Here is a 56,725-nt window from a genome sequence, read left to right on the forward strand (position 1 = left end):
ACTGGCCGCCGCGCAGCAGTTGGCCGAAGCCGGCGACTGCGGCCGCCATCCGGAAGGAATCCGAGGCACTGGCAATCGTGCGGCTTGCATCGCCGGCGGCGATCGCGCGCTCGATCAGCAGACTCTTCGCATCGGCACCATCGCCAGGACGCTTGTAGCGCAGGCGCAGATGCGCAAGTTCGCCGGACGTAGCAGTCGGCACGACGGTGCTGCCGTAGCGCAGCGCCTCGATGCGTTCGCCGCCCTCGCCGACCAGCGCGATTTCGTACAGTGCGGTCACCCGGTGGCCGGCGCCGATGTCGCCGGCGTCGACGCGGTCGTTGGCAAAATCCTCGCGGCGCAGCGCACGATTCTCGTAGCCGATCAGGCGATATTCCGCGACCTGCGCCGGATTGAATTCGACCTGGATCTTCACGTCGCGGGCGATCGTCGTCAGCGTCGCTTCAGCCTGGAGCACCAGCACTTTCTGCGCCTCCCTGAGCGTGTCGATATACGCGTAGTTGCCGTCGCCGGCATCGGCGAGCTGCTCCATCAGAGCCTCGTTGTAGTTGCCAGTGCCGAAGCCCAGTGTGGTCAGCGCAATGCCGGACTTGCGCTGCATTTTCACGCGATCCAGCAGTTGGGCGAAATCGGTGATGCCGACGTTGAAATCACCGTCGGTGGCCAGCAGCACGCGGTTGACGCCGTCCTTGATATAACCTTGCCTGGCCATCGCATAAGCGAGCTCGATACCGGCGCCGCCGTTGGTGGAACCGCCGGCCTCGAGCCGGTCGAGCGCCGCATTGATCTTTGCCTGCTGATCGTCGGCGGTTGGCTCCAGAATCACGCCGCTGGCGCCGGCATACACGACCAGGCTGAGCCGGTCCTGCGGCCGCAGTTGCCGGGTCAGCAGCTTCAGCGAGGACTTCACCAGCGGCAGCTTGTCCGGCGAATTCATCGAGCCGGAAACGTCGATCAGGAATACCAGGTTCGACGCCGGCCGCTCGCCTTCAGGTTTCCAGCCCTGAACGCCGATCTGCAGCAGATGCGTCCTGGGATTCCACGGCGTAGGCGCGGTCTCGGTCATCACCGAGAACGGCGTCGCCCGGTCGCGCGGGATCGGATACGCGTAGTCGAAGTAGTTCACCAACTCCTCGACCCTCACCGCGTCGCGCGGCGGCATCTGGCCCTGGCTGAGGAAGCGGCGCACGTTGGCATAGGCGCCGGTATCGACGTCGACGCTGAAAGTCGAAACCGGATTCTCGGCGGCGCGCTGCACCGGGTTCGACTGGATCGCGGCATAGTGCTCGCGTTCTTCGGCCGAGACCGTCGGCATCGGCATCGGCCGTGGCGGCATGAAGCCGATGCGGCTCTGGCTCTGCATCATCTTGGCGGCGCTCTCGGCACGGGCCGGGGCGGCGGCGTAAGCCGCGTCGGCGGCCAGGACCGGTTCCGACGCGGTCGGTGGTGGCGGTGGAGCGACTTGCGCTTGGTCCGGCGAGGCGGCCGGCTCGGGCAGTGGCGTCGGCGGGTGCTCGCTGACCGCGCAGCCCGTCAGCAGGGACAGCAACAAGGACACCAGCAGCACGCTGGCGCGACGACGCAGATCGGGGGACGAGGACATCGGGGACTCCGCTTGGAAGGTTCGCCAGCCTTAAACGGAACCGCGCCCGAATTGGGGTTAACGGACATGGCGCTTTTGCCGCTCCCGAAGATGAAACTAAAGGCCGATCGAGTCGTAGGTCGGCAATCCCTTGCCGACGTGAGGCCCCGGTGGCGCATCCACCGTACACGTCGGCAAAGGATTGCCGACCTACGAGGGTTTCACGTAAAGCCTCATAATCGGATCTTTCCCCCATCCTGCAACCGAATGGCGCGCAAACCCGCTCACGAGCAGTTCGACACCCTCTCCGCGCTACAGGACCGAGCCTTCGAACTGTTTGGCCGTTACGGCTACGAGGGCGTTTCGATCGGCGACATCGCCAAGGCCGCCAGGCTGTCGAAAGGCGCCCTGTACTGGCACTTCTCCGGCAAGGAGGAGCTGTTTCTCGAGTGCCTGCGCCGGCTGCACGCGATCTTCACCGAGCACGTGATCGAGCCGATGCGCAAGCAGATCGACGCGGTACAGGCGATCGTCGTGATGTTCCATGGGCTGGAGAAGCTGCTGCGCGATCCGCGCGTCGAAAACGGTGTTGCCGGCTACTGGCTGGTGCCGTCGACGCCGGAAACGGTGCGCCTGGTCGCCGAGCAACGTGCGTTCGAAGTCGCCTCGCAGGCCGCGATCCGCGACGTGATGGCCGAGGGCGCGCGCCAGGGCAGTTTCGATCTCGGCGAAGACCTGGAGGACATGTCGAAAGCGATCATCGCGCTGTTAGAGGCCTCGATCCTGCCGCTGCGTCATCAGGAACCCGACGAAGTCCACCGGATGATCAGCGTGCTCGCGCGCACGCTGTTCCGCGCCTATGCGCGGCCCGAGGCCTTGAAAAAATTAGCGCCGCTGCTGCAACCGCAATAAGACCCTCTCACGCCCTTTCCCATTCGATCAGGAGCAATGCCAATGGCAATGGACATCATCGACTACAAGATCTACGGCACCGAAACGCAATTCGTCGAGGTGGAGCTGGACCCTGGAGAAGCGGCGGTCGGCGAAGCCGGCGCGATGATGTTCATGGAAGACGGCATCGTCATGGACACGGTGTTCGGCGACGGCTCGGCGCAGCAGAAGAACTTCTGGGGCAAGCTGGTCGGCGCCGGCAAACGCCTGGTCACCGGCGAGAGCCTGTTCACCACGGTGTTCACGAACAACGGTAGCGGCAAGCGCAAGCTCGCGTTCGCGGCGCCGTATCCGGGCACGCTCATTCCAATCCACTTGCCCGACGTCGGCGGCACGCTGATCTGCCAGAAGGACTCGTTCCTGTGCGCGGCCAAGGGCGTCGCGCTCGGCATCGAGTTCCAGCGCAAGCTCGGTGTCGGCCTGTTCGGCGGCGAAGGCTTCGTGATGCAGCGTCTCGACGGCGACGGTCTCGCCTTCATCCACGCCGGCGGCACCCTGTACGTGCGCGACCTTGCGCCCGGCGAAGTGCTGCGCGTGGATACCGGCTGCATCGTCGCGCTGACGCGCAGCGTCAGTTACGACATCCAGTACGTTGGTGGATTGAAGTCCGCGCTGTTCTCAGGCGAGGGTCTGTTCTTCGCGGTGCTGCAGGGGCCGGGCAAGGTCTGGCTGCAGTCGTTGCCGCTGTCGCGCATGGCCAACCGCATCGTCATGGCGGCGCCGGCGATCGGTGGACGCAGCAGCGAAACCGGCTCGCTGCTCGGTGCCGGCGCAGCCGGCGGCTTGCTCGGCGGACTGCTCGGCGACGACGAGTAAAGCGATGAGTTCGCCGACGCTGGCGCTGCCCGGCCGGCTGTTCGGGCCAGCGCTCGCGCCGGCGGGCACTGTCGTCAGCGCAACGATCGATGCTCTGCAACTCGTGGTGCCGTTGCCGGACGGAGGGCAACTGTCCTCGCCGCTTTCACGGCTGGTGTTGCGCAATGCCGGCTTCGACGGCGCGCAGCTGGAAATGAGCTGGCCGCAGAACGTTGCACGCTACGCCCTGCTGGTGGATGACGCAGGCGTGATCGAGCGCTTGCGCCAGCAGCCGCCGGCCGCGCTGCAGCCGGCGATCACGGCCGTGTTCGCGCAGCGGCGCAAGGCGCGTGTTCGCCGCGGCCTCGGCCTGTCGGCGATCGCGATCTGGATCGGCCTTCCGCTGTTCGCGCTGCTGCTGCTGTTCTTGACCGCGCGTCCGCTGGCCGGCTGGCTCGCCGGCTTCGTGCCGCTGGCCCAGGAGCAGCAGCTCGGCGAGTGGGTGTTCAAGTCGCAGGCGGCCCAGCTGGATCTGATTGAGAACACCGCGGCGAATGCCGCGATCCAGCAGATCGGCGCACGGCTGGCTCCGGGCTCGCGCTACACCTATCACTGGCATGTCGCGCGCCAGCCCGAACTCAACGCCTTCGCCATCCCGGGCGGACATATCGTCGTCTACAGCGGGCTGATCCAGGCCGCCGCCGACGCCGACGAACTCGCCGGCGTGCTGGCGCACGAGATCGAGCACGTCGAACTGCGCCACAGCCTGAAAGCAATGATGCGACAGGCCGGCCTGCGGCTCGCGATCGGCATCGTGGTCGGCGACTTCGGCGTCGCCGGTGAAGCCGCCGGGCGCCTGTCCGGGCTGCAGTTCTCGTGCGACAGCGAGCGCGAGGCGGATGTACAGGGCCTGGCTCGGCTGGACCGCGCCGGCATTGATCCGCGAGGCATGCTGAGCTTGTTCGCCAAGCTCGACGCGCAGGCCCCCGGCACGGCGCCGCCGGCCTGGCTCGCCAGCCATCCGACGACACCGGAGCGCATCGCCGAGTTGCGAAAGTTGATCGACCGGCGCAGTGCCACGCAGCTGCAAGCGCTGGATATCGATTGGGGCGCCGTTCGGGCCAGCATCGGCCGCTAGCACGCCGTCTCGGCCGCGACGTGCAGCGCCGCAAAAGCTCGTAAAGGTCGGTAATTCCTTAAAAAAGTTAAGTTGTAATTCAGCTGCCGACTCTAAGCTGAACGAAGCTCCCGCCGTTGCGGACAGCGAACATGCTCATAAGGAGAGCAACAATGCGTGAACAGGCGCCTTCCCAAGCCCGTCGGTTTGCCCCGGTCGCGATGACTTGCATGCTCGGCGCCGCCCTCGTGGCGAGCCTGGCTTCAGCCCCCGCGTTTGCGGGCCGCTACGATCGTGATGATCGCAACGGTCAGTACTACGACGATTCCTCCACTGGCGGCGACGCCAATCCCCGCACCGATTTCGCGCAGGTGGTCAGCACCCGGCCGATCTACAGCCAGGTGCAGGTCAACGAACCGCGCGACGAATGCCGGGACGTGCCGGTAACCTATCGCGAGCGCCCGAGCTATTCCGGCGACAACACCGCCGGTGCCGTACTCGGCGCGGTGATCGGTGGCGTGGTCGGCAACCAGTTCGGCGGTGGCAGCGGCCGCGCGGTTGCGACCGGCCTCGGCGCCGTGGTCGGCGCCAGCGTCGGCAGCCACGCCGGCGAATACAACGGCGGCTACGATCGCGGGGACTACGCACGTACCGGATATCAGCGCCAATGCCAGACCGTGGACGACTACCACGTCGAGAATCACATCGATGGCTACGATGTGGCCTATCGCTACCACGGCGCCGTCTACCACACCACCATGCCTTACGACCCGGGCGATCGTATCGCCGTGGACGTGAGCGTGCGCCCCGTCCGCTACTAAGGGAGTCGGATCAACCCGGGAGCCATGCGCTCAAAGTTTCCGCTTTCGATGGCCCTGCTGATCACGGGCCTGTTTTTGAGTGAACTGCCAGCACAGGCCCGGGATCCGGGCCTGTCTGACCGTTTGCGTCTGCCGCCGGCTGGATTCACGCCCGGCGGCAACGATCGCCATATGTCGCCGAGCGAGGCGGCACGCATCGCCCAGCAGCAGAACGGCGGGGGCCGTGTGCTGGCGGTGGAGCGCAACGATCGCGGCTACCGCGTCAAACTGTTGAAAAACGGCGACGTCCGAATCGTCTACGTGCCCGGCAATTGAGCTGGCACTCACACTAGAGAAGGGAAAACATGCGCGCTCTCGTCATCGAAGATGATCCGCACCTGCGGGGACTGGTATCGCAGTACTTTGCCGACGAGGGCTTTGCCGTCGACGTGGCCGGTGACGGTGAAAACGGCCTGTACATGGCCGAAGAATTCCCGGTGGATATCGCGATCGTCGATCTGGGCCTGCCCGGCATCAGCGGCGTGGAGATCATCCGCCGCGCACGCAAGGCAGGGCGCAAGTATCCGATCCTGATCCTGACCGCCCGCGACGGCTGGCAGACCAAGGTCGAAGGCCTGGAGGCCGGTGCCGACGACTACCTGGTCAAGCCGTTCCACCGCGAAGAGCTGCTGGCACGCGTACGCGCGCTGCTGCGCCGCTCCGGCGGCTGGGCTCAGCCCTTGCTCGAATGCGGCCCGATCGCGGTCGACACCACCGCGAAAACCGTTTTCGTGATGCAGCAGAGCGTTGACCTGACCGCCTACGAATACAAGGTTCTGGAATACCTGATCCTGCATGCCGGGCAGGTCGTCTCCAAGGCCACGCTGGCCGAGCATCTGTATGCCGAAGACGAAGAGCGCGACAGCAACGTGATCGAAGTTTTCATTCGCCGGCTGCGCAGCAAGCTCGACCCCGAGGCGACGCTCAACCCGATCACCACACTGCGAGGCAGCGGCTATCGCTGGGACCTGCCGCGCGGGCCCTCGACACCCGCCGAAAGCTGAGCGGAGCGTCCGCTTGGGCGCGCCGTTGCCGCCACTACGCTGGATCCATGGCGGCGCGGAACGCGTCAGGACCATGAAATGGCCGAGCTTAAGATCGGTCTATTCACGCTTGCGGCCGCAATCGCTGCGCACGCGTTTGCTGGTCGCGGCATCGGCGGTGCTGACCGCGTTTTTCGTGATCACCGGCGTCGCGCTGGAAAGCGCGTTCGGCGACAGCGCGCGCCAGGCGCAACAGGACAAGCTCGAGGGCATCGTCTATTCGCTGCTGGCGGCGCTCGGCCCCAGCGCCAGCGGTGACCTGACGATCTCGACGACGATGGTCCCCGATGCACGGCTGAAAAGCGCGGCGTCGAGCCTGCAGGCGGCGCTGTTCAACGAGGACGGCGTCGCCGTCTGGCGTTCGGTCAACTTCGGCGACATGCCGGCGCCGAAGATGCCGGGCATCGACGAGTGGCACTTCCAGCGCGTCGACGATCCCGATGCATTCCAGATGAGCTACAGCTTCCGCTGGATCGACCTGGCCGACGATCCGCGCCGCTACAACGTCGTGGTGATGGAGGATGCGTCGAGCTTCCGCGCGCAGTTGCGCGCGTATCGGCGCGCACTGTGGACCTGGCTCGCGGTCTGCGGTATCGGCCTGCTTGGCGTGCAGGTGTTGGTGCTGCAATGGGGCCTGGCGCCGCTGCGCCGCCTGATCTTCGAACTGCGCCGCATCGAGATGGGCGAACAGCAGGACATCCGCTCCGAATACCCCGATGAGCTCAAGCCGCTGACGCAGGGCCTGAACGCGATGATCCAGAACGAACGCAATCAGCAGACGCGCTATCGCAACGCGCTCGGCGATCTCGCGCACAGCCTGAAGACACCACTCGCGGTCGTGCAGGGCGTCACCGAAGATTCCGAGATGCCGCGCCACCTACGGCATACGCTCGGCGAGCAAGTGCAGTCGATGCAGCAGATCACCGGCTATCAGCTGCGCAAGGCCGCCGCTGCCGGCCGGCGCACGCTGGCCGAACCGGTGCCGATCCGCCCGCTGGCGGAGAAACTGGTCAGCGCGCTGGTCAAGGTCTATGCGGAGAAGAAAGCCCGGTTCGAACTGCGGATCGACCCGCGGCTGCGGCTGCGCGCCGAGAGCGGCGACCTGTTCGAGCTGATCGGCAACCTGCTCGACAACGCCGCCAAGTACGGCAATGGACGGGTGCGGCTGACGGTCCACCACGAAGGCCGCACCGCGGTCATCGAAGTCGCCGACAACGGTCCGGGCTTTCCTCAGGACGCCGAGGAATTGCTGGAACGCGGCGTGCGCGCCGATATGAAAAAGCCCGGCCAGGGCATCGGCCTCGCCGCGGTCTATGATCTGGTGCGTGCCTACGAAGGGCAGCTGCTGCTGGGTGCGTCCGATCTCGGCGGCGCGCTGGTGACGGTTCGCCTGCCCGGCTGATCCGCTGCATTCCATCCCTACTGCTGTCGCGAGATTCTCCGATGAGCAATCAAAAAATATTCCCGCACCGCGTTCGCCTGATGCGCAAGCTCGCCACGCTGCTGACCGTCGGCGCAGTCATGCTCAGCCTCGACGGCTGTCTGGCCGTGCGCGGCGTGCGCATGGTCCAGAATCACGAGGCAACGAAAGGCTTTCCGGATAAGGGCGATGTCTCGACGGCGCAGCAGCGCAAGCTGATCGCGGGCGGCCTGCAGCGCAGCTACCTGGTACAAATTCCCGGTGGCGCCAGCGCGCCGATGCCGATCGTGGTGATCCTGCACGGCGGCACTGAGACTGCCGAAGACGCGTGGAAACAGACCAGCCTGCCGACCTTGGGCGCACGTGAGCGCTTCATCGTCGCCGCACCCCAGGGCGTCGACAAGCACTGGAACGACGGCCGCGGCAGCACGCTCGCCGGCGACTCGGTGTCGTCCGCCGACGACGTCGCCTTCATCCGCAACCTGATCGCCGAGCTGGTGCTGCGCGACCATGGCGATGCGCGCGCGGTATTCATTATCGGCGCCTCCAACGGCGGCTTCATGGCGATGAACTACGCCTGCCAGGCCGGCGATACGCTGCGCGCCGGCGCCAACGTGATATCGACGCTGCCGGCCGCGGTCGCGCGCAACTGCCGCGCCGGCAAACCACTGCCGTGGCTGTCGATGAACGGCAAGCGCGATTCGATCGTGCCCTTCGCCGGCATGCCCGAGGGCACGCTGGTGCGCGGCAAGCCGCAGCCCGGGCTGCTATCCGCCGACGCGACGTTCCAGTTCTGGGCAAACCGCGCCGGCTGTTCGGCGAGCGCTCAGACCACACGCGTCAGCGACACCGTCGAGAAGCGCGTGCGCAGCTGCGCCAATGGAACCACCTCGCAGCAATACGTGTTCAGCGACGCCGGCCATGTCTGGCCGGGACTGGCGATCAACAGTGCGATGATCGCGAGCTATCTGGGCGGCACCAATCTGGATGTCGACACCGGCGAAGTCGCCTGGGGCTTCTTCAAGTCGGCGCTGGCTAGGCCGTAGGTTGGGGTGAGCGCAGCGAACCCCACGCATCGTCGCGGACCAAATGTTGGGGTTCGCTGCGCTCACCCCAACCTACGCATTCGGAATCCGCAGGAAGTGATCGCGGTAGTAGCGCAGCTCCGCAATCGAATCGCGGATGTCGTTCAGCGCCAGATGCGAAGATTCCTTCGAGAACCCCTTCGCCAGGTCCGGCGACCAGCGCTGGCACAGCTCCTTGAGTGTGCTGACGTCGAGGTTGCGGTAGTGGAAAAAGCGCTCCAGCGCCGGCATGTAGCGCGCCAGAAAGCGACGGTCCTGGCAGATCGAGTTGCCGCACATCGGCGACTTGCCAGGTACCACCCACTCGCTCAGAAAATTCAGCGTCAGCCGCTCGGCATCGCCGTCGCTGATGCGACTGTCGCGCACGCGCTGGGTCAGGCCGGACTTGCCGTGCTGCTTGGTATTCCAGTCGTCCATCGCCGACAGTTCGTCGTGGCTTTGCTGCACCGCCAGTACCGGCCCTTCGGCCAGCACATTGAGATTGGCGTCGGTGACGACCGTGGCGATCTCGATGATGCGGTGCCGCTCGGGCACCAAGCCGGTCATTTCGAGATCGATCCAGATCAGATGGCTGGGGCTTGCGGTCATCGTAGCTGCCTGTTGATGGATCGATGAGCCTACACCGGTCTGGTTAACCGCGGCGGATCGAGCCGGGTTTACTTTCCGCCGACGGCGCGCGAGCATCGCCGCCCCGTTCGTATTGCTCCGGAGTTTTCCGATGACGATCCTGGCCGAAAAACGCTGCGCGCCCTGCGAAGGCGGCGTGCCCGCGCTGGCGCGTCCTGCCGCCGAGGCAATGCTGAGCCAGCTGAACCCGCGCTGGAAAATCAGCGAGGACGCGCGCCAGCTGCAAGCCGAGTTCGGCTTCCGCAACTACTTCCGCACGCTGGCCTTCGTCAACGCGGTCGCCTACGTCGCGACCCAGGAAGATCACCACCCGGATATCGACTTCGGCTACAACACCTGCACGATCCGCTGGTGGACGCATGCGGTCGACGGCTTGAGCGAAAACGACTTCATCTGCGCGGCGAAGGTCGATCGGCTGGCTGACGGCAAGTAGCGGCGCGCCGACTTTCCGCCTCTGTAGGAGCGGGTCATACCCGCGACTGAGACCTTGAAGAGCAGAGTCGCGGGTATGACCCGCTCCTACAGCTGCCCGCTAACGTCTAAACCTGCCGGCGCCCGCTGAGCGCATGCGCCAGCGTGCCGCCGTCGACGTACTCGAGTTCGCCGCCGACCGGCACGCCGTGGGCGATGCGGCTGACCGCCACGTTCTGCGCCCGCGCGATCTCGGCCAGATAGTGTGCAGTGGCTTCACCCTCGACGGTCGGGTTGGTCGCGATGATCAGCTCCCGGTAACTGCCGGCCGCGAGTTGCTGCTGCAACAGATCGAGGCCCAGTTCGTCCGGTCCGATGCCGTCGAGCGGCGACAGCCTGCCCATCAGTACGAAATAGCGGCCGCGATACGGCGTGCCGGATTCGATCGCCATCAGGTCGGCCGGTCCTTCGACCACGCAGAGATGCCCGGTTGCGGTACGCGCCGGCGAGCAGTAGCGGCAATCGCCGTTCTCGCAGAACATCCGGCAGCTCGGGCAGCGGCCGATGTGCTCGAGCGCGTCGGTCATCGCCAGCGCCAGCGTGCGCGCAGCAGCGCGATCTCGGTCCAGAAGCTGGAACGCCATGCGCTGCGCGGACTTGGGGCCGACGCCGGGCAGACGCCGCAGTGCGTCGATCAATCGGGCCAGGCTGGGTGAATAGACAGACATGGTCGCTGGAATCTCTGGGAGTCTCGTGGGATTTTCGTAGGAATCGCGGGGACGCGGACTTGGCGAGCCCGCAGGCGTCCATTCTAATGGCGGGCTGATGACTCCCGAACTGATACTCGCGCTGTGCGGCTTCGCCTTCCTGGCCGGCTTCGTCGACTCCGTGGTCGGCGGCGGCGGCCTGATCCAGGTGCCGGCACTGCTGGTGCTGCTGCCGGGCTACCCGGTGGCGACGCTGTTCGGCACCAACAAGGCGGCGTCGATCTGGGGCACCGCGGTGGCGGCCTGGGGTTACGCACGGCACATCGGGACGCCGTGGCGCTCGGTACTGCCGATGGCACTGGCGGCGCTGGTCTTCGGCTTCATCGGCGCCGCGGCGCTCAGCCATCTCGACAACGCGCTGCTGAAACCGATCATTCTGGGCGTGCTGGTGCTGGTACTCGGCTATACGCTGTGGAAGAAGGATTTCGGCAAGCTGCATGCGCCGCGCCTGTCGACCTTGCAGCAGATTCTGGTGGGTGTGATCGCCGGTAGCAGTATTGGCTTTTACGACGGCTTTCTGGGCCCGGGCACCGGCAGCTTCCTGGTGCTGGCCTTCGTCGGCCTGTTCGGCTTCAGCTTCCTGCATGCCTCGGCCTCGGCCAAGGCGGTCAACGTGATCACCAACTTCGCCGCGCTCGCCTACTTCCTGAGCCATGGCTCGGTGCTGTGGCAGTTCGCGATCCCGATGGCGGCATGCAACGTCGCCGGATCGCTGGTGGGCACGCGCATGGCGATCCGGCGCGGCGCCGGCTTCGTCCGCGGCATGTTCATCGTCGTCGTCGGACTGCTGATTCTGCGGCTGGGTTGGGACGTGTGGAGGCAGACGTGAATCGCCAGCAGCTAGACAAGCTGTGCCTCGCGCTGCCGGGCACGACCATCGACATCAAGTGGGGCAACGAGCGCGTGTACTCGATCGGGGCGAAGATGTATCTACTGACGCCCGAGGAAATCACGACCACGGCCCGGCTGTTTTTCAAAGTGCCGGACGAGTTGTTCCTGGCGATCACCGATCAGCCCGGCGTTGTACCGGCGCCGTACCTGGCGCGCGCGAAGTGGGTGATGGTCGAGGACGCCGGGCGCCACAAGCGGCGCTGGATCGAACAGCAGATCCGCACGTCCTACGAGCTGGTTTTTGCGAAGCTGACGAAGAAAGCGAAAGCCTCCATCTCCACACAGTAGAAGCGGGTCGTACCCGCGACTGTGCCGGTGGAGCCTCAGTCGCGGGTACGACCCGCTCCTACAGGCGGCTTCAGGCGCGGTCGGCAGCAAACGCCAGTGTCTGCGCCAGATCGCTCAGGCCCAGCTTCAGCATCAGCACCCGATCCAGCCCCAGCGCGACACCGCTGCAATCCGGCAACCCCGCCTCCAGCGCCGCGATCAGATGGGCGTCATACGGTGGCACGACCTGCTCGGCGGCACAGCGATAGCGCTGATCCGCCTCGAAACGGCCGCGCTGCTCCTTGGCATCGGCGAGTTCGTGAAAGCCATTGGCGAGCTCGATGCCGCGCCAGAACAGCTCGAAGCGCTCGGCCACCGGCGGCGGGCCCTGCCGAACCTGCGCCAGCGCGGCCTGGCTCGCCGGGAAGTCGTACACGAACGCCGGCTGCGCGGCACCCAAAGCGGGCGACACGACTCGCGACATCCACAAGTCCAGCCAGAAGCCGGCGGGTTCGTTGGCAAAGTCGGCAGCGGAGATCAGCTCGGCCGCCATCGCGGCGGCACGCATCTGCGTCGCATCGGCCGAATGAGGATCGAAACCGGCGTGACGCAGAAACGCATCGCGATAACTCAGCCGCTGGAAGCCACCGGCGCCGCCGACCAAGGCGCGCATCAGCGCCTCGACCTCGTCCATCAGCTGCTGCATCGAGAAGCCCGGCCGGTACCACTCCAGCATCGTGAACTCGGGGTTGTGATGCCGGCCCTGCTCTTCCAGCCGGAACACACGGGCGATCTGGAAGATCGGCCCGGAACCCGCCGCGAGCAGCCGCTTCATCGCGAACTCGGGCGAGGTCTGCAGCCAGCGGCCGTCCACGGTCGAAAAGCTTTCGATAAAGCGGTCGACCGTCGCATGCGCCGACAGGATCGGCGTCTCCACCTCGAGCACGCCGCGCGCCATAAAAAAGGCGCGGACGGAGCCGCAAAGCTCCGCCCGCGCCTTCAGCGTCGCCAGACTCGCGTCGGGACGCCAGCGCGGCATGATCGTGCGGCTACTTGCCGACGCGGCCCAGGTAGTCGCCGGTACGGGTGTCGACCTTGATCACCTCGCCCTGCTGCACGAACAGCGGTACGCGGACCACGGCGCCGGTCTCCAGCGTCGCCGGCTTGCCGCCGCTGCCGCTGGTGTCGCCACGCAGGCCGGGATCGGTTTCGGTAATCGTCAGCGTGACATAGTTCGGCGGCGTCACCGACAGCGGAATGCCGTTGAAGAACAGCACTTTGCAGGCTTCTTCTCCCTTCAGCCACTTGGAGCAGTCGGCCACCGCGGTGGCACCGGCCTGGACCTGCTCGAAGCTCGTCGGATTCATGAAGTGCCAGAACTCGCCATCGCTGTAGAGATACTGCATGTCGATCTCTTCGATATCGGCCACTTCCCAGGTGTCGCCGGACTTCAGCGTCCGCTCGATGACCCGGCCGTTCTTCAGATTACGGATCTTGATCGAGTTCGTCGCCTGGCCCTTGCCCGGCTTGCGATACTCGTTGTCGACAACGGAATAGGGTTCGCCGTCCACCAGAACCTTGGTGCCGGACTTCATTTCATTGGTGCTGACGGTGGCCATTGTCGAGGTCTTTTAGATTGGGGGTTGTTTCGGAACGAGAAACGGTGGCGTTCTGGTTTGCTCACCGGCATCCCGCCCAGCGAAAATGCGGCGCAGATGATAACCCCTAGCCCCCAAACTCAACAGGCCCGTCAGGCGCGCGCCTGGCAGCATGCCCTGCGCGATGCATTCAAGCAGCCCGCCGAGCTGCTGCGCTTCCTGGAAATCGACCCCGCGCTGCCGCAGCTGGAAGCCGCGCTGCTCGGCGCGTTCCCGCTGCGGGTACCGCGCGGCTTCGCCGAGCGCATGCGCAAGGGCGACGCGGCCGACCCGCTGTTCCTGCAGATCTGGCCGGCCGGCGCCGAGGCCCTGAGCGTCGAGGGCTTCGGCCTGGACGCGGTCGGCGACCGGCTCAAGCTCAAGGACGGCGGCATCGTCCACAAGTACCAGCACCGCGTGCTGGTGATGGCCACCGGCGCCTGCGGCGTGCATTGCCGCTACTGCTTCCGCCGCCACTTTCCGTATTCCGAGGCTCTGGCCGGCCGCGATCACTGGCGCGAGGCGCTGGCGCAAATCGCCGCCGACGCTTCGATCTCCGAGGTGATCCTGTCCGGCGGCGATCCGCTGGCGCTGTCCGACGAGAAGCTCGCCGAGTTCCTCGACGGCCTCGACGGCCTTGTCCACGTCCGCCGGCTGCGGATACACACGCGCCAACCCATCGTGCTGCCGGAGCGCGTGGACGACAGCCTGATCGCGCTGCTGCGGCGCAGCCGCCTGCGCACCGCGATCGTGCTGCATGCGAATCACGCCAACGAGCTCGATGCCAAGGTCGCGGCCGCCTGTGCGCGTCTGCGCGAGGCCGGCGCCAGCCTGCTGAACCAGTCGGTGCTGCTGCGCCGGGTCAACGACAACGTCGCCGCGCTGCAAGCCCTGTCCGAGCGCCTGTTCGACTGCGGCGTGCTGCCCTACTACCTGCACCTGCTCGACCGCGTCGCCGGCAGCGCGCACTTTGAAGTCGGCGAGGATCGCGCGCGCGCGCTGATGCGCGAACTGTCCACGCGCCTGCCCGGCTACCTGCTGCCGCGGCTGGCGCGCGAGACCGCCGGGCTGCCGGCCAAAGAAATCATTGCCTGGTGACCCTCGATCAATAAGCGGACTCGCCCTTGCTAGCCGACACCCTCGATGCCGTTACCTCCGGCAGCATGCTGCTGATGGTCGGCGGCAACGAGGACCGCGCGCGACTGATCGAGAGCGCCTTGCGCAAGGCCGCTTTCGGCGTGCGCACCGCCTGGGTTGCCGATCTGGAGGAGCTGGAAGATGTGCTGCGCCGCGGCGGCGCCGATCTGCTGTTGTGCGCCGAAGACGCGAACACCCCCTTGGCGCGGGTACTCGAGCTGCGCACGAACCTGGCGCCGGAGCTGCCGGTGCTGGCGCTCGGCGACGCGCCCGATCTGGCCGCGACCGGCGCGGCAATGCATCTGGGCGCGGCGGATCGCGTCTGCACCGGCAGCGACGCCGATCTGCAGCATCTGGCGCAGGTCTATCGCCGCGAATATACCAACCTGAAGCGCGAGCGCGAGCTGATGCAGGCGCAGGCGCGCATGGCCGCGTTCGAGAGCCGCCATCGCGAACGCCTGGACGACATCACTGACGCCGTGATCCACGTGCACGACGGCGTGCTGACGCGTGCGAACCGCGCGTTCGCGACGCTGCTGCAACGGCCGCTGGACACCCTGGTCGGCAGCAGCCTGATCGACCTGATCGCGGCCGATCAGCAGCCACGCGTCAAGGACCAGCTGCGCCAGCTGGCGCGCGGCAAATACGCCGGAACCCCGCTCGAGACCGTGCTGCTGCGCGCAGGCGGCCGGGGTCTGCCGGTGAGCGTGCAGCTCACCCAGGGCACGATCGCCGGCCAGTCCTTCGTCGAATGGCTGATCCACCTGGAGACGGCGCCGGCACCGGTCGCGGCGGCGCCCGCGCCTGCCGACGCGCCGGCCACGCCCGATCGCCTGTCCCTGTTCCGCGCGCTGGCCAAGGCTCCCGACGATGCGCGGCCGCGCGCGGTGATGCTGTTCCTGGTCGACGGATTCGCTTCGCTGGAATCGCGCGTCGGCCTCGAAGACGCCGAACGGCTGATGAGCCAGATCGCCGGCGCGATCGTGACGCGCCTCGGCGCGCCGCAGCCGCTGTTCCGTTTCTCTACCGACGAGTGGGTCGCACTGGTTTCGCGCGCGACCGCGCCGGAATTCGAGAAACTCGCCGAGCGCCTGTGCCGCGAACTCGCACAGCAGGTGTTCACCGCCAGCGCGCACGAGACGCGCATCAGCGTGACCGTCGCCGCCTACCCGATCGGTGCGAACGAGCCCGCCGTCCAGGCGATCGATCCGCTGATCCGCGAGGGCCGGCGCGCGTCGGCGCAAGGCGGCGGCCAGTCGCTGGTGCTCGGCCCGACCGCGCAGGCGCATGGTGAAGCGCGCGAGAACGCGCGCCGCGCGGCGCAGCTCAAGCGCGCGCTCGAACAGGACCGCATGCGCCTGGCCTATCAATCCATTGCCAGCCTGGAGGGTGAGACGCGCCCGCACTACGACGTGCTGGTGCGGATGGTCGACGAAACCGGCCAGGAGCGGCACGCCGGCGAATTCATCCCGGCGGCGATGCAGTTCGGGCTGATGCGCGCCGTGGATCGCTGGGTCGTCATGCAGTCGCTGAAGGTATTGGCCAAGCGCGACCAGAGCCACGAGCCCGCGGTGCTGCTGGTCAAGCTGTCGGAAGACAGCCTGCGCGATGCCGATGGCTTCATCGCCTGGCTGCGCGGCGTGCTCGCATCGCGGCCGCTGCGGCATCGCGAGCTGTGCTTCGCAGTGCGCGAAATGGCGGTGCAGAACCATCTGCGCAAGACCCAGCTGCTGGCCGGCGCGCTGGACGAACTCGGCTCGGGCCTGGCGATCGAGCACTTCGGCGTCGGCACGCATTCGGCGCAATTGCTGGAGCAGCTGCCGGCGTGGTTCGTCAAGTTTCATCCGTCCTATGCCCGCGACTTCGCGGAGCCCGATATCCAGAAAAAAATGGCCGACCTGCTGGCAATCGCGCGCCGCCGCGGCGTCAAGACCATCGTCAGCCATGTCGAGGATGCCAATGTGATGGCACGGATGTGGCAACTGGGAGTCCACTACATTCAGGGCTACCACGTGCAGGAGCCCGAGGTCGTCTTGCTGGCCGCAGATCCCATCCGCAGCTGAGCAGCGACGCAGCACCAACCGATCGGCTGCCGCATTGCGGCCTAGCAGCCTGTTGACAACTAGGGAGAGCAGATGCAGGGGATGCAGGGGATGCCAGCGGGCTGGACGCGGCGCGACTTCTTGATGCGCTTCGGCACGGCCGCCGGCAGCGGTGCGATGTACCGCGCGATGGGCGCGATGGGCCTGATGGCGATCCCGCAGGCTTATGCCGGCGCACCAAAACTGGCCACCGATTCGGGTCGCGGCCTATCGGTCGTGATCATCGGCGCCGGTATTGGCGGCCTCACCGCCGCGTATGAACTCGGCAAGGCCGGTTACAAATGCACGCTGCTGGAAGCCAGCGGCCGCGCCGGTGGACGCAACCGCACCGTGCGCCGCGGCGACACTATCCGCGAGATCGACAGCGAGCAGGTCTGCGACTTCGACGACGAGCCGCATCTGTATTTCAACGCCGGCCCGGCGCGGCTGCCGTACCACCACGTTGCGATCCTGGATTACTGCCGCCAGTTCGAGGTCGCGCTCGAGCCTTTCGTCAACGACAACCGCGGCAGCTACTTTCATTCGACCAGGGCTTTCGGCGGCAAGCCGATCCGCGGCGAAACCATCCAGACCGATACGCGCGGCCACCTGGCCGAGCTGCTGGCCAAGGCCAGCAACAAGCACGCGCTCGACGATGTGATGACGGCCGACGACGCCGAGATGCTGCGTGCGATGCTCAAGCAATGGGGCGATCTCGACAAGGATCTGCTCTACAAGGGTTCCTCGCGCGGCGGCCATATCGGCGACGAGATTTTGCAGGCCGGCCAGCCGCGGCCGCCGATCGATCTGCACGAGCTGCTGCGCTCGGATTTCTGGCAGTTCCAGATGGAGTTCGCGGAAGGCTGGGAACAGCATCCGACGATGATGCAGCCGGTCGGCGGCATGGACGGCATCGTCAAAGGATTCGTCAAGGCGATCGGCGACGGCGTGATCCTGCGCAATGCGCCGGTGACGAAGCTCGTCAATGGTGACAAGAACGTGCGGGTCACCTACCTGCAGGACGGCAAGCCGCACGAAATCGACGCCGATTTCTGCGTCAACGGCGCGCCGGCCTGGCTGATCAAGAAGCTCGACCACAACTTCAGCCGCGACTATCGCGAGGCACTCGACAAGGTACACGCGGCCAAGCTGTTCAAGATCGCGTTCCAGGGCAAGCGCCGTTTCTGGGAAGAGGACGATCACATCTACGGCGGCATCAGCTGGACCGATCAGGACATCCTGCAGATGTGGTATCCGCCGCACGGCTTCCACAAGAAAAAGGGCATCACGCTCGCCAGCTACACCTGGGACCCGGGCAAGGGTGAAGCCTGGGGCAGGCTGACGCCGGCGCAGCGCCTGACGAGCGCGATCCAGCAGGCCGAAAAGATTCATCCCGGCTACGGCGGCATGGTAGAGAAAGGCATGTCGATCGCCTGGGCCAAGATTCCGTATCAGATGGGCTGCGCGCCGGAGTGGGAAGACGCCGACCGCGCGGTGCATTTCAAAAGGCTGCAGCAGCCGGACCGCCGCCATTATCTGGTCGGCGACCAGATGAGCTACGTCACCGGCTGGCAGGAAGGCGCCGTGCGCTCGGCGCATGCCGTCATCGAGCACATCCAGCAACGCGTCGCTACGACCACCTGAAGGAGATTCCGCTTTGAAAAAACACCTGTCTGTCCTGCTTGCTGCTACCTGCGTCGGTAGCCTTGTGACGATGGCCGGCTGCAGCAAGCCCGCCGACAAAGCTGAGCCCAAGGCCGAGGTTCATCGCTACGCGCTGATCAATTCGACGTTCCCGATTTCGCGAGCGGTCGAGGTACCCGGCGGCAAGACCCTGCTCTTTCACAGCGGCATGACACCGGACCCGGCCAAGCCCGACGCCGAAAAAGGCAGCGCCGAATACTGGGGCGACACCAAGACCCAGGCGCTGTCGGTGCTGACCAAAACCAAGGCCTCGGTTGAAAGCATGGGCCTGACGATGGGCGACGCCGTGAAGATGACGGTGTTCCTGGTCGGTCCGACGCCGGGCGCAGCGATGGATTTCGCCGGCATGATGGAAGCCTATACGCAGTTCTTCGGCACCGCCGATCAGCCCAATCTGCCGGCACGCTCCGCGGTGCAGGTCGCCGGCCTGGCCGCACCCGGCATGCTGGTCGAGATCGAGATCGTGTTCGCGCGTCCCTGATCGCCGGCAGCTAAATCGGACGCCCGGCCTGCTCGGCCGGGCGTCATCTCAGGCAGTCGAGGAGTACCCGATGGAAGTCCATCCGCCCGAGCATCCGCTGCACACCTGGAAAGACTTCTGGATCCATCTGGGCACGATCACGGTCGGCCTGCTGATCGCGTTGGCGCTCGAGGACGCCGCTCAGTTCGTCCATCACCGTCATCAGCGCAACGAGCTTGAAATCCGACTGCATGACGAAGCGCTCCGGAACAAGCGGATCGTGGAACACGACTTCAAGGCGCTCGACGCCGGCATGAGCTGGCTGCTGGCGATCAATCACGACGTGCAGGCGATGCGCGCCAGCGGCGGCAAACTCAAGCTGCCTTATCGGCCCGGGCCGGACATCGACCCCGCCCAGCAATCGAACTCCGACGGCTACCAGTATCTGAATCCTTCCAACGCGGCGTGGGCGTCCGCGCGCGATGCCGGTATTCTTGCACTGCTCCCCGATGAGCAAGCGCTGGTCTATTCAAGGCTGAATCGCGTGCGCGATCTGGTGATCGACGTGTGGAACGCATCCAATGTCAAATGGGACGATCGCCGGGCTTTCGAGGCACGATTCGCAATCTCCTACCTTCCGCTGCGGCCCGATCTTTCACGCATGAGCGACGCTCAGCTCGATGAATATTCGAGCCTGCTGATGCGCGATTACATCGGTACAGAGTCCAACAAGGAAGTGCTCAAGCTCTATTACGGCACCAACGAAGCGGTGCTGGCCGGCGCCATCACCGACGACGAACTCGGCAAGGCCATGTACGGCGCGCTGAGACAAATTAAAGACAACGTCGTACAGCCGCCCCCTGTCACTCCCGAGGCCGCGGCTTCGAAACCTTGAGCTTCACAAAAGCCGCGTTGTTGCTTGCGGCTTACGACGCCGACTGCAGCGCCGCGATGCGCGCCTCGATCGGCGGATGCGTCGAGAACCATTCGCGGGCGCCGCCAGCGATACCGAAAGCCATCTGCTGCGGCGGCAGCGACGACGCCGCATGCAGGCCGCCGAGCTTCTGCAGCGCCGCGATCATCTTGCGCTTGCCGGCCAGATGCGCCGAACCCGCGTCGGCGCGGAACTCACGCTGGCGCGAAAACCAGGCGACGATCATCGACGCCAGGATGCCGAACACGATCTGCAGCGCCATCACGCTGATGAAATAGCCGATGCCGGTGCCGCGCTCGGTCCTGAACACGGCCTTGTCGATCACGTAGCCGATCACGCGCGACAGGAACATCACGAAGGTGTTGAGCACGCCCTGGATCAGCGTCAGCGTGACCATGTCGCCATTGGCGATGTGGCTGACCTCGTGCGCGAGCACGGCCTCGATTTCGTCCTGGCTCATGCTGCGCATCAGGCCGGTGCTGACCGCTACCAGCGAGCTGTTCTTCGTCGCACCGGTGGCGAACGCATTCGGTTCCGGCGCGTCGTAGACGGCGACTTCGGGCATGCCGATACCGGCCGCGCGCGCCTGGCGCTCGACCGTGCTGAGCAGCCACATCTCGGCCGAGTTGCGCGGTTCGGTGATGACCACGGCGCCGGTCGAGCGCTTCGCCATCCACTTCGACATGAACAGCGAAATGAAGGAGCCGCCGAAGCCGAAGATGGCGCTAAACGCCAGCAGCGCCGGCAGGTTCAGGCAGTTGGCGGTCAGGAAACGATCGACGCCGAGCAGCGAGGCGACGACCGACAGCACCAGCATCACGGCAATGTTGGTGATCAGGAACAGGAAAACACGTTTCATGGCGTTTGGGAAGACTGTGAGGGGCGGGAAAGCAACGGAATGTATCTGCGGCCTATGACCATGAAATCAAGATTTCGGTTCAGGCTCGTAGGTTGTAGGTTGGGGTGAGCGCAGCGAACCCCAACAGGGCGCCGCGCCAATGTTGGGGTTCGCTGCGCTCACCCCAACCTACCCACCCGCTCAGACGGCAGCCGCGATCCTGTCCACCGTCTGGTATCCGCGCGGCAGATGATTGCCACGCGAAGCTCGCGCCGCGGTATACGCGGTCACGTCGCTCGGCTTCAAGGTCAGCGTGCGCTTGCCGCAGCTCAGCACCAGCGGCGTGTTCGCCGGCACCACGCAACTCGCGACGATGCGGTCCTCGCCCTTCAGCGTGACCAGCTTGTTGCCCTTTCCCTTGGCCAGTTCCGGCAGTTCGGTGATCGGGAACACCAGCAGGCGGCCTTCGGCGGTGACCAGCGCGTAGCGATCGCTCGCCGCAGCGCGCGTCAGCGCCGGCGGCAGCGGCTGGCCTTCCAGCGTGATCACCGCCTTGCCGGCCTTGTTGCGCGCCTGCATGTCGCCGAGCTTGGTCTGGAAGCCGTAGCCCTCGGTCGAGCCGAGCACGTAGCAGTCGGCCTCGTCGCCCATCAGCAGTGCGACGATGCGCGCGCCGTCCTGCAGATCGAGCTTGGTGGTCACCGGCTCGCCCTGCGAGCGCGCCGACGGCAGATCACGCGGATTCAGCGTGTAGCAGCGGCCTTTACTGTCGAGCAGGATCAGCAGCTGGTTGGTCTTGCCGATCGCGTGCGCCATGTATTCGTCGCCGCTCTTATACGACAGCGCGGTCGCATCCAGATCATGACCCTTGCCGGCTCGGATCCAGCCGGCTTTCGACAGCACGACGGTGATCGGCTCGGCCGGCAGAATTTCGGAAGCCTCCAGCGCCACCGCGGCGGCGCGCGCGACGATCGGGCAACGGCGTGCGTCGCCGTATTTCTTGGCATCTTCGTCGAGTTCCTTGCCGACCAGCTTCTTCAGCTTGGCTTCGGAACCGAGCAGATCGACGAGCTTGTCGCGTTCGGCAGCCAGTTCGGCCTGCTCGCCGCGAATCTGCATCTCCTCGATCTTCTGCAGATGCCGCAGACGCAGATCGAGAATCGCATTGGCCTGAATCTCGGAGAGACCAAAGCGCGCCATCAGTTCGGCGTGCGGATCATCCTCGTAGCGGATGATGCGGATCACTTCGTCGATGTTCAGAAACGCGATCAGCAAGCCGTCGAGGATATGCAGGCGCTCGTTGACTTTGCCGAGGCGGAATTCGAGGCGGCGGCGCACGGTCGCATTGCGGTACACCAGCCACTCGACCAGGATCTCGCGCAGATTCTTCACGCGCGGACGGCCGTCGAGGCCGATCATGTTCAAGTTCACGCGCGCCGATTTTTCCAGATCGGTGGTCGCGAACAGATGCGCCATCAGCGCATCGACGTCGATGCGGTTGCTGCGCGGGATGATGACGATGCGCGTCGGATGCTCGTGATCGGATTCGTCGCGCAGGTCTTCGACCAGAGGCAGCTTCTTCGCCCGCATCTGCTCGGCGATCTGCTCCTGGATTTTGGCCGGCGACACCTGCTGCGGCAGATGCGTGACGACGATCTGCAGGCCGTTGGGGCCGTCGTCCTCACGCTCCCAGCGCGAGCGCATGCGCACCATGCCGTTGCCGGTCTCGTAGATTTTGCGCAGTTCGGCAGCGTCGCTGATGATCTCGCAGCCGGTCGCGAAATCCGGTGCCGGCACCGCCGCGATCAGCTCGGCCATCGGCGTGTTCGGATTCTTCAGCAGCAACTGGCAGGCCGCGACCAGCTCACGCAGGTTGTGCGGCGGGATGTCCGTTGCCATTCCAACCGCGATGCCGGTGGTGCCGTTGACCAGGATGTTCGGCAGCCGCGCCGGCAGCAGCTTGGGCTCGTTGAGCGTGCCGTCGAAATTCGGCACCCAGTCGCTGGTGCCCATCTCGAGTTCGGTCAGCAGCGTCGACGCATACGGCGTCATCTTGGCCTCGGTGTAGCGCATCGCCGCGAAGCTCTTGGGATCGTCGGCCGAACCCCAGTTGCCCTGGCCGTCGACCAGCGGATAGCGGTAAGCGAAAGGCTGCGCCATCGTCACCATGGCCTCGTAGCAGGCGCTGTCACCGTGCGGATGGAACTTGCCGATCACGTCGCCGACGGTGCGCGCGGATTTCTTTGGCTTGCTGGTCGATGACAGCCCCAGCTCGGACATCGCATAGATGATGCGGCGCTGCACCGGCTTGAGGCCGTCTGCGATATTCGGCAGAGCGCGATCGAGTACCACGTACATCGAATAATCGAGGTAAGCCTTCTCGGCGAAGACACGCAGCGGCAGGCGTTCGGTTTCGGAAATTTCGGTCGTCATGTACGGCAGTGAGATTGGAAGGATTCAGGCCCGGATGCATGCCTGGGTCGGCAGTTTAGCGGAGCCGGCCGCGCTTCACTGCTTATTCCTCCCAGCCTCAGTGCGCATGCTGCTGCGGCGGATCCTGGGCGGGCGGACGGGGGCGCGCCGCCGCCTGTGGCTACGGATGCTCCTCCTGCTGCGGATGTGACTGCTGGTGCTGCTCCTGCTGCGGGTGTGACTGCTGGTGCTGCTCCTGTTGCGGATGTGACTGCTGATGCTGCTCCTGCTGCGGACGCGGCTGCTGTGGACGATTCTGCGGTGCGCCGCGATCGTGCTCAGGTGCATGGAAAACGGCAGCCTTGGGCGTGGCCGCAAGTTCCGGATGGCCATGGTTGTTGGCATTGTGCTGAGCCGGATTGCCATGCGCCATCTGCTCGTGCCTGAGTTGCTCGCCGGTCGCGTTCACATGCTGCTCGCGCTCGGCCACCCGCTCCTGCTCGCTCGGCTGCGCTCTGATACCGCCATTGCCGCCGTTGTAGCTGACGCGATTGATCACGGTGTTGTTGATGATCGTGGTGTTGTAGGTGTTATGCACCCGGGTTACGTCCACGTTGTTGACGGCGCGGTTGTAAGCGAAGCGATCACCTTCCCAGCGTCCGCCGTGGTAGCCGCTGCCAACGTAGCCGTAGCCATAATTCACGCCGCCGTAGAAACCGACGTGCGGCCCCCAGTAACCGGGGTGGAACACGTAGACGTTTTCTCTCCAGACCCAGTAAGGAGGTGTCCACAGATAACCGGGGCGCGGCGCCATCACCCAGGTGCCGGGCACCCAGTAATAGCCGCCATAGGGATCGTTGTCGCTATAAGCCCAGTAGCCAGGCATCCACAGATAACCGTCACCGGGGCAGTCCGGCTGCTCGTAGACCGGCAGCGCGGGCGGCGCAATATTGACGGATACGAACATATCGGCGGATACACTGCGTGACAGTAGCAACAGCGCTGCGACGCCGAGCAAACGCATCATCGACTTCTTCATCTCAGGCTCCTCGTCGAAAGCCGGCGCATCGCTCGGCGCCGCTACAAAGCCACGACTTCTCAGGTGACCTTAGACTGAAACCACACGCTTGAATGCGCTCTTAACGGTGCAAGACCCCAATCGCGACTTGCATCGACTCCACTGCTTTCAGCGTTCGATCATGATGACGTGGGCTTGTATCTTGCCGTCCACAGCCCCCGATCCAAACCGCTGAACGAGTGCCGCCGTTGCGATGTCGGTAGCTTCTTCGAGCCGCCCAGCATCACGCGCTTCAATTTCGTTGCGGAGGGGCGTCCCTTGGCAGTACGCAACGGCCGGCACTCGCGGCGACTCTGCTCTGCTGCGTGCTGCCACTGTCGCGATACGGGCCTGCCTCGTAAACCCAGCCATTGCCAGGTCTTGTTCGATGGTCGCGCGGTCGTGATAGCCGTGCGGCGTACGGGCCATGAAACGTGGGGGATCATCAGGAAAGACCGATGCCAGCGCGCTCGTCACAGTGTCCGCGAATTCATTCTCTTCGATGCGGTCCCACACGTTAAAAATGAAGACACCGCCGGACCTAAGCACGCGAAGTGCCTCCGAGAAGGCTTTGGGCTTATCGGGGAAGAACATGGCGCCGAATTGGCACACCACAGCATCGAACGTTCCCTCGGAGAAGGGCAGCTGCATTGCGTCTGCCTGGCGCCACTCGACGTTACGCTTTACTCCAACCAGCGAGGCTTGGTCCAGCATGGCCTGATTCAAGTCCGTCGCCACGATAGAAGCAGCTTCGTCTAGCACGGACGCCAAAGCACGTGTCACGACACCCGTACCGGCTGCGACCTCGAGCACGCGAGCAAGGCTACGCGAACGGAGCCTGCTGACAAGGTCCGTGGCATAGGGCTCAAAGATCAGAGGGACCAGATACTTCTCGTAGATCTTTGGCACCGAGCCAGAAAAGACTTTATCAGCGTCGGACATGGTGACTTCCTGATATGGACTCAATGCGCTCTAACGAATGCCTTGGTTCAGCTCTCGGCACTCTCATTCGGTGCCCAGAGCCTTTTTGAACTCGCCTTCAAGCTTCCTCCTTACCACGCCCATTCGAGGTATGTGAAAGCCCAGAACGCCATTCAACTTCTCGATGCCCTCCCAGGCCTTGTTAAGTGCCTGCATTGTCCTCTTCTCCGGACATCGACTAACAATTGCCGTTCCTCCGGGCCCAGCCCCCCATATCAACAAGTCCTCAACCTCGCATAGGAGCCCGTGAATCTGCAAGACGGCGTCTGTCCTCTGCTTGTCCAGGCGCGTGTAGCGTGTGGTAAATCCGTGTAGGTCCCGCGCCAATTTGTGATCGAGCAGCTTCTTGCTCAGATAGATCACAGCAGCGGCTCCCGCGCCGCCACCTACGAGCCCCGCTACAACAACTTGCAGAAAGTCAGCGATTGCCATTTTTTGAGCTAGTAGCAATTAACCGGAAGCCGGAATCGACCTGAGCCGGACGCCCGTCCTTGAAACTCGGGTTGATGCGTCGCAATCCCTCGAATGCGATGAAGTGACTTGAAGTCGCCCGAGTTTTCCCGATTGAAACGCCACATTGAAGAGCTCCCTGGCCCCAGCGCTCTCGACTATTGAAGCGATGCCGTTCTCTCGGGGACGATCATCACTGCGGCCCGCAGTAATTTGCAAGCGATGCAGCAAGCCGCCGCTGGGCGAGCTGAAGCCGCACTTTGGCGGTGCTTACGGCAAGCTTTTCGGTGGAGAAGCAGTGCGGGAACTCTGCTCATCGCACCACAGAGGGATGTTCTGTCCGATCGCCGATTCGCTGTCAATGCTGCGGCAAGTTCAATCAAACGTCGGCGCGATCGCCCTTCTCTTCCAGCCAGGCCTTGCGATCGCCGGCGCGCTTCTTCGCCAGCAGCATGTCCATCAGCATGTCGGTCGTGATCACCGGCGCGGGCGGTTCTGCACTCAGCAGATCGTCGCCTTCGAGCGCGGCCGGCTGCGCCAGTTCATCGAGCGTCAACTGTACCAGGCGCCGCGTGTCGCGCGACATCGTGGTTTCACGCAGCTGCATCGGGTTCATTTCGCCCAGGCCTTTGAAGCGTGTGACCGAAATCTTCGACTTGTTGCCCTCGGCCTGCAGCCGGTCGAGGATACCAAGGCGCTCGGCGTCGTCCAGCGCATAAAACACCTGCTTGCCGGCGTCGACGCGGAACAGCGGCGGCATCGCGATATACACGTGGCCGGCCTGCACCAGCGGGCGGAAATGGCGCAGGAACAGCGCGCACAGCAGCGTCGCGATATGCAGGCCGTCGGAGTCGGCATCGGCCAGCACGCAGATCTTGCCGTAGCGCAGACCGGCCAGATCCGGACTGCCGGCATCGACACCGATCGCGACCGAGATGTTGTGGATTTCATCCGAAGCCAGGGCTTCGTTCGCATCGACTTCCCAGCTGTTCAGGATTTTTCCACGTAAAGGCAGGATCGCCTGCGTATCGCGATCACGCGCCTGCTTGGCGGAGCCGCCGGCGGAATCGCCTTCGACCAGAAACAGCTCGGTCTGATTCAGATCGGTCAGCACGCAGTCGGCGAGCTTGCCGGGCAGCGCCGGGCCGCTGGTGATCTTCTTGCGCACGACCTGTTTGGCGAGCTTCATGCGCGCATTGGCGTTCGCGATCACCAGCTGAGCGACCAGTTCGCCCTCGTTCGGATGCTGGTTCAGCCACAGGCTGAAGCTGTCATGCACGACGCCCTGCACGAAGGCCGCTGTCTCGCGCGACGACAGGCGCTCCTTGGTCTGGCCCGCGAACTGCGGATCGAGCATCTTGATGCTGAGCACGTAGCTGCAGCCCTGCCAGACGTCTTCGGGCGCCAGCTTCATGCCGCGCGGCAGCAGGTTGCGGAACTCGCAGAACTCGCGAATCGCTTCGGTGAGGCCGGTGCGCAGGCCGTTGACGTGAGTGCCACCCTGCATGGTCGGAATCAAATTGACGTAGGACTCAGCGACTGCCTCACCGCCGCCGTTGAGCCACAGCAACGCCCACTCGGCCTCTTCGCGCTTGGCGGAGAACTTGCCGACGAAGGGCTCCAGCGGAATCGTCTCGGCACCATCGAGCGCGTCCTTCAGATAATCGACCAGGCCGTTCTCGTACTGCCAGACGGTCTGCTCGTTGGCGACCTGGTCGTCCAGGCTGACGCGCAGGTTCGGGCACAGCACGGCTTTGGCGCGCAGCACCTGTTTCAGGCGCAGCACCGAGATCTTCGACGAGTCGAAATACTTCTCGTCCGGCCAGAAGCGCACGCTCGTACCGTTACGCGATTTCGGCACCGCTCCGATCGGGCGCAGGTCGATGGTCTTGTAACCGTCGGCGAAATCGATCGCGTATTCGGTGCCGCCGCGGGCCACGCGCACTTCCAGTTTTTTGGACAGCGCATTGACCACCGACACACCGACGCCGTGCAGGCCGCCGGAGAATCCATAGGCCTTGTTGGAGAACTTGGCGCCCGAATGCAGCTTGGTCAGGATCAGTTCGACGCCGCTGACGCCGTGCTCCGGATGAATGTCGACCGGCATGCCGCGGCCATCGTCGCTGACCTGCAGCGAGCCATCGGCGAACACCACCACGTCGATGCGCCGGGCGTGGCCGGCGAGGGCCTCGTCGACCGAGTTGTCGATGACCTCCTGCGCCAGATGATTCGGGCGCGTGGTGTCGGTGTACATGCCCGGCCGCTTGCGAACTGGGTCGAGTCCGCTCAGGACCTCGATCTGGGCGGCGTTGTAGCTGGAGTCGGGTGCGTTCTTGGAAGTCGGGGCGGCCATTGACGGGTCAGCTGGATCAGACGGTTTGCGGGACAGCAGCAGCCGCGGTCACAAGGCAGGCAGCGCTGGAGGCGGCGCGAAGGTAGCGGATGAACTCAGGCGCCGCAAGCACGATAGACTGCGTGTCCGTTTCAAGCTAGCCCGCCGCTCGCAATGCCAAAAAACACTGCAAAATCAGAACTCTTTTCTGGCGACGATGCCACCGCCGAGGCGCCGCAGGCGGCGCCGGGCGGTGACGAAGTCGCGCGCTTCGAAGATGCGCTGACGGAACTGGAAGGCATCGTCGAACGCATGGAACGCGGCGACCTGAAACTCGAGGAATCGCTGCAGCTATTCGAGCGCGGCGTCCGCCTGACCCGCCAGTGCCGCAATTCGCTGGAGACCGCCGAACTCAAGGTCAAGAACCTGCTGGCCGCGGACAACGCGGCCGATGAAAGCTGAGGCTTTCATCGAGCCCGCCGTGACCACCGACTTCTCGCATCGTCTCGCGTTCTACCGCGAGCGGCTACAGAACACGCTTGATCGCTGCCTGCCCGCCGCCGACATCTATCCGGCGCGGCTGCACGAGGCGATGCGCTATTCCACAGACGGCGGCAAACGCCTGCGCGCGCTGCTGGTCTATGCCGCTGGCGAAGTGCTGAACGTACACGTCGACCAGCTGGACGCGCCGGCCTGCGCGATCGAGCTGATCCACGCCTATTCGCTGGTCCACGACGACCTGCCGGCGATGGACGATGACGAGCTGCGCCGCGGCCGGCCGACCTGTCACCGTCAGTTCGACGAGGCCACCGCGATCCTGGTCGGCGACGGCCTGCAGGCGCTGGCTTTCGGCGTGCTCGCGCGCGCTGAATTGTTGCCGGCCCAGGCGCGCATCAGGATGGTGGGCTTGCTCGCCGACGCAGCCGGATCGCGCGGCATGGTCGGCGGTCAGGCGGTCGACCTGGCATCCGAGAACCAGGCTCTGAGCCTGCTCGAGCTGGAAACCCTACACATCCACAAGACCGGTGCGTTGATCCGTGCCTGCCTGACTCTGGCCTGCGAAACGCAGCCCGATCTGATGGCGACGCACCGCTACGCGCTGGACCGCTACGGCAAGCTGCTCGGTCTGGCCTACCAGATCCAGGACGACGTGCTCGACATCGAGGGCGCCGCCCACGATCTGGGCAAAACCGTCGGCAAGGATGTTGCAGCGCACAAATCGACGTATCCTTCGGTCATGGGCCTGTCCGCTGCCAAACAACGTGCTGAAGAATTGTTCGATGAAGCCCGCAGCGTGCTGTCGATCCTCGGCGCAGAGGCCATGCCGCTGGTCTGGCTGGCCGACCATATCCAGGGCCGTCGGCATTGACGGACGCGCCAGCCGGCAGCGGCGCGCCTGACATGGCCCTGGCCGCCAGTTCGCCGATAATCCCCCAATAATCCATTGATACTCTTGACCATTTCCCTATGACCGACATTCCGGGTTACTCGCTGCTCGGCGGCGTGAACGCGCCAGCCGATCTGCGGACCCTGTCCCGCGACGACCTGCCGCACCTGGCGGTCGAGCTGCGGCGCTTCCTGATCGAGACGCTGGGGCGCATCGGCGGCCACTTCGCCGCCAACCTGGGCACGGTCGAGCTGACGCTGGCGCTGCATCGCTGCCTGAACACCCCGGAAGACCGCATCGTCTGGGACGTCGGCCACCAGGCCTATCCGCACAAGATCGTCACCGGCCGCCGCGCGCAGCTCGAGACAATCCGCAAGCTCGGCGGCCTGGCGCCGTTCAACCTGCGCTCGGAGAGCGAGTACGACGCGTTCGGCGTCGGTCATTCCAGCACCGCGATATCCGCGGCCGCCGGCATGGCCGCCGCGTTCCGCGTGCAGAACATCAAACGCCGCGTGGTCGCGGTGATCGGCGACGGCGGCATGACCGGCGGCATGGCCTTCGAGGCGCTGAACCATGCTGGTCACGCAAATCTAGACATGCTGGTGGTCTACAACGACAACGACATGTCGATCTCCGAGAACGTCGGCGGCCTGCGCGATTATTCCGCGCGGCTGGTGCGCAAGCTCGGCCTGGTCGCGCCGCATCTGGAGCGGCTGCCGCAGGACGGCGAAGACCATGTCGAAACGCACCTGGACAATCCCGGCGCGCTGTTCCGCACTTTCGGCTTCCATTATCACGGCCCCATCGACGGCCACGACCTGGATGCGCTGACGCACAGCCTGGACGCGATCAAGGATGCGCGCGGCCCGCAGCTGCTGCATGTGATCACCACCAAGGGCAAGGGCTTCGAGCCGGCCGAGGCCGACCCGATCAAGTATCACGGCGTCACCCAGTTCGACCCGGTGACCGGCGCATTCCCGGCCAAGAAACCTCAGGGCGCGCCGAGCTACACCCAGGTATTCGGCGACTGGCTGTGCGACGCCGCCGAGCGCGATCCGCGCGTGGTCGCGATCACGCCGGCGATGCGCGAAGGCTCCGGCCTGGTCGATTTCGCCAGGCGCTTTCCCGAGCGTTACTACGACGTCGGCATCGCCGAGCAGCACGCGGTGACGTTTTCCGCGGGCCTGGCCTGCGAGGGCCTGCGCCCGGTCTGCGCGATCTATTCGACGTTCCTGCAGCGCGGCTACGACCAGCTGATTCACGACGTCGCGATCCAGAACCTGCCGGTGATGTTCGCGATCGACCGCGGTGGCCTGGTCGGCGCCGACGGCGCCACCCATCACGGCGCCTTCGACCTGAGCTATCTGCGCTGCATCCCGAACATGGTGGTGATGGCGCCGAGCGACGAAAACGAATGCCGTCGCATGTTCACCACCGGCCTCAGCCTGCCGGGCCCGAGTGCGGTGCGCTATCCGCGCGGCAATGGCCTGGGCCTGGCGCTCGAGGCCGAGTACAAGCCGCTGACGGTCGGCCGCGGCCGCATCGTCCGCGATGCGCGCGGCCGCCGCCGTCCGCGCGTAGCGCTGCTGGCCTTCGGCTGCATGGTGCAGCCGGCGCTGAGCGCGGCCGACATCCTCGACGCGGTCGTCGCCGACATGCGCTTCGTCAAGCCGATCGACACCGAGCTGGTGCTGGAGCTGGCCAACGAGAATGATCTGCTGGTCACCTTAGAGGACAACGCGCGCATGGGCGGCGCCGGCAGCGCCGTGGTCGAGGTGCTGGTCGCACAGCACCAGCATCACAAGGTGCAGGTGCTGAATCTCGGTCTGCCCGACGAATTCGTCGAGCACGGCACGCGCGAGGAACTGCTGGCGCAGTGCGGGCTGGATGTCGCCGGCATTTTGCGCGCGGTGCAGAAGCGGCTGCGCGCACGCGATCTGGACAGCAGCGCCGGCGAAAGCCGCCAGGCCGGCTGATCGCACCTGCGTTGCGGCTGCAAGGGTCCGCGCGATGACGCGGACGGTCGTAAAGCCGACACAGCGTGTCAGCGGCCGACAGCCTGCGTCAGTTTTGCGCCGCCGCTGCGTTCGGCGCCGCTTCGATCCCATGCCGTAGCCGCTTCAGGCCGCAGCCAGGGTACCGCTGACAGCCGCTGACTCGGCCGTCTGGCAGCACCCGGCACGCGATCGCCCGCGCTGGTTTGTGGCTTGCCACTGTTCTCCCATACGACGGACAGCGGGAGAAACCACCATGATCCAACCCCTACTGATGCTGGGCTGCCTGGGCATCGGCATCTGCGCGCTGGGCTGTGCTCACGCGCTGTACCGTCTGCATCGCATCTGCCCGCGCGATGGCATCCAATGCGATCGCGGTTTGTTGCGCTGCTATTGCGGCGGCTTCGATCTGCCGCTGCGTCTAGCCAGCGCACTGACGGTTCTGTCGGCTGCCTTACTGATACTGAGTTGGATGCTGAACATGCCGGCCGGGCTGATCACCGCCTTGCTGGTGCTGCTCACGGTCAGCGGCTTCGAAAAGCATTTCGGCAATACCGACAGGCGCAAGCTCGAGCGCGAGGCTTATCGGATTGGGCTGCGCTAGGCGTAGCCCGGGTGAAACCCGGGTTTTGCGGCGCTCGGGAAAAGCCCCGGGTTGCACCCGGGCTACGAGTCAGCGCGTTGCTGCTGCCGCACTCAGCCCCTGCCGGCGAACCACTGCAGCTGATCGCGCAGCCGCACCACCTCGCCGACGATCACCAGGCTCGGTCCGCTGATCTGCTGGCCGCCGACCGCCGCCGCCAGACTGTCCAGCGTCGACACGATCACGCGCTGTTCCGGTGACGTGCCCTGTTCGATCAGGGCCGCCGGCCAGTCCGGCGGCAAACCATGGGCGATCAATTGCGCGCAACAATCCGGCAGCGTGTTGAGCCCCATGTAGATCACCACGGTCTGCCCGCGCCGCGCGAGCGCGTCCCAGTGCAGGTCCAGCGTGCCGTCCTGGCGCTGATGGCCAGTGACGAAGATGCAGGCCTGGGCGTAGTCGCGATGCGTCAGCGGAATACCGGCATACGCCGCGCAGCCATTGGCCGCGGTGATTCCCGGCACGACCTGGAACGGGATGCCGGCCGCGGCCAGCCGCTGGATTTCTTCGCCGCCGCGTCCGAACACGAAAGGATCGCCGCCCTTCAGCCGCAGCACGCGCTTGCCTTCGCGAGCCAGGCGCACCAGTTCGGAGTTGATCTGGTCCTGGGCCAGCGTATGCCGCGCGCGGCGCTTGCCGACATAGATGCGCTCCGCGTCGCGACGCACCAGATCGAGAATCGCCTGGGGCAGCAGCGCGTCATACAGCACCACGTCGCATTGCTGCATCAGGCGCAGCGCACGGAAAGTCAGCAGATCGGGATCGCCCGGGCCGGCGCCGACCAGATAGACCTCGCCGCGGCGGGCGCCGCCGTCGATCAGATGCTGGAGTTCGGCATCGGCGGCGGCTTCCGCGCCGCTCAGCACGGCCTCGGCGCCGGGGCCGTCGAGGAAAGACTCCCAGAGCCCGCGACGATCGGCTTGCGGCACCGTCTGCTGTACACGCGCACGCCGTGCGCCCATGAAACCGGCGAGACGTCCATAAGCGGCCGGCAGCATCGTCTCGATTTTCTCGCGCAGGCGGCGGCCCAGCACCGGTGCCTGCGCGCCGGTCGCGATTGCGATCAGCAGCGGATGCCGGTCGACGATCGACGGCGTGACGAAACTGCTGGGGTTCGGATCGTCGACGACGTTGACCGCGATGCCGCGGATCTCGGCGGCGGCGGCGACCTCGCGATTCAGCACCGCGTCGTCGGTTGCGGCAATCACCAGCAGGCAACCGTCGAGCTGCGAGGCTTCGAACACCTCGGCGACGTGGCGCAGCACGCCGTCGCGCTCCGCCTGACTCAGCTCCTCGACCAGTTCAGCTGCGACGACTTCGAGCAGCGCCTCGGTTTTTGCCAGCAGGCGCAGCTTGCGGGCGGCCACTTCGCCGCCGCCGACGACCAGCACGCGGCGGCCGCGCAGACGCAGAAATACCGGGAAGAATTGCCATTTTGGCGGCCATTGCGCCTGCGGCTCCATGGCGCGTCGCGCTGATGCTTTACAGGCCGAGATTCAGGCCGGGCGGCAGCTGCATGCCGCCGGTGGCGGCCGCCATTTTTTCCTTGCTGACGACGTCGAGCTTTTGCGAGGCATCGTTGATCGCGGCGGCGATCAGGTCTTCGAGGAATTCCTTGTCTTCCTGCATCGCGGCCGGCGAGATCTCGACACGCCGCGCCTGGTGCTTGCCGTCGAGCGTGACGCGGACCATGCCGGCGCCGGATTCACCGGTGACTTCGAGCTTGGCGACTTCGTCCTGCGCGCGCTTCAGGTTGTCCTGCACCTGCTGCGCCTGGCGCATCAGTTGTCCGAGCGGACCTTTCATGTTGTAGCTCCCACTTACGAATCTAGAGGATGGATGGAGTTCGGCCGAACGGTGGCGCCGAACTGTTCCTTGAATGCCCGCACCACCAGATCGGTTTCGATGGCATCGATCGCGCCGCGGACGCGATCGCCGGCGCGCTGCGCGTCGATCTGCGCCGGGCTCTGCGCCGAACCTTGTACTGCGTCGGAAACCAGATCGATCACCACTTTCAAGGGCTCGCCGAACACCCGGCCTAGCGCTGATTCCAGCGCCGCGCGGCGCGTTTCGTGATTCAGGAACGCGGCATCCAGCGAAAGGCCCAGATGCACCGTGTCGCCGTCGCGGCTGTTCCAGGTGCATTGACGCGCGAGCTGCTTGCCGGCGCCCTCGAGGCCCAGATGCTCGAGCAGCTGCGGCCAGGGCAGCTGCTTCAGTTGGAGTTCGATTTTCGCGACTGCAAGAGGCACCGGTTGGGGCGCCGGTTCGGCGATCATCAGCGCGGCCGCAGCAGCGGCCGGCACAGCCCGTGGCGGCGCAGCGGTGCCGGTGCTCGCAGGCTTGGCCGCGCCATCACCGCCACTCTCGCCCGGCCGGAACGCCAGCATCCGCAGCAGCGTCATCTCGAAGCCGAGCCGCGGGTCCGGCGCCCAGGGCAGATCGCGGCGGCCGGAGACGCCGATCTGATACCAGAGCTGCACGTCTTCGACGCTGACTTTCGGCACCAGCGCGACCAGGTCTTCGTCGTCGTCTTCGTCGCGCGCGCCCGGTAGCATTTGCAGCACCGCGATGCGCTGCAGCTGAGCGGCCAGATCGTTGAGCATCGATGCGTAGTCCGGCGCCTGCGCCTCGATTTTGCGGAAGGCCTCGAGCAAGGCGGACGCGTCGGCCGCCGCCAGCGCGCTGATCAGGTCGAGCAGCAAGCGTCGCGAGCCGGTGCCGAGCATTTCGGCGATCGGTTCGCGGCGCAGGGTTTCGCCGCCGGAAAACGCGATCGCCTGGTCGAGCAGCGACAGGCCGTCGCGCATCGAGCCATCGGCGGCGCGCGCCAGTTCAACCGTTGCGCCGGGCTCGAACTCGAGGTTCTCGTTGCCGAGCACCAGCGCCAGCTGATCGCGGATGATCGCGATCGGCAGCCGCTTCAGATTGAACTGCAGGCAACGCGACAACACCGTGATCGGCAGCTTCTGCGGATCGGTGGTCGCGAGGATGAATTTGACGTGGCTCGGTGGTTCTTCCAGCGTCTTCAGCAGCGCGTTGAACGCGCTCTTGGAGAGCATGTGGACTTCGTCGATCAGATAAACCTTGTAGCGGCCGCGCGCTGGCGCGTAGGCACTGTTATCGATCAGCTCGCGGACGTTGTCGACGCCGGTATTGCTGGCGGCGTCGATCTCGAGCAGGTCGACGAAGCGGCCGCTGTCGACTTCCTTGCAGGACGAGCACAGGCCGCAAGGCTGCGATGATACGCCGGTCTCGCAATTCAGGCCTTTGGCGATGATCCGCGCGAGCGTGGTCTTGCCGACGCCGCGGGTACCGGTCAGCAGGATCGCCGGATGCAGCTTGTCGCCGTCCAGCGCATGGCTGAGGGCCTTGACGACATGGTTCTGGCCCATCACGTCGTCGAAGCGGCGCGGGCGCCATTTACGGGCGAGGGCGAGGTAGCTCATGGTCGGTACGGCCTGTGCGGAGCGGCATTGTCGCGGAATACGGCGAGTGCGGAAAGGCGCGGCCTGCGACTGAGTTTGCGCAGGCCGGGCAGCGGCTACTTGCGCTTGAGTTCGTGCGTGCCGATGGCGGGCAGCAGCAGCAGCATCGTGCCGTCCTTGATCTCGGCCCGGCCTTCATCGAGCGCCACGCCATCGGGCGCACGCACCACGACCGCCCAGCCCTTGCCCGAGGGCTGATACAGCACGTCGATCTTGCTCGCTTCGGCGAGCGGCTTTCCGGCCGCGTCCAGCGGCATCACCGAAATGCTGTCCGGCCCCAGATCCCACTGCATCGTGCCCTGCTCACCCTTCTCGATCCAGCTACCCATCAGCACCATCGGAGTTTCCGCGGCGCTGGCCGAAAAAGACATGAAGGCCAACAAGCTCGAAAGGCACAATGTCGCAAACACGCGCATGTCAGATTACCCGTGAGAAAAACCGATCTTGTTACGCGAATGCGGCTTCACCGCCACCTCCGCCTCCAGCATCTTCTTCAGCTCGGCCGTATTGCCCAGCTCGCCCAATAGTTTGGCGCGATTGCGCACCACCGCATAGTCGCCCGGCGTCAGCGAATCGATGTCGCGCACGCCAGCCGGCGGCTCCTGGTCGAAGTAGTGGCGGAACGCGATCTCGCGCTGCTCGGCCTTCAGGAAATCGAACTTCACCTTGAACGAGAAACGCCGCAGCGCAGCTTCGTCGAGATGGCTCATCAGGTTGGTGATGCAGGCGAACGGATGCTCGTGGCTTTCCATCCAGGTCAGCATTTCATTCACCTGGCTGATCTCCCAGCCCTGGCTGGCGCTGCGACGATCGCCGAGCAGCGAGTCGGCCTCGTCGAACACCAGGAAGGCGCCGGTATCGCGCGCTTCGGCAAACGCGGCCGCGATATTGCGCTCGTTCTCGCCGACCCATTTCGACAACAGGTCCGATGCGCGCTTCTGGATCACCTCCAGGCCCATCTCGCGCGCCAGCCAGCGGATATAGGCACTCTTGCCGGTACCGGGCGGGCCGTACAGGCACAGCGAAAAAGCGCGGGTCTCCAGGCCGCTGAGGCGCTTCGCCAGATTGGCCAGATCGAGATCGGCGTTGATCAGCCGCGGATCGTAGATCACGCTGCTGTTCGGCCGCGGCGGCGTCTCGGCACCGCGCATCACCTTGGCGATCGACGTGACCGCGCGACGGATTTCAACACTGCCGCCCGAGGTCAGCCGAGCCGAACGCACCGCGCCGGCGGCAATTGCCGGCGCAGCGTCGAAGTCTTCCGCCAACCGGCGGATTTCCTCGGCCGGAATCGTGACTTTTTCCTTGTCCAGCAGGCGCTGCCAGACGCGCTCGCGGACTTTCGCCGGCGGCACCTTCATCTCGATCGCAAACGTCATCCGGCGCAGCACCGACGGACCCAGCGCGGACGGATCGTTGACCGTCCACAAGGTCGGCACGCGCGACTCTTCGAACATCTTGTGCATGAACACGCGCGAGCCGTAGCCGCCCGGGCGCTCGGCCAGGTATTCGTCGTAGCCGTCGGCGCGCAGCAGGTCTTCGGCTTCGTCGAACAGCAGCAGCGCGTCGTTCTGGTTCTCCAGCAGTTTCTGGCTCAGCCGGAAGCTGCCGACGCGCTCGTCGCGCGACGGCTCCTGGCCGCGCTCGTCGGCCTGGCCGACGCCGTAGAGCTTCAGGCCCAGTTGCGCCGCCAGCGTCTTGCAGAACTCGGTCTTGCCGGTGCCGGGCGGTCCGTAGAGCAGCACGTGGATGCCGCGCTCCTGGCGGCTCGCAGCCTGCTGCAGCAGGTTGGCAGCGAGATCGCGGTCGGCACGCAGGTGCTCGTAATCCTCCCACTCCAGAGACTTCAGCAGCGGGTCGCCGAGCAGCGCGGCGCGCACATCGTCCAGCGGCTCGGCCTGAGCCTGCAGGAAGCGCGTCAGCGCCGGCAGCGGCTGGCAATCGGAGCGGTAGTCGATCGTGAACAGGCCGCTGGCGAGCAGGCGGCCGCGCGGCGACATGGCGTCGAGCAACTCGCCGCGGGTCAGGCCAAGCAGGGTCGCGAGCACGCCCATCGTGGTCGAGTCGCCGGCGCGGATCTCGTCCAGCTCGAGCATCTCGAACAGCTCCTCGACCATCGGCAGCACCTTGGCGCGCACCAGGGCGCCCATCAGCACGTGCTCCTGCTCGGACAGCCGCAGCAACCTACCGACTGCCTGCAGGTTCAGCTCGAGCACGCTGGGTTCGGTGGTCTGGAGTTCGTCGAGCCGCAGGCGCAGCGACTCGACAATGATATCGTTGGTGATAGTGCGGCTTTCGTCGCCGAGATCGATGCCCAGCGGCTCGCCCTCGTCGATGACGAAGCGGGTGAAACCGTCCTGCGCCCAGCGGTAACGGTCGACCTTTACCGAGAAGTGGCTGAGCCAGCTGACCAGCAGGCGTTGCTCGAAGGGTTCCATCATGGTGCTGCCTCATCTGCGCCAGCCGAGTGGCAATGGTGGGGATTCAACCCCGGGATACAAGCCAGAAAGGCGTTACAAAAGATATGCAAATCAGTTCCGAATACAAAACAATATAAAGCTCAAAAAACTCGCACGCAGAAGCGCATTGCACGCTACGATGCTGAAAAAGTTCTTCAAAATCCCCCACTAACACCTTGATATTGAAGAAGGTCCACGCCAGCTGATTCCGGCACCCGGCATCACCGCTGCCGTTGCTCCCTTCCGGGCCTGGCGGGGTTCACGGCTTTCCGTCGCGAAGGGCCGGCGTGGACCAAGCCCATTATCGCTTATTCCAAGGTCAGTTTGCCCGCTCCGTTTGCCCGATCAGTTTCCGGCGGCCTTGGCGGCGCGGGCCGCCTGCTGCTCGACCAGGGTCAGCGCGACACGGTCGCGCAGGTAGGCCGGAACCAGGTCGTCGGCCGAGATCGCCTGGCCGGAGCGGAAGTGCGGCAGCGCCAGCAGCAGCGCGTCGCTGGCGTGCGGCAGCGCTGCGCCGTCGATCGACAGCGGGGCGTTCGGCAGGCGCTGGCTCAGGATCGCCCCGTACCTACTCCAGCCGGTGCCGACGCCGGCCCAGTCCCCACTCAGCGCGCTCAGATCGACCTGCAGCGGCGGCACCACCTGATCGGCCTGCAGCGATCGCGCGAGTCCCTGCTCGTCACGCTCGAACGCGCCCAGATAGATTTCGCTCATGCGTGCATCGATGCACGGCAGCACGCGATCGGCACCATTGCGGATCGCCGCCTGGGCCAGCATCGCCAGCGAGGTGATGCCAACCACCGGCCGGTCCAGGCTCAGAGCCAGCCCCTTGACGATGCCGACGCCGATACGTACTCCGGCAAAGCTGCCTGGGCCGATGCCGGCAACCAGGCCGTCGAGCTGGCCCGGCACGATGCCGGCCTCGGCCAGCAGCGCCTGTACCAGCGGCAACAGCTTTTCGGTGTGCGTGCGGCCGGCGACTTCGAAGCGTTCGACCAGCACGCCGTCCAGCCACAGCGCGGCGGAACAGGCTTCGGTTGCCGTATCGATGGCGAGTAGACGCATCATGCTGCCCTGATCACAGGCTCGCCGCCCACACCAGCGCCGCGTCGCGATCGATGCGCGGCATCGGCGGCAGCGCCTCCAGCACCTTGCGGCCGTAAGGCTTGCTGCGCAGGCGCGGATCGCCGATCACCAGCAGGCCGCGGTCGCCGACATCGCGGATCAGGCGGCCCGCGCCCTGGCGCAGCATCATCACAGCCTCGGGCAGTTGATGTTCGAAGAAGGCATTGCCGCCGCGCTGCTTGATCGCGCTGAGCCGCGCCTCGAACACCGGGTCGCCCGGCGCGGCGAACGGCAGCCGGTCGATCAGCACCATGCGCAGCGCCCGGCCGCGCACGTCCACGCCCTCCCAGAAACTGCTGGTACCGACCAGCACGCCATTGCCGTCGGCAGTGAAGCGCTCGAGCAGGCGCGCGCGGTCGTCGTCGCCCTGCACGAACAGCGTCTGGCCGAGACGGATCTTCAAGGTCTGCGCCACCAGTTTCAGCGCGCGATGGCTGGTGCACAGCACGAAGGCGCCGCCGTTGGCGGCTTCGATCAGCGGCACGATCGCCTCGATGAAAGCCGTCGTGTACGCGGGGTCGTTGGGCTCGGGCAAACCGGCCGGCAGATGCAGCCGCGCCTGGTTCTGAAAATCGAAAGGGCTGTCCAACGCCAGGGTGTGCGCGTCGTCGAGCCCGAGCTGGCGTTGGAAGTGGCCGAAGTCGCCGCTGGAGGACAAGGTCGCGGAAGTGAAGATCCAGGCTCCGGCGTGGGCCTGGCGCATCTTCGCGAAATTTTCCGCGACTTCGATCGGGGTCTGGTGAAAGCTGCCGCCGCGACCGCGTGACTCGACCCAGCGCACCAGGCCCTGCGGCTGTTCCGGCGCAGTCAGCACGGTCCAGCGCTCGTAGAGCACCGCCGCACGCTCAAAAACGCCGGCCAGCACCGGCGATCGATCCTCGTAGGCCTTGAGCGTCTGGCGCATCGTGAACAGCTGCTCGTCCAGTGCATCGATCAGCTGCGGCACCATCGGCCGCGCCAATAGATCCTCCAGCCGCATGCGGCCGTTGATGCTGGCAAACAGGGCCTCGATCGGCAGCACCGCGGCCGCCAGGGTTTCGGCCGCGGTCACCAGATCCGGCAGATCGCCCCACTCCTCGGCCTCGGTCTGCGCGTCCTGGGCGACGTCGCGGAACTGGCGCGTCGACACGCGCACACCGAAGAACTGCGTCGCCAGTTCCGGCAGCTGATGCGCCTCGTCGATCACAACCGCGTCCGAGCCCGGCAGGATTTCGCCGAAACCCTCTTCCTTCAGCAGAAAATCGGCGAACAGCAAGTGGTGATTGACCACGACCAGGTCGGCGGCAAGCGCCGCCCGGCGCGCCTTGACCACGTGGCACTCGGCAAAGTCCGGGCATTTGGCGCCGAGGCAGTTGTCGGCGGTCGAGCTGACCCGTGCATATAGCGGGTCGTCGTCGTTCAGATCGCCGAGTTCGGACAGCTCGCCGGAATCGGTGCTGCGCGACCAGGCGCGGATGCGATTGAGGCGGTCGTCGTAACGCCAGCCCGGCGTCTGCAGCGCGCGTTCGAGCCGGTGCAGGCAGACGTAGTTGGATCGGCCTTTCAGCAGCGCAGTACGCGCCGGCACTTTCAGCGCGCCGAGCAGTCGCGGCAAGTCACGGCGATACAACTGGTCCTGCAGATTCTTGGTGCCGGTGGAGACGACGACACGCTTGCCGGCGACCAGCGCCGGCACCAGATAAGCGTAGGTTTTACCGGTTCCGGTACCGGCCTCGACGATCAGCGTGCCGGCGGACTCGACGGTGTCAACGACGGCACGCGCCATCGCCATCTGCTGCGCGCGGGCGACGAAGCCCGGAAGCCCGCGAGCGAGGACGCCGCCGTCGCCGAAGAGGTCATCGACCTCGTCGCTCACGCTCAGCCGCCGCTGATGTTGCGCAGGATCTCGTCGACCTTGCTCTGCGCCTGCAGTGCGCCGATCGCGTCACCCTGCGCCTGACGCGCCTCGGTGATGACTTTCCAGTTTTCGAGTTCGACGTAGATATTGCCGCGCGCGAGGCTATTGGACTTCAGCGCCACGCTTTCGGCATTGTCGTAGTCCTTCTTGTCGAGGTACACGCGGGCCAGCGAACTCCAGACGAAGTAGTTGCGCGGCTCGATGCGCTGGGCACGTTCGAGCGCGCCGCTGGCCTGGTCGTACTGGCCGGCGGCGCGCGCGGTGCGCGCCTGCTTCATCAGCGACACCACGGCCTGGCTGCTGATTTCCTCGGCCGCCTTCGGATACGTCGGCAGCGCCTTCGGCGGCGGGATCATCGCCAGTGAAGGATCGGGCGTGACCGGCACCGGCTGGCGCGGCGCCGGTGGTGGCGGCGCGGGGGCAGGAATCGTGTGGCCGACGTCGTCCGGCCAGGAACTCTCGCGTTGGCCTCCGCTGCTCGCGCAGCCGGCCACCAGCAGCACCAGGAACACACTCAGAGCGGCGGGGACTGGCGTCCTCATTTGCATATCTATTGAAATATCTCGCGCAACCATTGCATGGGCTGGGATTCCGCAGCATGCGCGCAGGGCGCCCAGGTCTGCGGCGCATAACCGCGCAAATAGGGTACCAGCAGCCTGCTCTGGCAGCCTTCGTCCGCCTTCAGACCGGTGATGGTATCGGCCAGCTGCTCCTCGACATCGGGTGGCGGGATCAGGTCCAGCGGCTTGACCTTGAGGTCCTTGATCAAGCGTGACCAGATGTACAACGCGCCGGTCGAGCCGGACAGGCCCATCGGCTTGTAGTCGTCGCGGCCGACCCAGACGACGGCGACGCGGTCGCCGCTGAAGCCGCTGAACCAGGAATCGCGCAGATCGTCGGTGGTGCCGGATTTGCCGGCCAGCGTCAGATCATCCGGCAACACCGTGTAGGCGCTGCGGCCGGTGCCGAGACGCATCACCTGGGTCATCGCCCAGGTCGTCAGGTACACCGAGCCCTCGGGCAGCGTCTGCTTGACCCGGATCGGGTAGCGGTTCAGCGGCTCGCCCTCCTTGGTCGTGACTTCGCGGATCGACGACAGCGGGCTCTGGAAGCCGCCGGCCGCGATCGTTCCGTACATCTGCGCGACTTCCACCGGCGCGACGTCGATCGCGCCGAGGAACATCGACGGCAGCAGCGGCGGCTCGCTGGGGTAGCCCGCCTGCTTCAAGGTCGTCGCAACGGCCTTCTCGCCGAGTTCCAGGCCGAGGCGCACGGTCGGCAGGTTGTAGGACTGCGCCAGCGCCATGTACAGCGGCTGCGGGCCGTGCAGCTTGTGGTCGTAGTTGTTCGGCGCCCAGATCTGCTTGGTCGGCAGCTTCAGCTCGATCGGCTCGTCGTCGAGAATCGTGTGCAGGTTGTAGCGGTCGCCCTGCTCCAGCGCGGTCAGGTAGACGAAGGGCTTGACCAGCGAGCCGATCGAGCGGCGAGAATCGAGCGCGCGGTTGAAGCCTGAGTAACGCACGTCGCGACCACCGACCACGCCAAGGATTTCGCCGCCACCGACACTAGTGACGACGCCGGCCGACTCCAGGCTGTTCGCCGGCAGCTTGCGGTTCTTCTCGAGTTCACCCAGGCCTTGCTCGATATTGCGTTCCAGCGCTTCCTGAGCCCGCGGGTCCAGCGTCGTGAAAATGCGCAGGCCTTCGTCGGTCAGGTCCGAGTCCTTGTACTGGCCGCGCAGCTGGCGCTTGACCATGTCGACGAAGGCCGGATAGCGCTCGACGCCGCCCTGCTTGGTACCGGCCAGCGACAGCGGCCGCTCGATCGCCGAGTTCATCTCCGCCTCGTCGATCAGGCCGGCGTCCTTGAACACGTGCAGTACCAGGTCGCGACGCGCCTTGGCCCGCACCGGGTTGCGCCGCGGGTTGTAGTAGGAGGCGCCCTTGACCACGCCGACCAGCAGCGCGATCTCGTGATCGCGCAGCTCGCCGATCGGCTTGTTGAAATAGAACCAGCTGGCCAGCCCGAAACCATGGATCGCGCGATTGCCGTCCTGGCCCAGATAGATCTCGTTGAAGTAGGCCTCGAGGATGTCGGACTTCGAGTAATGCCGCTCCAGCAGGATCGACATGAACATCTCGTTGAACTTGCGCGTGTAGGTGCGATCCAGCGTCAAAAAGAAATTGCGCACCAGCTGCTGGGTCACGGTGCTGGCGCCCTGCACCGTATGGCCGGCGCGCAGGTTGGCGAAGGCCGCACGCACCACGCCGCGGATGCTGATGCCGAAGTGTTCGTAGAAATCCTTGTCTTCGACCGACAGCAGACCTTCGCGCAGCAAGTCGGGCACCTCGTTGAGCTTGACCAGGACCCGGTCTTCGCCGTCCTGCTGTGGGTAGATGCTGCCGATCAGCATCGGGTCCATGCGCACGATGTCGCGCGCTTCGTGCGTGTCGGTGTCGGTGACGTCGGCGATGCCCTTGGCATCGAGCTTCACGCTGATCTTGCTTTCGGGGCGCGGGCCGTCCCAGAAGTGGAACTCGCGGATATAGATGTCGGCGCGGTCCTTGGCCAGCACGAACTCGCCGGGACCGTCGAGCGTGGTGTTGTTGCGGTATCCGAGCCGCTCGAGCTCATGCTTGAGGTCGCCGGCATCCAGATTCAGGCCGGTATACAGCTCCAGCGGCGCCGCGAACACCTGCGCCGGCAGCGCCCAGCGCACGCCGGCGAATCGGGTGCGGATGTCCTTGTCCAGCGCGACCAGGTAGTACGAGAACGCGACCAGACCGACGCTGCCCAGAACCAGGGCGACAGCCGCCAGCCCATACCAGAACTGGCGAGGCACACGGGAGCTGGGGTTTTTTCGGACGGGCGGCGCCATATGGCGCGCCATCATACCGGCTTGCGGCGGCCGATGCGGCCGCGCGGTGGCAGCCGGCGCGGCATCGCCGTCAAGCTGAACGGCCCCCTATTCGCCGCGGACTTCGCGCTCGACCTGCTCCAGCGGCGTATGGCGGACGTCCTTGCCCTTGACGAAATAGATCACGTACTCGGCGATGTTCTTGGCGTGATCGCCGATGCGCTCGATCGCGCGCACCGCCCAGATCAGATCGATCACCCGGCCGATCGTGCGCGGCTCTTCCATCATGTAGGTGATGCACTGACGCAGCAGCGCCTCGTATTCGCGGTCGACGACCACGTCCTCGCGGACCACAGCCACTGCGGCGTCGGCGTCCATGCGCGCGAAGGCGTCGAGCGCGCCACGCACCATCTGTGAAACCTGGCGGGACAGATGCTGGGTCTCGACCATGTTCTCGTACATGCGCTCCTGGGTAGAGAGCTCGTGCGCCATCTTGGCGATCTTGTGCGACTCGTCGCCGATGCGTTCCAGGTCGGTGATGGTCTTGATCACCGCGTGAACCAGCCGCAAGTCGCTGGCAGTCGGCTGGCGGCGCGCGAGGATGCGCGAGCATTCCTCGTCGATATAGATCTCGAGCTGATCGACCTTGTCGTCGGTGCGGAACACCTGCTCGGCGAGTTCGGTGTCGAGATCCATCAGCGCCTTGGTGGCGTCGATCAGCTGCTGCTCGACCAGGCCGCCCATCGCCAGCACACGCTGGCGCACGTCTTCGAGTTCGGCGTTGAACTGGCTGGAGATATGCGATTTATAGCCGGTCGTATTCATCTGTCGCTCTGCGGATCATCAACTGCGGATGTGCAAGTTCTGCACCGTGCTACCGATTGCGAACCGGCTTTTAGCCGTAACGCCCCGTAATGTAGTCCTCGGTCTGCTTCTTGCTCGGCTTGGTGAACAGCTGGTCCGTATTGCCGAATTCGATCAGGTCACCGACGTACATGAAGGCGGTGTAGTCGCTGACGCGCGCTGCCTGCTGCATATTGTGCGTTACGATCACGATCGTGTAGTTGCTCTTCAATTCGGTGATCAGTTCTTCGACTTTCAGCGTCGAGATCGGATCGAGCGCCGAGCAGGGCTCGTCGAGCAGGATCACGTCGGGATGGATCGCGATCGCCCGAGCAATCACCAGACGCTGCTGCTGGCCGCCGGACAGGCCGAGGGCGGAGTCGTCCAGCCGGTCCTTGACCTCGTCCCAGAGCGCGGCTCCCTTCAGGGCCCATTCGACGGTCTCGTCGATGACGCGCTTCTTGTTGATGCCCGCCAGGCGCAGACCGTAGGCCACGTTCTCGTAAATCGACTTCGGGAACGGGTTTGCTTTCTGGAACACCATGCCGACACGGCGGCGCAGCATCGCGATATCGACGTCGCGATCGTAGATGTTCTTGCCGTCCAGACGCAGCCCGCCTTCGACGCGGCAGCCGTCGACCAGATCGTTCATGCGGTTGAAGCAGCGCAGCAGCGTCGATTTTCCGCAGCCGGAGGGCCCAATGAAGGCGGTGACCTTCTTGTGCGGGATCTTCATCGACACGCTGTTCAGCGCGCGCTTCTCGCCGTAGTAGAGGTCGAGCTTGTCGACTTCGATCGCGATCGATTCGTCCTCGATACGCGTCGGTATCTGCGAGCGCTCCATCGAGGAGATATCGATGCCGTGGCCTAAGGAAGTTCTGGTTTGCACGCTGGTCATAGTCTGGGGGTCCATTTGAATCCTCGACGCGAAAGGCCCGGCTTGTCTAGCCTTCGAGGGCTTTGTAGCGCTCGCGCAGTCGGTTACGGATGCTGATCGCGGAAAGATTGAGTGCCAGGATCACCAGCACCAGCAGGAAAGCGGTGGCGTAAACCAAGGGCCGTGCAGCCTCGACGTTCGGCGACTGGAAGCCGACATCGTAGATGTGGAAGCCCAGGTGCATGAACTTGCGTTCCAGATGCAGGAAGGGCGCATCGCCGTCCAGTGGCAGCGACGGAGCGAGCTTGACCACCCCGACCAGCATCAGCGGCGCGACTTCGCCTGCGGCGCGCGCGATCGCCAGGATCAGGCCGGTCATCATCGCCGGCGAGGCCATCGGCAGCACCACGCGCCACAAGGTCTCGGCCTTGGTTGCGCCCAGTGCCAGCGAGGCTTCGCGCAGCGAGCGCGGGATGCGGGCCAGACCTTCCTCGGTGGCCACGATCACCACCGGCAGGGTCAGCAAGGCCAGCGTCAGCGACGACCACAGGATGCCCGGGGTGCCGAAAGTCGGCGACGGCAGCGATTCGGCATAGAACGCCCTGTCGATGTTGGCGCCGACGAAGTACACAAAAAAGCCCAGACCGAACATGCCATAGACGATCGAAGGCACGCCCGCGAGATTGTTGACCGCGATACGGATCGCCTGCGTGACGAAACCCTGCTTGGCGTATTCGCGCAGATACAGCGCGGCGAGCACACCAAACGGCATCACCACGACCGACATCAGCAGCACCATCATCACGGTGCCGAAGATCGCCGGGAAAATGCCGCCCTCGGTATTGGCTTCTCGCGGGTCCTCGGAGACAAACTCCCAGATCTTCTTGAAGAAGAAGCCGATCTTGACGATCACGTTCATCTGGTTCGGACGATAGGCTTCGAGCACCTTGGCCAGCGGCAGCTTCACCTCGGTGCCGTCAACGGTCTTGACGACCAGGCTGTCGCGCGCCAGCTCCTTCTTGATCGAGTCGAGTTCGCCGCGCAGCCCTTCATAGAGCGCCTCCTGCTCTTTGCGGCGCACATCGAGCGCGGCATAGTCGGCTGCCGCGTTCTCGCGGGTATGGCCCTGCAACTGCAGGCGGCGCTCGTCCAGACGCACGCGCTCGATCGCGTAGTTGATGCTGCGAATCCGACCCTTTTCGATGTCATGTAGCTTGCCGCGAAGCTCGTCGGCGCGAGCAATGCTCTTGTTGAACGCCGCCCAGGTATCGGCGCCGCTCGCGACACTCTTGCCATCTTCCACCAGGCCAACCAGGAAACCGTGGAAGTTGCCCCATTCGACGCGCTCGAACACGGTCGCGTCTTCAGGCGAGGTGCGAGCAGTAAACCAGTCCGACAGCAGGTAGCGGAAATCGGCACCGAGCAGATCGCGGTTGGCGACCTTCACCAGGATGCGGTCGTGCAGCGGCTTGCTGTCGTCGATCTTGACGCCGGCACTCTGCAGACGCGCCGTGGTGACTTCCTCAGCGCTGCGGATCTCCACCAGCAGGGGCTCGGCGGTATTGCCCGGCTCCTGGTAGCTGCCCTGCACCAGGTCGGCGGGCCAGAAATGCGGCAGGCCGCGCGATGCGGTCAGTATCAGCAGCGACAGCGTGATGATGAAGGCCATCGAAATCGCGGCGGCGGTCACCCACACATAGGGTGCGCCGGACTTGATATAGGCATGTACGCCCTCGGTGCCCTGGGACACCAGGGTCTTGGGCATCGCGGCAGCAATTTCTTCCTGGGCAGTCGCCATGATTGTCGTCGCCTTACAGACTGCTGTACTTGCGGCGCAGGCGCGTACGCACCACTTCCGCGACGGTGTTGAAGAAGAACGTAAACAGGAACAGCACCAGGCCGGACAGGAACAGCAGACGGAAGTGCGTGCTGCCGACTTCGGATTCTGGCATTTCCACCGCGACGTTCGCGGCCAGCGTGCGCATGCCGGAGAACATGCTGAAGTTGGTGACGGCGGTGTTGCCGGTGGCCATCAGCACGATCATCGTCTCGCCGACCGCGCGGCCCAGGCCGATCATCACCGCCGAGAAGATGCCGGGACTGGCGGTTGGCATCACCACGCCGATCAGGGTCTGCCAGGGCGTCGCACCGAGCGCGAGCGAACCCAGCGACAAATGCTTGGGCACCGAGAAGATCGCATCTTCGGCGATCGAGAAGATCACCGGGATCACTGCAACACCCATCGCAATGCCGACCACCAGCGCATTGCGCTGGTCGTAGCCGATGCCGAGCGTGTGATCCATCCAGGCCTGCATGTTGCCGCCGAACAACAGGGCTTCCATTGGTTTGGCGAGCAGGAAGCAAAGCCATACGACGAAGGCGATCACCGGCATCAGCAGCGCTGCCTCCCAGCCCATCGGCACGCGCAGGCGCACCGCGCGCGGCGCGCGCATCCACAGATAGCCGAAGGTCGGGATCGACAGCGGCAGCAGCAGCAGCGCCAGGAACATGCCCGGCAGGTTGCTCTCGACGAAGGGCGCGAGCCACAGGCCGGCGAGGAAGCCCAGAATCACCGACGGCAGCGCGGCCAGCACTTCGACCGCCGGCTTCACCACCTGGCGCATTTCCGGCGACATGAAGTTGGCGGTGAAGATTGCCCCGAGCACCGCGATCGGTATCGCGAAGATCATCGCGTAGAAGGCGCCCTTCAGCGTGCCCAGCGCCAGCGGCGCCATGCTGAATTTCGGTTCGAAGTCGGCGCTCGCCGACGAGGACTGCCACAGCAGGTTGGGCTCGTCGTAGCTCTCGTACCAGACCTTGCCCCACAGCGCACGCAGCGAGACTTCCGGGTGCTCGTTGCGCACGTCGGACGCGACCAGTTTGCCGTCATCGCCGAGCGCCAGCAGCAGCTGCGCACGCGGATTGAAAGCCAGCGCGCGCACCGGAGCTTCGAGCATCTTCTCTTCGTGGATCAATCGGCCCGAAGTCGCGTAGAACAGCGAAACATGACCCTGATCGTCGCCGACCGCAAAACCGCGGCGACGCGGCTCCGAGCCGATCACGGTCGGCTTGGCGCCGTCCTTCAGTTCAAAATCGCGAATATGCGCCAGATAGCTTTTGCCGTCGTCCTTTCCGCCTTGGCGACGCGCCGGGAACCACTGCGAGACGCGGCCGTCAGACTGCGCGCTCACGATCGAGATTCCGCCGGCGAGATAATGTGCATCGACGATCGCCGCGCCCGCTTCGCTGACGTCGACCAGCTGCGGCACCTCGCTGCCGTTGAGGCGGTAGAACGCAATCTTGCCTGCCGCCTTGTCGATTACATACAGCCAGTGCATGCCGGGTTCGAGCAGCAGCAGGTCAGGTTTGACCGGCGGCGTGAAGGTCTGCATCGGCGATTCGGTCACCGAGCTGTCGCCCATCAGCGACGTGGTGACTTCAAAAGCCTTCAGCGATACATCGCCTGCAGGATCCGAGCCCACCAGCATCAGCGAGTCATCGTTCTCCCGAACCGCGAGATGCATCGGCGCCTGAGGCATGAAAGCCAGCGGCGTTTCACCTTTCGGGAACAGGATGCCCGGCGTGATCAGGCGCTTGTCGTTCGGATAAGTGACCTTGTATTCCTGCTGGAACATCAGCACCGAGCCGTCGGACAGCCCGGCTGCGAGCAGCGCGCGCTCCGGGGCCACATCCACGACCTGCTTGATCTGCAGATCACCTATCGGCAGATGCACAGCCTCGCGCGCCACGCCGCTGTGCAGGTCGAAGAAATTGAGTTCGCCGGACGCACCGACCCGCATGCCGACCTCGCCCTGCTCTTCAGCCGAAACATACAGCGAGGTGCTGCCGTCACTCGGCACTGGGAATGCTTTACGCGCCTTGAACTCGGCACCCTCGAACAGCGGCGCGACTTCGCTCAGCAGGTAGACGAAGATCAGCAACAGCGCGGCAATCACGCCGATGCCGCCAATCAGCACCACCACCTTGGCGAGGCGATCCTTGATGTAGCGCGGCTGGTACCCGGCGCTGCCGGCCACGATCGATCGAGGCTGGCGGTCAGGTGTGTCGGACGCTGTAGCTTCGGTCATGTGTAGGGGTCGGCAAACGTCGGGCGGGCGGACCCGAACGGCCCGGCTTTTTCCCGCAGCACTTTCTACCGGAAAAGTGCTGCGGGAAAAAGTCTGGTGCAGCTTTAGGCTGCACCAGACCCTTTTACGCGACTTCTGTTACAAGCAGTGAATCAGAATGCGAACTGGGCGCGGGCGGTGATGGCGTTGGACTTGTCCTTCGCCGAGCCGGTATCGAGTTCACCCATGATGTAATTCAGCATGAAGCGGACGTTCGGGTTCACGTAGTAGTTCGCACCCAGCGTAATGGCCGTGGCTTGGCACTGGGTGGCACCCGTGACGCCGCAGCCGATGTCCTTATTCTCGGCCGAGTCGTAGCGCGCCGCCAGTTCGATGGCGCCGAAGTCGGCCTTGGGCTTGGGCTGGCCGAAGGTACCTTCACCTTTCTTGTAGGGCTTGGATTCGCCGGTGACGAACACGCTCGCCTGCACGTACCAGGCCTGTACGTCCTGATCGCTACCGACAGCCTGTCCCAATTTCTGGTCCATGAATTCGGCTTGCAGGGTTGCCGGGCCGAAGGAACCTGCCAGTTCGCCACCGATAGTCTTGGCGTGCTCACCGCCAGTGGTGCTGCCAAAGCCCTGGTTCGGGCCGCGGCGGCCGGCGTAAGTGAAGCTGCTGCCGATCGCATCGATGCTGGTACTGTCGTTGCCGTTCTTCTGCGGATTCTCGTCGCTGTATGAAACTGCGGCGTGCAGCGTGCCGCCATCGGCGCGCAGCGGTGCGTAAACGGCACGGGCGTTGTAGCCCACGCCCTCGGTGGGGCGCGTGTTGTCGCGACGTAGATCGAAAGCGCTGGCGCCGAGCAGAAAGTCGCTAATGTCCATCTTGTAGAACAAACCCTGCTGGAACTCGCGGCTCGAACCACCGTTGAAAATCCCGGCAGCAGAAGCGAAGGGGCGCTCCATCATCGTGATGTCGTTCGAACTGGTCAGCTCTTCCATGCCGCGGAAGGGCTTCATCTGGCCAATGAACACTTCACCGCCCGGACCGAACGCATGGCTGATGTACACGTCCTGGAACGCGATGTCGCGGCTGTTGTTGTTGTTTGTCGTGCAGGTCGTCACCGGCGGAGTCGCAGTGCTGGTCGTACAGCTGGATGCCTGAGCCGAATTGTTAGTGCTGTTGCCGGCGAAATCGGGCTCGAACTTGTAGTTCCAGCCATAGGCCTTTCCTTTCACCGTCAGGTAGAGGCGGCGGAAATACGTCGAACTCTTGGCGTCTTGGCTGGCGGCGCCGCTGCCGAACGTCGAATCCTTGTCTTCATCGAGGATGTAGCCGTCGAACATGATGCGGCCGCCGATGCTCATTTCGAAGCGGCCGTCGTCGGTCTTGATCTTGAAGCCGCCCTTGGTTTCGACGGTGTCGGCGTGAGCGGCGCCGACGCCAGCGCCGATGAATGCGGCAAGAGCGCCGTACTTGAGGAATGGGTTCACAGGGTGTCTCCCTAAAATGGGTCAAAAAGGCATGACTCCCCCGTTGCGACGCCCCGAGGGGGCGCCACACAGGGATTCAACGATGAGAACAGGAGTGCGCCGGATATCTTGGAAGGAAAGCGTCCCTGCTCTCATTCATGCATCGATTGCAACTACTACTGCAGCTTGGCGAGTTCCTTGGCAGCGAGCTTGGCCGGCAGCGCGATGTAGCCGTCCTTCTCGACGACGCCCTGCCCGGTCTTGGACAGGACCATCTTGAAGAACTCGATCTCCAGCGGCGCCAACGGCTTGTTCGGCGCCTTGTTGACGTAGACGTAGAGCATGCGGGACAGCGGGTACTTGCCGCTGATGGCGTTTTCTTCGGTTGCTTCTTCAAACTCGCCGCCGTCCTTGGATGACAGCGGAACAGCGCGCACACCCGAGGTCTTGTAGCCGATGCCGGAGTAGCCGATCGCATTCAGGCCGGTCGACACCGACTGCACCACCGAAGCCGAACCCGGCTGCTCGTTGACATTGGTCTTGTAGTCGCCCTTGCAGAGCGCGTGTTCCTTGAAGTAGCCGTAGGTGCCCGAGACCGAGTTGCGGCCATACAGCTGAATCGGCTTCTTCAGCCAGTCGCCGGTCAAGCCCAGATCACCCCAGCGGGCGGCGTCCTTCTCTGCTCCGCATTTGCGGGTCGCGGAGAAAATCGCATCGACCTGGCCCAGGCTCAGCCCCTTGACGGGATTGTCCTTGTTGACGAAGACCGCGAGCGCATCGATGGCGACGCCGATCGCGGTGGGCTTGTAGCCGTACTTCTGTTCGAAGGCCTGGATTTCCTGGTCCTTCATCAGGCGCGACATCGGGCCGAAGTTGGCGGTGCCCTCGGTCAGCGCCGGCGGTGCGGTTGCCGAACCGGCGCCCTGGATCTGGATGTTGACGCTCGGGTACAGCTTCTTGAAGTCTTCCGCCCACAGCGTCATCACATTGTTCAGCGTGTCCGAACCGACACTGCTGAAGTTGCCGGAGACGCCGGAAGCCGGGTTGTAATCGGGAAGATCGGCATCGACTTTGGCGAAAGCCGTGCCGGCGACGAGGCCGGAGGCGGTGCCCAGAACGGCGACGATAGTCTTGAATTTCATTGGGTACTCGATGGAAAGGGGGTTACGGCGCGGCGCATCGTCGCTCTCCGTGATTGAAAGCGTATGACGTTTATGTGACGGCCAGATGACAGCGCCGAAAATGCGCCGAGTTGGAGCCCCGCCCCGTCCGAATCAGTGCATCGCCTTCCACAGCATCGTGCCGCCGACAAAAATCAGCAGCCCCGAAATCACCTTCTTCAGTGCTTTGGGATTGAGCCGGAACCCGATACGGGTTCCGATGTAGATGCCTGGTATGGCGCCGATCAGCAGCGCCCCCAGCATCGGCCAATTGACCGAGCCCAGGCTGGCGTGCCCGGCACCGGCGATCGCGGTGATCAGTACCGCGTGCGCAAGGTCGCTGCCGACCAGGCGGATCGGTGGGTGCTTGGGATACAGCAGCAGCAACATCATCATGCCGATGACGCCGGCGCCGACTGACGAGATCGTGACCAGGGCGCCGATCAGCACGCCGCAGAGCACCGTCATCGGCTTCTGCCAGCGTGATGCTTCGATCGCCTCGGCCTCGGCCGGCGAGCGTCGGATCAACGCCATCACGCTGTCCTGGAACACGGTGAAGACCGCGGTGATGACGATCGCGAGCGCCAGTGTCAGCTTGATCAGGTGGTCGAGATCCTTGCCCGCCGGCTGCTGGTGCAGGAACACCAGGGTCAGCAGCGCTGCCGGCACGCTGCCCAGCGACATCCACCCGACCAAGCTCCAGTCCAGCGAACCGTTGCGGCTGTGCAGACCGACCCCGAAGGCCTTGCTGATCGAGGCATAGATCAGGTCGGTGCCGACCGCGACCGTCGGCGTGATGCCATAGAACAGAATCAGAATCGGTGTCATCAGCGAGCCGCCGCCGACACCCGTTGCACCAACGGCGAGACCGACCACAAGGCCGGCTAAAGAAAACGCGAGATCCATGTCGTGTGACGTAGGAAAGGAGACCGGAACCCTATCAAGCCGCTCTCATGCCGTTTAGGAACTTCTAAGAATATGTTTATTCCTAAAATGAATTTAAAAATACAATATGCATAATGGAATAACCAACAAATCTTTTACGTCTATATTGAATATGGCAGAGTGCCGCGGCAGATCGTCGCTGACGTTCTAACGATAGGCCCTGGAGGCCGAATGAAACTCCGACAGCTTGAATATATTCATGAAGTCTCGCGCCGCGGCCTGAATGTCACCGCTGCCGCCGAGGCCCTGTACACGTCGCAGCCCGGAGTCAGCAAGCAGATCAAGATGCTCGAGGAGGAACTCGGCGTCGATATCTTCGTCCGCAACGGAAAACACCTTTCGGAAATCACCCCGGCCGGCAAACGGATACTCGAGTATTCCGACCGCCTGCTCAATGAAGTCGAGAACATCAAGAACATAGCCGAAGAGTTCCGCGACACCGACCGTGGCGACCTGTCGATCGCGACGACCCATACCCAGGCGCGCTACGCGCTTCCGCCGGTGATCCAGCGCTTCAAGACACGCTTCCCGCGGGTATCTTTGCATTTGCACCAGGGCTCTCCCCAGCAAATCGCCCGTATGGCAGCCGAAGGCCAGGCCGATTTTGCGATCGCGACCGAGGCACTCGAACACTTCGAGCAGCTGGTGATGCTGCCCTGCTATCACTGGAACCGGACGATTCTGGTCAAACCCGATCACCCACTGACCCAGGTCTTGAAGCTCACGCTGAAGGACATCGCGGAATACCCGATCGTCACCTACACCTTCGGCTTCACAGGCCGCTCCAAGCTCGACCAGGCTTTCGCCGCCCACGGGCTGCGCCCCGACGTGGTATTGACCGCGGCCGACGCCGACGTGATCAAGACCTATGTGCGCCTGGGCCTGGGCGTTGGCATTGTGGCTGACATGGCCTACGACGCAAACCAGGACTCCGATCTGGTTTCACTGAAAGCCGATCATCTGTTCGAGCCCAGCACCACCCATATCGGTTTCCGACGAGGCCTGTTCCTGCGCGGCTACATGTACGAGTTCATGCAGACCTTCGCATCACACCTGTCGAGCGACCTGATCGATGCAGTTGCGGCGGTGCCCGACCATGAGGACCGTTCGCGGAAAACACGCGAACTGATTGATTCCCTGCACTTGATCTAAGAATTATTCCTTTTAGTTCTTTCTATATATCGGTACATGGCTGTAGCAGTGGGTGCCGGGCTGGTAGCCTTGCGGCCCCTTCGACATCAGGCCACCCGCCGGACCGCCGCGATGTACCGCTACGACCAATACGACCAGACCCTGGTCGACGAACGCGTTTCCCAATTCCGCGACCAGACCGAGCGCTTTCTCGCCGGCCAGCTGCCGGACGAAGAATTCCGGGCCTTGCGCCTGCGCAATGGCCTTTATGTGCAGCGTTTTGCGCCGATGCTGCGGATCTCGATCCCCTACGGCCTGCTGGCCAGCCGCCAGCTGCGCATGCTGGCGCATATCGCCCGGACCTACGACAAGGATTACGGCCACTTCACGACCCGCCAGAACATCCAGTACAACTGGCCCGAGTTGGCGCGCGTGCCGGACATCCTGGCCGATCTGGCTTCAGTGCAGATGCACGCGATCCAGACCTCCGGCAACTGCATCCGCAACATCACCAGCGACCATCTGGCCGGTGTCGCCGCCGACGAGATGCTCGACCCGCGGCCGTATTGCGAGCTGACCCGGCAATGGGCGACGTTCCATCCCGAATTCAACTGGTTGCCGCGCAAGTTCAAGATCGCATTCTCGGCCGCCAACGGCGATCGCGCCGCGATCCGCGTGCACGACATCGGCGTGCAGATCGTCTGCAACGCGGCCGGCGAACTCGGCTATACCATCTATGCCGGCGGCGGTCTGGGGCGCACACCGATCATCGGCCCGATGGTTCGCGAATTCCTGCCCGAAGCGGACCTGCTGTCGTACTTCGAGGCCGTACTGCGCGTCTATAACCGCCTCGGCCGGCGCGACAACATCTACAAGGCGCGGATCAAGATCCTGGTCAAGGAAACCGGCCTGGCACGGTTCCGCGACCTGGTCGAAGCCGAGTGGGAGCAGATCAAGGACGGCGAGTTGCGCCTGCAAGCGGGCGATCTCGACGCGATGCGCTCGCGATTCGATCGGTTCGAGTACGACGATGCCGCCAGCCTGGATACCAGCTTCGACCGGAAACTCGCCCAAGACACGGCGTTCGCCGCGTGGGCCAAGCGCAACCTCGCTGTCCATCGGCAGCCCGGCTACCAAATCGTATTCGTATCGCTGAAAGCATCGGGCGTCGCACCGGGCGACATGACGGCCATGCAGATGGATGCGGTCGCCGAACTGGCAGACCGCCATTCCTTCGGCGAGATTCGCGTCACCCACGACCAGAACCTGGTTCTCGCTGACGTGCGTCAGTCCGAGGTCTATACGCTGTGGCAAAGCCTGCGCGACCTGGGACTGGCGACACCGAACATCGGCCTGCTGACCGACCTGATCTGCTGCCCGGGCCTGGATTTCTGCTCCCTGGCCAACGCCGGCTCGATCAGCGTCGCCCAGGATATCTTCGACCTTTTCGACAACCTCGACGATCAGCACGATATCGGCCCGATCAAGGTCAAGATGTCGGGCTGCATGAACGGCTGCGGCCATCACAGCGTCGGCCACATCGGCATCCTCGGCGTCGATAAGAAAGGCGAGGAGTGGTACCAGGTTACGCTTGGTGGCTCGGCCGAAAACGACGCCAGCCTGGGCGACCGCACCGGGCCTTCGTTCGCCCGCGACGACATCGCACCGGCGATCAAGAAAATCATCGACGTCTATTTGAGCCTGAGAAACAGCGAAGACGAGAGCTTTCTCGCCTGCTATCGCCGGGTCGGCATGGCGCCGTTCAAGGCGCGTCTGTATGCCGTGGAAACCGCATGAGCCTTCTGATCCGGGATGGCGCGGTCCTCAGCGACGATTGGCTTCTGCTCGCTGATGGCGAGGCCCCGCCCAAAACAGGCAAGCTCATCGTATCGTGGGATCGTTGGAATGCGGAAAGGACCGATTTGGATCTGGGTGCACTCGAAGTCGGTCTGCTGCTGCCGAATACCCTGGATGTGACTGCGGCACTCGGCGACTTGCTGGGCCGCCCTTTACTGGCACTGAGTTTCCCGTCGTTCAGCGACGGCCGCGCCTATTCTCAAGCCACGCTGCTGCGGCGCCGCCATCACTATGCTGGCGAACTGCGCGCTACCGGCCAGGCCGTGGTCAGAGACCAACTACAGCAGATGCGAACCTGCGGTTTCGACACTTTTTTGCTGCGCAACGACCAGAATCCTGAACTTTGTGCAAAAAGTTTTCATGATTTGACTGTCGCCTATCAGCCAAATCTATTGAACATATCCGGCCTTAGGCCCGGAAAACATTGAAAAATCAGCGGGCAGCAAGGTTTCCCATCCATAATCGATCATATGGTTGCCTTTCAGCCGCTATGAAGGCTAAAGTCACTTCAGCATTCGAGTTATAGCTGGCGATGCTCCTGAGGGAAGTCGGGAACGCCAGTCTTCTATTCACACAGGGAGCAAGCAATATGTTGCAAAACAAGGTGTTGGCAGTGGCCGCGGGTGCATTCGCGCTATTCACGTCGAATGCGTGGGCACAGGAAAGCGGTATCGCGGCCTC

The 56,725-nt window shown here is 64.6% G+C and carries 50 protein-coding genes, 1 other RNA gene and 1 pseudogene (2 of these 52 cut by a window edge); 24 read left to right on the top strand and 28 right to left on the bottom strand.

Going from position 1 to position 56,725, the window contains the following annotated elements; all coding sequences use genetic code 11:
- Nucleotides 1-1,603, bottom strand: partial view of a VWA domain-containing protein gene (locus JWQ90_RS00380; RefSeq protein ID WP_299687635.1) — the 5' portion only. The gene continues 161 nt to the left of window position 1, outside the view; only the first 1,603 of its 1,764 coding nucleotides appear in the window; its start codon is at nucleotides 1,601-1,603; its stop codon lies off the left edge, out of view.
- Between the two features lie 246 nt (nucleotides 1,604-1,849).
- Here JWQ90_RS00380 and JWQ90_RS00385 point away from each other — a divergent pair, with 246 nt between their 5' ends.
- The 8 genes from JWQ90_RS00385 to JWQ90_RS00420 all read left to right on the top strand — a co-directional run bounded on the left by JWQ90_RS00385 (nucleotide 1,850) and on the right by JWQ90_RS00420 (nucleotide 8,814).
- On the top strand, nucleotides 1,850-2,494 hold the full coding sequence (locus JWQ90_RS00385; RefSeq protein WP_299687638.1) for a TetR/AcrR family transcriptional regulator: 645 nt from the start codon (nucleotides 1,850-1,852) through the stop codon (nucleotides 2,492-2,494).
- A gap of 42 nt (nucleotides 2,495-2,536) precedes the next feature.
- Nucleotides 2,537-3,349, top strand: a complete 813-nt coding sequence (locus JWQ90_RS00390) for a TIGR00266 family protein (RefSeq protein WP_299687641.1) — start codon at nucleotides 2,537-2,539, stop codon at nucleotides 3,347-3,349.
- A 4-nt stretch (nucleotides 3,350-3,353) separates the two neighbouring features.
- On the top strand, nucleotides 3,354-4,466 hold the full coding sequence (locus tag JWQ90_RS00395) for a M48 family metallopeptidase (protein WP_299687644.1): 1,113 nt from the start codon (nucleotides 3,354-3,356) through the stop codon (nucleotides 4,464-4,466).
- 209 nt (nucleotides 4,467-4,675) lie between these two features.
- Nucleotides 4,676-5,266, top strand: coding sequence for a glycine zipper 2TM domain-containing protein (locus tag JWQ90_RS00400; RefSeq protein ID WP_299687647.1), 591 nt, complete (start codon nucleotides 4,676-4,678; stop codon nucleotides 5,264-5,266).
- A 48-nt stretch (nucleotides 5,267-5,314) separates the two neighbouring features.
- Nucleotides 5,315-5,581, top strand: a complete 267-nt coding sequence (locus JWQ90_RS00405; RefSeq protein WP_299687650.1) for a hypothetical protein — start codon at nucleotides 5,315-5,317, stop codon at nucleotides 5,579-5,581.
- 29 nt (nucleotides 5,582-5,610) lie between these two features.
- Nucleotides 5,611-6,309 carry a response regulator transcription factor gene (locus JWQ90_RS00410; RefSeq protein WP_299687655.1) on the top strand — a complete coding sequence of 233 codons (699 nt, stop codon included), beginning with the start codon at nucleotides 5,611-5,613 and terminating at the stop codon, nucleotides 6,307-6,309.
- 73 nt (nucleotides 6,310-6,382) lie between these two features.
- Nucleotides 6,383-7,750: an ATP-binding protein gene (locus tag JWQ90_RS00415; RefSeq protein ID WP_299687658.1), complete on the top strand. Its 1,368-nt coding sequence runs from the start codon at nucleotides 6,383-6,385 to the stop codon at nucleotides 7,748-7,750.
- A gap of 41 nt (nucleotides 7,751-7,791) precedes the next feature.
- Nucleotides 7,792-8,814 (top strand): alpha/beta fold hydrolase, encoded by a 1,023-nt coding sequence (locus tag JWQ90_RS00420; protein WP_299687661.1) that lies wholly within the window; start codon nucleotides 7,792-7,794, stop codon nucleotides 8,812-8,814.
- A gap of 72 nt (nucleotides 8,815-8,886) precedes the next feature.
- On the opposite strand, the gene orn is transcribed toward JWQ90_RS00420, so the two are convergent.
- Nucleotides 8,887-9,441 carry an oligoribonuclease gene (gene orn, locus JWQ90_RS00425; RefSeq protein WP_299687665.1) on the bottom strand — a complete coding sequence of 185 codons (555 nt, stop codon included), beginning with the start codon at nucleotides 9,439-9,441 and terminating at the stop codon, nucleotides 8,887-8,889.
- Nucleotides 9,442-9,571: 130 nt separating this feature from the next.
- On the opposite strand from orn, the gene JWQ90_RS00430 reads away from it, so the two are divergent.
- Nucleotides 9,572-9,913 carry a 4a-hydroxytetrahydrobiopterin dehydratase gene (locus tag JWQ90_RS00430; RefSeq protein ID WP_299687668.1) on the top strand — a complete coding sequence of 114 codons (342 nt, stop codon included), beginning with the start codon at nucleotides 9,572-9,574 and terminating at the stop codon, nucleotides 9,911-9,913.
- Between the two features lie 106 nt (nucleotides 9,914-10,019).
- Here the strand turns inward: JWQ90_RS00430 and recR are convergent, their stop codons facing one another.
- Nucleotides 10,020-10,619, bottom strand: coding sequence for a recombination mediator RecR (recR, locus tag JWQ90_RS00435; RefSeq protein ID WP_299687670.1), 600 nt, complete (start codon nucleotides 10,617-10,619; stop codon nucleotides 10,020-10,022).
- A gap of 97 nt (nucleotides 10,620-10,716) precedes the next feature.
- Here recR and JWQ90_RS00440 point away from each other — a divergent pair, with 97 nt between their 5' ends.
- Entirely contained in the window at nucleotides 10,717-11,487 is a 771-nt protein-coding gene (locus JWQ90_RS00440; protein ID WP_299687672.1) for a TSUP family transporter, read from the top strand.
- Nucleotides 11,484-11,837 carry an MmcQ/YjbR family DNA-binding protein gene (locus tag JWQ90_RS00445; protein ID WP_299687675.1) on the top strand — a complete coding sequence of 118 codons (354 nt, stop codon included), beginning with the start codon at nucleotides 11,484-11,486 and terminating at the stop codon, nucleotides 11,835-11,837. Before JWQ90_RS00440 ends, JWQ90_RS00445 begins: the two co-directional genes overlap by 4 nt.
- A gap of 70 nt (nucleotides 11,838-11,907) precedes the next feature.
- Here the strand turns inward: JWQ90_RS00445 and epmA are convergent, their stop codons facing one another.
- Together epmA and efp are read right to left on the bottom strand one after the other, a co-directional pair.
- Complete coding sequence (gene epmA / locus JWQ90_RS00450; RefSeq protein ID WP_299687678.1) at nucleotides 11,908-12,855, bottom strand: EF-P lysine aminoacylase EpmA; 948 nt, start codon at nucleotides 12,853-12,855, stop codon at nucleotides 11,908-11,910.
- A gap of 10 nt (nucleotides 12,856-12,865) precedes the next feature.
- Nucleotides 12,866-13,435 (bottom strand): elongation factor P, encoded by a 570-nt coding sequence (gene efp, locus JWQ90_RS00455; protein WP_299687681.1) that lies wholly within the window; start codon nucleotides 13,433-13,435, stop codon nucleotides 12,866-12,868.
- A gap of 96 nt (nucleotides 13,436-13,531) precedes the next feature.
- On the opposite strand from efp, the gene epmB reads away from it, so the two are divergent.
- The 5 genes from epmB (at nucleotide 13,532) to JWQ90_RS00480 (ending at nucleotide 19,730) form a co-directional block, all read left to right on the top strand.
- Nucleotides 13,532-14,551, top strand: coding sequence for an EF-P beta-lysylation protein EpmB (gene epmB, locus JWQ90_RS00460; protein ID WP_299687684.1), 1,020 nt, complete (start codon nucleotides 13,532-13,534; stop codon nucleotides 14,549-14,551).
- A 26-nt stretch (nucleotides 14,552-14,577) separates the two neighbouring features.
- Nucleotides 14,578-16,653, top strand: coding sequence for an EAL domain-containing protein (locus tag JWQ90_RS00465; RefSeq protein WP_299687687.1), 2,076 nt, complete (start codon nucleotides 14,578-14,580; stop codon nucleotides 16,651-16,653).
- A 72-nt stretch (nucleotides 16,654-16,725) separates the two neighbouring features.
- Nucleotides 16,726-18,315 (top strand): FAD-dependent oxidoreductase, encoded by a 1,590-nt coding sequence (locus JWQ90_RS00470; protein WP_299687690.1) that lies wholly within the window; start codon nucleotides 16,726-16,728, stop codon nucleotides 18,313-18,315.
- A 70-nt stretch (nucleotides 18,316-18,385) separates the two neighbouring features.
- Nucleotides 18,386-18,856 carry a RidA family protein gene (locus tag JWQ90_RS00475; protein WP_299687694.1) on the top strand — a complete coding sequence of 157 codons (471 nt, stop codon included), beginning with the start codon at nucleotides 18,386-18,388 and terminating at the stop codon, nucleotides 18,854-18,856.
- Between the two features lie 70 nt (nucleotides 18,857-18,926).
- On the top strand, nucleotides 18,927-19,730 hold the full coding sequence (locus tag JWQ90_RS00480; protein ID WP_299687697.1) for a hypothetical protein: 804 nt from the start codon (nucleotides 18,927-18,929) through the stop codon (nucleotides 19,728-19,730).
- 31 nt (nucleotides 19,731-19,761) lie between these two features.
- Here the strand turns inward: JWQ90_RS00480 and htpX are convergent, their stop codons facing one another.
- The 6 genes from htpX to parE form a co-directional block, all read right to left on the bottom strand.
- Nucleotides 19,762-20,628, bottom strand: coding sequence for a protease HtpX (gene htpX, locus JWQ90_RS00485; RefSeq protein WP_299687699.1), 867 nt, complete (start codon nucleotides 20,626-20,628; stop codon nucleotides 19,762-19,764).
- Between the two features lie 180 nt (nucleotides 20,629-20,808).
- Nucleotides 20,809-23,040: a DNA topoisomerase IV subunit A gene (gene parC / locus JWQ90_RS00490; protein WP_299687701.1), complete on the bottom strand. Its 2,232-nt coding sequence runs from the start codon at nucleotides 23,038-23,040 to the stop codon at nucleotides 20,809-20,811.
- Between the two features lie 160 nt (nucleotides 23,041-23,200).
- Nucleotides 23,201-24,058 carry a hypothetical protein gene (locus JWQ90_RS00495; RefSeq protein WP_299687704.1) on the bottom strand — a complete coding sequence of 286 codons (858 nt, stop codon included), beginning with the start codon at nucleotides 24,056-24,058 and terminating at the stop codon, nucleotides 23,201-23,203.
- Between the two features lie 147 nt (nucleotides 24,059-24,205).
- Nucleotides 24,206-25,018 carry a methyltransferase domain-containing protein gene (locus JWQ90_RS00500; RefSeq protein WP_299687707.1) on the bottom strand — a complete coding sequence of 271 codons (813 nt, stop codon included), beginning with the start codon at nucleotides 25,016-25,018 and terminating at the stop codon, nucleotides 24,206-24,208.
- 63 nt (nucleotides 25,019-25,081) lie between these two features.
- Complete coding sequence (locus JWQ90_RS00505; protein WP_299687710.1) at nucleotides 25,082-25,489, bottom strand: hypothetical protein; 408 nt, start codon at nucleotides 25,487-25,489, stop codon at nucleotides 25,082-25,084.
- A gap of 397 nt (nucleotides 25,490-25,886) precedes the next feature.
- Nucleotides 25,887-27,860: a DNA topoisomerase IV subunit B gene (gene parE / locus JWQ90_RS00510; protein WP_299687713.1), complete on the bottom strand. Its 1,974-nt coding sequence runs from the start codon at nucleotides 27,858-27,860 to the stop codon at nucleotides 25,887-25,889.
- A gap of 243 nt (nucleotides 27,861-28,103) precedes the next feature.
- On the opposite strand from parE, the pseudogene JWQ90_RS00515 reads away from it, so the two are divergent.
- The 4 genes and pseudogenes from JWQ90_RS00515 to JWQ90_RS00530 form a co-directional block, all read left to right on the top strand.
- Nucleotides 28,104-28,301 (top strand): annotated as a pseudogene (locus JWQ90_RS00515) (exodeoxyribonuclease VII small subunit); the annotation flags it as partial.
- On the top strand, nucleotides 28,291-29,208 hold the full coding sequence (locus tag JWQ90_RS00520; RefSeq protein ID WP_299687719.1) for a farnesyl diphosphate synthase: 918 nt from the start codon (nucleotides 28,291-28,293) through the stop codon (nucleotides 29,206-29,208). The pseudogene JWQ90_RS00515 and the gene JWQ90_RS00520, both read left to right, overlap by 11 nt.
- Before the next feature lie 98 nt (nucleotides 29,209-29,306).
- On the top strand, nucleotides 29,307-31,202 hold the full coding sequence (dxs, locus tag JWQ90_RS00525; RefSeq protein WP_299687721.1) for a 1-deoxy-D-xylulose-5-phosphate synthase: 1,896 nt from the start codon (nucleotides 29,307-29,309) through the stop codon (nucleotides 31,200-31,202).
- A gap of 274 nt (nucleotides 31,203-31,476) precedes the next feature.
- A complete protein-coding gene (locus JWQ90_RS00530; RefSeq protein WP_299687723.1) occupies nucleotides 31,477-31,824 on the top strand; it encodes a hypothetical protein in 348 nt (115 codons plus the stop codon).
- A 92-nt stretch (nucleotides 31,825-31,916) separates the two neighbouring features.
- Here JWQ90_RS00530 and cysG read toward each other — a convergent pair whose 3' ends face one another.
- The 17 genes from cysG to JWQ90_RS00615 all read right to left on the bottom strand — a co-directional run bounded on the left by cysG (nucleotide 31,917) and on the right by JWQ90_RS00615 (nucleotide 53,017).
- Nucleotides 31,917-33,326, bottom strand: coding sequence for a siroheme synthase CysG (gene cysG, locus JWQ90_RS00535; protein WP_299687725.1), 1,410 nt, complete (start codon nucleotides 33,324-33,326; stop codon nucleotides 31,917-31,919).
- Between the two features lie 19 nt (nucleotides 33,327-33,345).
- Nucleotides 33,346-33,669, bottom strand: coding sequence for a YbaB/EbfC family nucleoid-associated protein (locus JWQ90_RS00540; RefSeq protein WP_299687727.1), 324 nt, complete (start codon nucleotides 33,667-33,669; stop codon nucleotides 33,346-33,348).
- 14 nt (nucleotides 33,670-33,683) lie between these two features.
- Complete coding sequence (gene dnaX, locus JWQ90_RS00545) at nucleotides 33,684-35,312, bottom strand: DNA polymerase III subunit gamma/tau (RefSeq protein WP_299687730.1); 1,629 nt, start codon at nucleotides 35,310-35,312, stop codon at nucleotides 33,684-33,686.
- A gap of 95 nt (nucleotides 35,313-35,407) precedes the next feature.
- On the bottom strand, nucleotides 35,408-35,689 hold the full coding sequence (locus JWQ90_RS00550; protein WP_299687732.1) for a hypothetical protein: 282 nt from the start codon (nucleotides 35,687-35,689) through the stop codon (nucleotides 35,408-35,410).
- Between the two features lie 84 nt (nucleotides 35,690-35,773).
- Nucleotides 35,774-37,792, bottom strand: a complete 2,019-nt coding sequence (locus JWQ90_RS00555; protein WP_299687735.1) for an AAA family ATPase — start codon at nucleotides 37,790-37,792, stop codon at nucleotides 35,774-35,776.
- 210 nt (nucleotides 37,793-38,002) lie between these two features.
- An RNA gene (ffs, locus tag JWQ90_RS00560) (signal recognition particle sRNA small type) lies at nucleotides 38,003-38,099 on the bottom strand.
- Between the two features lie 56 nt (nucleotides 38,100-38,155).
- The gene (gene tsaB, locus JWQ90_RS00565; RefSeq protein ID WP_366919397.1) at nucleotides 38,156-38,875 is read right to left on the bottom strand and encodes a tRNA (adenosine(37)-N6)-threonylcarbamoyltransferase complex dimerization subunit type 1 TsaB; all 720 of its coding nucleotides are present in this window, start codon (nucleotides 38,873-38,875) and stop codon (nucleotides 38,156-38,158) included.
- 13 nt (nucleotides 38,876-38,888) lie between these two features.
- Nucleotides 38,889-40,790 carry an ATP-dependent DNA helicase gene (locus JWQ90_RS00570; protein ID WP_299687740.1) on the bottom strand — a complete coding sequence of 634 codons (1,902 nt, stop codon included), beginning with the start codon at nucleotides 40,788-40,790 and terminating at the stop codon, nucleotides 38,889-38,891.
- Between the two features lie 2 nt (nucleotides 40,791-40,792).
- Nucleotides 40,793-41,374, bottom strand: coding sequence for a lipopolysaccharide assembly protein LapB (locus tag JWQ90_RS00575; RefSeq protein ID WP_299687743.1), 582 nt, complete (start codon nucleotides 41,372-41,374; stop codon nucleotides 40,793-40,795).
- 8 nt (nucleotides 41,375-41,382) lie between these two features.
- Nucleotides 41,383-43,710 carry a penicillin-binding protein 1B gene (gene mrcB, locus JWQ90_RS00580; RefSeq protein ID WP_299687746.1) on the bottom strand — a complete coding sequence of 776 codons (2,328 nt, stop codon included), beginning with the start codon at nucleotides 43,708-43,710 and terminating at the stop codon, nucleotides 41,383-41,385.
- A gap of 87 nt (nucleotides 43,711-43,797) precedes the next feature.
- A complete protein-coding gene (gene phoU, locus JWQ90_RS00585; RefSeq protein WP_299687749.1) occupies nucleotides 43,798-44,514 on the bottom strand; it encodes a phosphate signaling complex protein PhoU in 717 nt (238 codons plus the stop codon).
- A 70-nt stretch (nucleotides 44,515-44,584) separates the two neighbouring features.
- On the bottom strand, nucleotides 44,585-45,430 hold the full coding sequence (pstB, locus tag JWQ90_RS00590; protein WP_366919398.1) for a phosphate ABC transporter ATP-binding protein PstB: 846 nt from the start codon (nucleotides 45,428-45,430) through the stop codon (nucleotides 44,585-44,587).
- A gap of 46 nt (nucleotides 45,431-45,476) precedes the next feature.
- A complete protein-coding gene (gene pstA, locus JWQ90_RS00595) occupies nucleotides 45,477-47,174 on the bottom strand; it encodes a phosphate ABC transporter permease PstA (RefSeq protein WP_366919399.1) in 1,698 nt (565 codons plus the stop codon).
- Between the two features lie 46 nt (nucleotides 47,175-47,220).
- On the bottom strand, nucleotides 47,221-49,497 hold the full coding sequence (locus JWQ90_RS00600) for an ABC transporter permease subunit (RefSeq protein ID WP_299687755.1): 2,277 nt from the start codon (nucleotides 49,495-49,497) through the stop codon (nucleotides 47,221-47,223).
- Nucleotides 49,498-49,649: 152 nt separating this feature from the next.
- A complete protein-coding gene (locus JWQ90_RS00605; RefSeq protein WP_299687759.1) occupies nucleotides 49,650-50,972 on the bottom strand; it encodes a porin in 1,323 nt (440 codons plus the stop codon).
- 155 nt (nucleotides 50,973-51,127) lie between these two features.
- A complete protein-coding gene (locus JWQ90_RS00610; RefSeq protein WP_299687762.1) occupies nucleotides 51,128-52,093 on the bottom strand; it encodes a phosphate ABC transporter substrate-binding protein PstS family protein in 966 nt (321 codons plus the stop codon).
- Between the two features lie 132 nt (nucleotides 52,094-52,225).
- Nucleotides 52,226-53,017, bottom strand: a complete 792-nt coding sequence (locus tag JWQ90_RS00615; RefSeq protein ID WP_299687765.1) for a sulfite exporter TauE/SafE family protein — start codon at nucleotides 53,015-53,017, stop codon at nucleotides 52,226-52,228.
- A gap of 210 nt (nucleotides 53,018-53,227) precedes the next feature.
- Between JWQ90_RS00615 and cysB the strand changes: the two genes are divergently transcribed.
- From cysB to JWQ90_RS00635, 4 genes are all read left to right on the top strand, one after another.
- Nucleotides 53,228-54,208, top strand: a complete 981-nt coding sequence (cysB, locus tag JWQ90_RS00620) for an HTH-type transcriptional regulator CysB (protein WP_299687768.1) — start codon at nucleotides 53,228-53,230, stop codon at nucleotides 54,206-54,208.
- A gap of 111 nt (nucleotides 54,209-54,319) precedes the next feature.
- Nucleotides 54,320-55,984, top strand: a complete 1,665-nt coding sequence (locus tag JWQ90_RS00625) for a nitrite/sulfite reductase (RefSeq protein WP_299687771.1) — start codon at nucleotides 54,320-54,322, stop codon at nucleotides 55,982-55,984.
- Nucleotides 55,981-56,472, top strand: a complete 492-nt coding sequence (locus JWQ90_RS00630; protein ID WP_299687774.1) for a DUF934 domain-containing protein — start codon at nucleotides 55,981-55,983, stop codon at nucleotides 56,470-56,472. Before JWQ90_RS00625 ends, JWQ90_RS00630 begins: the two co-directional genes overlap by 4 nt.
- 161 nt (nucleotides 56,473-56,633) lie before the next feature.
- On the top strand, nucleotides 56,634-56,725 hold the beginning of the coding sequence (locus tag JWQ90_RS00635; RefSeq protein ID WP_299687777.1) for a hypothetical protein. The gene runs 676 nt beyond the window's last position; only the first 92 of its 768 coding nucleotides appear in the window; its start codon is at nucleotides 56,634-56,636; its stop codon lies off the right edge, out of view.

This window comes from Hydrocarboniphaga sp. (genome assembly GCF_028291725.1).
GTDB lineage: Bacteria > Pseudomonadota > Gammaproteobacteria > Nevskiales > Nevskiaceae > Hydrocarboniphaga.

Excerpts from the sequence above, each read along its gene's own strand:
- JWQ90_RS00385 (WP_299687638.1), top strand. The coding sequence starts at position 1,850 with ATGGCGCGCAAACCCGCTCACGAGCAGTTCGACACCCTCTCCGCGCTA.
- JWQ90_RS00390 (WP_299687641.1), top strand. The coding sequence starts at position 2,537 with ATGGCAATGGACATCATCGACTACAAGATCTACGGCACCGAAACGCAA.
- JWQ90_RS00395 (WP_299687644.1), top strand. The coding sequence starts at position 3,354 with ATGAGTTCGCCGACGCTGGCGCTGCCCGGCCGGCTGTTCGGGCCAGCG.
- JWQ90_RS00400 (WP_299687647.1), top strand. The coding sequence starts at position 4,676 with ATGCTCGGCGCCGCCCTCGTGGCGAGCCTGGCTTCAGCCCCCGCGTTT.
- JWQ90_RS00405 (WP_299687650.1), top strand. The coding sequence starts at position 5,315 with ATGGCCCTGCTGATCACGGGCCTGTTTTTGAGTGAACTGCCAGCACAG.
- JWQ90_RS00410 (WP_299687655.1), top strand. The coding sequence starts at position 5,611 with ATGCGCGCTCTCGTCATCGAAGATGATCCGCACCTGCGGGGACTGGTA.
- JWQ90_RS00415 (WP_299687658.1), top strand. The coding sequence starts at position 6,383 with ATGAAATGGCCGAGCTTAAGATCGGTCTATTCACGCTTGCGGCCGCAA.
- JWQ90_RS00420 (WP_299687661.1), top strand. The coding sequence starts at position 7,792 with ATGAGCAATCAAAAAATATTCCCGCACCGCGTTCGCCTGATGCGCAAG.
- orn (WP_299687665.1), bottom strand. The coding sequence starts at position 9,441 with ATGACCGCAAGCCCCAGCCATCTGATCTGGATCGATCTCGAAATGACC.
- JWQ90_RS00430 (WP_299687668.1), top strand. The coding sequence starts at position 9,572 with ATGACGATCCTGGCCGAAAAACGCTGCGCGCCCTGCGAAGGCGGCGTG.
- recR (WP_299687670.1), bottom strand. The coding sequence starts at position 10,619 with ATGTCTGTCTATTCACCCAGCCTGGCCCGATTGATCGACGCACTGCGG.
- JWQ90_RS00440 (WP_299687672.1), top strand. The coding sequence starts at position 10,717 with ATGACTCCCGAACTGATACTCGCGCTGTGCGGCTTCGCCTTCCTGGCC.
- epmA (WP_299687678.1), bottom strand. The coding sequence starts at position 12,855 with ATGCCGCGCTGGCGTCCCGACGCGAGTCTGGCGACGCTGAAGGCGCGG.
- efp (WP_299687681.1), bottom strand. The coding sequence starts at position 13,435 with ATGGCCACCGTCAGCACCAATGAAATGAAGTCCGGCACCAAGGTTCTG.
- epmB (WP_299687684.1), top strand. The coding sequence starts at position 13,532 with ATGATAACCCCTAGCCCCCAAACTCAACAGGCCCGTCAGGCGCGCGCC.
- JWQ90_RS00470 (WP_299687690.1), top strand. The coding sequence starts at position 16,726 with ATGCAGGGGATGCAGGGGATGCCAGCGGGCTGGACGCGGCGCGACTTC.
- JWQ90_RS00475 (WP_299687694.1), top strand. The coding sequence starts at position 18,386 with ATGGCCGGCTGCAGCAAGCCCGCCGACAAAGCTGAGCCCAAGGCCGAG.
- JWQ90_RS00480 (WP_299687697.1), top strand. The coding sequence starts at position 18,927 with ATGGAAGTCCATCCGCCCGAGCATCCGCTGCACACCTGGAAAGACTTC.
- htpX (WP_299687699.1), bottom strand. The coding sequence starts at position 20,628 with ATGAAACGTGTTTTCCTGTTCCTGATCACCAACATTGCCGTGATGCTG.
- parC (WP_299687701.1), bottom strand. The coding sequence starts at position 23,040 with ATGACGACCGAAATTTCCGAAACCGAACGCCTGCCGCTGCGTGTCTTC.
- JWQ90_RS00495 (WP_299687704.1), bottom strand. The coding sequence starts at position 24,058 with ATGAAGAAGTCGATGATGCGTTTGCTCGGCGTCGCAGCGCTGTTGCTA.
- JWQ90_RS00500 (WP_299687707.1), bottom strand. The coding sequence starts at position 25,018 with ATGTCCGACGCTGATAAAGTCTTTTCTGGCTCGGTGCCAAAGATCTAC.
- JWQ90_RS00505 (WP_299687710.1), bottom strand. The coding sequence starts at position 25,489 with ATGGCAATCGCTGACTTTCTGCAAGTTGTTGTAGCGGGGCTCGTAGGT.
- parE (WP_299687713.1), bottom strand. The coding sequence starts at position 27,860 with ATGGCCGCCCCGACTTCCAAGAACGCACCCGACTCCAGCTACAACGCC.
- JWQ90_RS00520 (WP_299687719.1), top strand. The coding sequence starts at position 28,291 with ATGAAAGCTGAGGCTTTCATCGAGCCCGCCGTGACCACCGACTTCTCG.
- dxs (WP_299687721.1), top strand. The coding sequence starts at position 29,307 with ATGACCGACATTCCGGGTTACTCGCTGCTCGGCGGCGTGAACGCGCCA.
- JWQ90_RS00530 (WP_299687723.1), top strand. The coding sequence starts at position 31,477 with ATGATCCAACCCCTACTGATGCTGGGCTGCCTGGGCATCGGCATCTGC.
- cysG (WP_299687725.1), bottom strand. The coding sequence starts at position 33,326 with ATGGAGCCGCAGGCGCAATGGCCGCCAAAATGGCAATTCTTCCCGGTA.
- JWQ90_RS00540 (WP_299687727.1), bottom strand. The coding sequence starts at position 33,669 with ATGAAAGGTCCGCTCGGACAACTGATGCGCCAGGCGCAGCAGGTGCAG.
- dnaX (WP_299687730.1), bottom strand. The coding sequence starts at position 35,312 with ATGAGCTACCTCGCCCTCGCCCGTAAATGGCGCCCGCGCCGCTTCGAC.
- JWQ90_RS00550 (WP_299687732.1), bottom strand. The coding sequence starts at position 35,689 with ATGGTGCTGATGGGTAGCTGGATCGAGAAGGGTGAGCAGGGCACGATG.
- JWQ90_RS00555 (WP_299687735.1), bottom strand. The coding sequence starts at position 37,792 with ATGATGGAACCCTTCGAGCAACGCCTGCTGGTCAGCTGGCTCAGCCAC.
- tsaB (WP_366919397.1), bottom strand. The coding sequence starts at position 38,875 with ATGCGTCTACTCGCCATCGATACGGCAACCGAAGCCTGTTCCGCCGCG.
- JWQ90_RS00575 (WP_299687743.1), bottom strand. The coding sequence starts at position 41,374 with ATGAGGACGCCAGTCCCCGCCGCTCTGAGTGTGTTCCTGGTGCTGCTG.
- mrcB (WP_299687746.1), bottom strand. The coding sequence starts at position 43,710 with ATGGCGCCGCCCGTCCGAAAAAACCCCAGCTCCCGTGTGCCTCGCCAG.
- phoU (WP_299687749.1), bottom strand. The coding sequence starts at position 44,514 with ATGAATACGACCGGCTATAAATCGCATATCTCCAGCCAGTTCAACGCC.
- pstB (WP_366919398.1), bottom strand. The coding sequence starts at position 45,430 with ATGACCAGCGTGCAAACCAGAACTTCCTTAGGCCACGGCATCGATATC.
- pstA (WP_366919399.1), bottom strand. The coding sequence starts at position 47,174 with ATGCCCAAGACCCTGGTGTCCCAGGGCACCGAGGGCGTACATGCCTAT.
- JWQ90_RS00600 (WP_299687755.1), bottom strand. The coding sequence starts at position 49,497 with ATGACCGAAGCTACAGCGTCCGACACACCTGACCGCCAGCCTCGATCG.
- JWQ90_RS00610 (WP_299687762.1), bottom strand. The coding sequence starts at position 52,093 with ATGAAATTCAAGACTATCGTCGCCGTTCTGGGCACCGCCTCCGGCCTC.
- JWQ90_RS00615 (WP_299687765.1), bottom strand. The coding sequence starts at position 53,017 with ATGGATCTCGCGTTTTCTTTAGCCGGCCTTGTGGTCGGTCTCGCCGTT.
- cysB (WP_299687768.1), top strand. The coding sequence starts at position 53,228 with ATGAAACTCCGACAGCTTGAATATATTCATGAAGTCTCGCGCCGCGGC.
- JWQ90_RS00625 (WP_299687771.1), top strand. The coding sequence starts at position 54,320 with ATGTACCGCTACGACCAATACGACCAGACCCTGGTCGACGAACGCGTT.
- JWQ90_RS00630 (WP_299687774.1), top strand. The coding sequence starts at position 55,981 with ATGAGCCTTCTGATCCGGGATGGCGCGGTCCTCAGCGACGATTGGCTT.